The organism is Wenyingzhuangia sp. 2_MG-2023, from assembly GCF_030548295.1.
Lineage (GTDB): Bacteria > Bacteroidota > Bacteroidia > Flavobacteriales > Flavobacteriaceae > Wenyingzhuangia.
Window position 1 is genome coordinate 115344 of the sequence record NZ_JAUOSB010000006.1, and the last position, 57671, is coordinate 173014.

Annotated in this window: 57 protein-coding genes and 1 riboswitch (2 of these 58 cut by a window edge); of the genes, 32 read left to right on the forward strand and 25 right to left on the reverse strand. The window is 32.7% G+C overall.

The genetic code is table 11. The features are described 5' to 3' along the window. The 4 genes from Q4548_RS09010 to Q4548_RS09025 all read right to left on the reverse strand — a co-directional run. Nucleotides 1–306 carry the 5' portion of a hypothetical protein gene (locus Q4548_RS09010; protein WP_303453940.1) on the reverse strand. Its footprint begins 27 nt before the window's first position, so the window shows 306 of its 333 coding nt (coding positions 1–306); it begins with the start codon at nt 304–306; the stop codon falls past the left edge of the window. Nucleotides 307–437: 131 nt separating this feature from the next. Next, nucleotides 438–629, reverse strand: coding sequence for a hypothetical protein (locus tag Q4548_RS09015; RefSeq protein ID WP_303453942.1), 192 nt, complete (start codon nt 627–629; stop codon nt 438–440). A 244-nt stretch (nt 630–873) separates the two neighbouring features. Then, nucleotides 874–2541, reverse strand: coding sequence for a sulfatase (locus Q4548_RS09020; protein ID WP_303453945.1), 1668 nt, complete (start codon nt 2539–2541; stop codon nt 874–876). A 146-nt stretch (nt 2542–2687) separates the two neighbouring features. Beyond that, complete coding sequence (locus Q4548_RS09025; RefSeq protein WP_303453948.1) at nt 2688–3764, reverse strand: T9SS type A sorting domain-containing protein; 1077 nt, start codon at nt 3762–3764, stop codon at nt 2688–2690. Between the two features lie 277 nt (nt 3765–4041). Here Q4548_RS09025 and Q4548_RS09030 point away from each other — a divergent pair, with 277 nt between their 5' ends. The 5 genes from Q4548_RS09030 to Q4548_RS09050 all read left to right on the forward strand — a co-directional run bounded on the left by Q4548_RS09030 (nt 4042) and on the right by Q4548_RS09050 (nt 11634). Continuing rightward, nucleotides 4042–4944, forward strand: a complete 903-nt coding sequence (locus Q4548_RS09030; protein ID WP_303453951.1) for a DMT family transporter — start codon at nt 4042–4044, stop codon at nt 4942–4944. Then, complete coding sequence (locus tag Q4548_RS09035) at nt 4937–6361, forward strand: hypothetical protein (RefSeq protein ID WP_303453954.1); 1425 nt, start codon at nt 4937–4939, stop codon at nt 6359–6361. The genes Q4548_RS09030 and Q4548_RS09035 overlap by 8 nt, the downstream gene beginning before the upstream one ends. A 108-nt stretch (nt 6362–6469) precedes the next feature. After that, the gene (locus Q4548_RS09040) at nt 6470–8323 is read left to right on the forward strand and encodes a DNA topoisomerase IV subunit B (protein WP_303453958.1); all 1854 of its coding nucleotides are present in this window, start codon (nt 6470–6472) and stop codon (nt 8321–8323) included. Continuing rightward, nucleotides 8324–9058, forward strand: a complete 735-nt coding sequence (locus Q4548_RS09045) for a DUF2971 domain-containing protein (RefSeq protein WP_303453961.1) — start codon at nt 8324–8326, stop codon at nt 9056–9058. Between the two features lie 2 nt (nt 9059–9060). Then, complete coding sequence (locus tag Q4548_RS09050) at nt 9061–11634, forward strand: DNA gyrase/topoisomerase IV subunit A (RefSeq protein ID WP_303453963.1); 2574 nt, start codon at nt 9061–9063, stop codon at nt 11632–11634. On the opposite strand, the gene Q4548_RS09055 is transcribed toward Q4548_RS09050, so the two are convergent. After that, nucleotides 11626–12750, reverse strand: coding sequence for an ABC transporter substrate-binding protein (locus Q4548_RS09055; RefSeq protein ID WP_303453965.1), 1125 nt, complete (start codon nt 12748–12750; stop codon nt 11626–11628). The two genes, Q4548_RS09050 and Q4548_RS09055, sit on opposite strands and share 9 nt — an antisense overlap. A 107-nt stretch (nt 12751–12857) precedes the next feature. Next, nucleotides 12858–13073, forward strand: a riboswitch (cobalamin riboswitch). Nucleotides 13074–13099: 26 nt separating this feature from the next. On the opposite strand from Q4548_RS09055, the gene Q4548_RS09060 reads away from it, so the two are divergent. Then, nucleotides 13100–14992 carry a TonB-dependent siderophore receptor gene (locus Q4548_RS09060; protein ID WP_303453968.1) on the forward strand — a complete coding sequence of 631 codons (1893 nt, stop codon included), beginning with the start codon at nt 13100–13102 and terminating at the stop codon, nt 14990–14992. A 2-nt stretch (nt 14993–14994) separates the two neighbouring features. Then, entirely contained in the window at nt 14995–16056 is a 1062-nt protein-coding gene (locus Q4548_RS09065; RefSeq protein WP_303453970.1) for a YncE family protein, read from the forward strand. 63 nt (nt 16057–16119) lie between these two features. On the opposite strand, the gene Q4548_RS09070 is transcribed toward Q4548_RS09065, so the two are convergent. Next, nucleotides 16120–16635, reverse strand: a complete 516-nt coding sequence (locus tag Q4548_RS09070; RefSeq protein ID WP_303453972.1) for a hypothetical protein — start codon at nt 16633–16635, stop codon at nt 16120–16122. A gap of 102 nt (nt 16636–16737) precedes the next feature. Here Q4548_RS09070 and cdaA point away from each other — a divergent pair, with 102 nt between their 5' ends. Beyond that, a complete protein-coding gene (gene cdaA, locus Q4548_RS09075; protein WP_303453974.1) occupies nt 16738–17511 on the forward strand; it encodes a diadenylate cyclase CdaA in 774 nt (257 codons plus the stop codon). Here cdaA and Q4548_RS09080 read toward each other — a convergent pair. Further along, the gene (locus Q4548_RS09080) at nt 17508–20081 is read right to left on the reverse strand and encodes a putative LPS assembly protein LptD (protein ID WP_303453977.1); all 2574 of its coding nucleotides are present in this window, start codon (nt 20079–20081) and stop codon (nt 17508–17510) included. The genes cdaA and Q4548_RS09080 overlap by 4 nt on opposite strands. Nucleotides 20082–20218: 137 nt before the next feature. Between Q4548_RS09080 and Q4548_RS09085 the strand changes: the two genes are divergently transcribed. The 10 genes from Q4548_RS09085 to Q4548_RS09130 all read left to right on the forward strand — a co-directional run bounded on the left by Q4548_RS09085 (nt 20219) and on the right by Q4548_RS09130 (nt 29431). Beyond that, complete coding sequence (locus tag Q4548_RS09085; protein ID WP_303453979.1) at nt 20219–21673, forward strand: N-acetylmuramoyl-L-alanine amidase; 1455 nt, start codon at nt 20219–20221, stop codon at nt 21671–21673. Between the two features lie 20 nt (nt 21674–21693). Next, nucleotides 21694–22629, forward strand: a complete 936-nt coding sequence (locus tag Q4548_RS09090) for an MlaD family protein (RefSeq protein ID WP_303453981.1) — start codon at nt 21694–21696, stop codon at nt 22627–22629. A gap of 3 nt (nt 22630–22632) precedes the next feature. After that, the gene (locus tag Q4548_RS09095) at nt 22633–23946 is read left to right on the forward strand and encodes a 4Fe-4S dicluster domain-containing protein (RefSeq protein WP_303453983.1); all 1314 of its coding nucleotides are present in this window, start codon (nt 22633–22635) and stop codon (nt 23944–23946) included. 27 nt (nt 23947–23973) lie between these two features. After that, nucleotides 23974–24756, forward strand: a complete 783-nt coding sequence (locus tag Q4548_RS09100) for a (Fe-S)-binding protein (RefSeq protein ID WP_303453987.1) — start codon at nt 23974–23976, stop codon at nt 24754–24756. A gap of 80 nt (nt 24757–24836) precedes the next feature. Continuing rightward, the gene (locus tag Q4548_RS09105; RefSeq protein WP_303453989.1) at nt 24837–25730 is read left to right on the forward strand and encodes a 1,4-dihydroxy-2-naphthoate polyprenyltransferase; all 894 of its coding nucleotides are present in this window, start codon (nt 24837–24839) and stop codon (nt 25728–25730) included. A gap of 40 nt (nt 25731–25770) precedes the next feature. Beyond that, nucleotides 25771–26301 (forward strand): SRPBCC family protein, encoded by a 531-nt coding sequence (locus Q4548_RS09110; protein ID WP_303453992.1) that lies wholly within the window; start codon nt 25771–25773, stop codon nt 26299–26301. Between the two features lie 58 nt (nt 26302–26359). Further along, nucleotides 26360–27394: an o-succinylbenzoate synthase gene (locus Q4548_RS09115; protein ID WP_303453995.1), complete on the forward strand. Its 1035-nt coding sequence runs from the start codon at nt 26360–26362 to the stop codon at nt 27392–27394. Beyond that, complete coding sequence (locus Q4548_RS09120; RefSeq protein WP_303453998.1) at nt 27376–28290, forward strand: CPBP family intramembrane glutamic endopeptidase; 915 nt, start codon at nt 27376–27378, stop codon at nt 28288–28290. The genes Q4548_RS09115 and Q4548_RS09120 overlap by 19 nt, the downstream gene beginning before the upstream one ends. A 48-nt stretch (nt 28291–28338) precedes the next feature. Next, nucleotides 28339–28914, forward strand: coding sequence for an acyltransferase (locus Q4548_RS09125; protein WP_303454001.1), 576 nt, complete (start codon nt 28339–28341; stop codon nt 28912–28914). Between the two features lies 1 nt (nt 28915). Next, nucleotides 28916–29431, forward strand: a complete 516-nt coding sequence (locus Q4548_RS09130; RefSeq protein ID WP_303454004.1) for a DinB family protein — start codon at nt 28916–28918, stop codon at nt 29429–29431. A gap of 30 nt (nt 29432–29461) precedes the next feature. On the opposite strand, the gene era is transcribed toward Q4548_RS09130, so the two are convergent. Continuing rightward, a complete protein-coding gene (gene era / locus Q4548_RS09135) occupies nt 29462–30343 on the reverse strand; it encodes a GTPase Era (RefSeq protein ID WP_303454006.1) in 882 nt (293 codons plus the stop codon). Nucleotides 30344–30484: 141 nt separating this feature from the next. On the opposite strand from era, the gene Q4548_RS09140 reads away from it, so the two are divergent. After that, on the forward strand, nt 30485–30775 hold the full coding sequence (locus Q4548_RS09140) for a rhodanese-like domain-containing protein (RefSeq protein ID WP_303454008.1): 291 nt from the start codon (nt 30485–30487) through the stop codon (nt 30773–30775). 73 nt (nt 30776–30848) lie between these two features. On the opposite strand, the gene Q4548_RS09145 is transcribed toward Q4548_RS09140, so the two are convergent. From Q4548_RS09145 to Q4548_RS09185, 9 genes are all read right to left on the reverse strand, one after another. Continuing rightward, on the reverse strand, nt 30849–31148 hold the full coding sequence (locus Q4548_RS09145; RefSeq protein WP_303454011.1) for a hypothetical protein: 300 nt from the start codon (nt 31146–31148) through the stop codon (nt 30849–30851). Nucleotides 31149–31256: 108 nt separating this feature from the next. Then, complete coding sequence (locus tag Q4548_RS09150; RefSeq protein WP_303454013.1) at nt 31257–31889, reverse strand: response regulator transcription factor; 633 nt, start codon at nt 31887–31889, stop codon at nt 31257–31259. Further along, a complete protein-coding gene (locus tag Q4548_RS09155) occupies nt 31876–33549 on the reverse strand; it encodes an ATP-binding protein (RefSeq protein WP_303454015.1) in 1674 nt (557 codons plus the stop codon). Before Q4548_RS09155 ends, Q4548_RS09150 begins: the two co-directional genes overlap by 14 nt. 62 nt (nt 33550–33611) lie before the next feature. After that, nucleotides 33612–34409, reverse strand: a complete 798-nt coding sequence (locus Q4548_RS09160) for a YgcG family protein (protein WP_303454017.1) — start codon at nt 34407–34409, stop codon at nt 33612–33614. A gap of 7 nt (nt 34410–34416) precedes the next feature. Next, on the reverse strand, nt 34417–35118 hold the full coding sequence (locus Q4548_RS09165) for a Bax inhibitor-1/YccA family protein (protein WP_303454019.1): 702 nt from the start codon (nt 35116–35118) through the stop codon (nt 34417–34419). Nucleotides 35119–35123: 5 nt separating this feature from the next. Continuing rightward, entirely contained in the window at nt 35124–35558 is a 435-nt protein-coding gene (locus Q4548_RS09170) for a TPM domain-containing protein (RefSeq protein ID WP_303454022.1), read from the reverse strand. A gap of 3 nt (nt 35559–35561) precedes the next feature. Beyond that, on the reverse strand, nt 35562–36140 hold the full coding sequence (locus tag Q4548_RS09175) for a LemA family protein (RefSeq protein WP_303454024.1): 579 nt from the start codon (nt 36138–36140) through the stop codon (nt 35562–35564). A 69-nt stretch (nt 36141–36209) separates the two neighbouring features. Further along, nucleotides 36210–36539: a MerR family transcriptional regulator gene (locus tag Q4548_RS09180; RefSeq protein WP_303454026.1), complete on the reverse strand. Its 330-nt coding sequence runs from the start codon at nt 36537–36539 to the stop codon at nt 36210–36212. Continuing rightward, a complete protein-coding gene (locus Q4548_RS09185) occupies nt 36539–37510 on the reverse strand; it encodes a M23 family metallopeptidase (RefSeq protein ID WP_303454029.1) in 972 nt (323 codons plus the stop codon). The genes Q4548_RS09180 and Q4548_RS09185 overlap by 1 nt, the downstream gene beginning before the upstream one ends. 125 nt (nt 37511–37635) lie before the next feature. Here Q4548_RS09185 and alaS point away from each other — a divergent pair, with 125 nt between their 5' ends. The 5 genes from alaS (at nt 37636) to Q4548_RS09210 (ending at nt 46197) form a co-directional block, all read left to right on the forward strand. Beyond that, nucleotides 37636–40245, forward strand: a complete 2610-nt coding sequence (gene alaS, locus Q4548_RS09190) for an alanine--tRNA ligase (protein WP_303454031.1) — start codon at nt 37636–37638, stop codon at nt 40243–40245. Between the two features lie 148 nt (nt 40246–40393). Beyond that, nucleotides 40394–41428, forward strand: coding sequence for an AraC family transcriptional regulator (locus Q4548_RS09195; RefSeq protein ID WP_303454033.1), 1035 nt, complete (start codon nt 40394–40396; stop codon nt 41426–41428). A gap of 149 nt (nt 41429–41577) precedes the next feature. Beyond that, nucleotides 41578–42522 (forward strand): GSCFA domain-containing protein, encoded by a 945-nt coding sequence (locus Q4548_RS09200; protein ID WP_303454035.1) that lies wholly within the window; start codon nt 41578–41580, stop codon nt 42520–42522. Then, nucleotides 42509–43780 (forward strand): AMP-binding protein, encoded by a 1272-nt coding sequence (locus Q4548_RS09205; RefSeq protein ID WP_303454037.1) that lies wholly within the window; start codon nt 42509–42511, stop codon nt 43778–43780. The genes Q4548_RS09200 and Q4548_RS09205 overlap by 14 nt, the downstream gene beginning before the upstream one ends. A 5-nt stretch (nt 43781–43785) precedes the next feature. Then, a complete protein-coding gene (locus tag Q4548_RS09210) occupies nt 43786–46197 on the forward strand; it encodes a TonB-dependent receptor (RefSeq protein ID WP_303454039.1) in 2412 nt (803 codons plus the stop codon). 148 nt (nt 46198–46345) lie between these two features. Here the strand turns inward: Q4548_RS09210 and Q4548_RS09215 are convergent, their stop codons facing one another. The 6 genes from Q4548_RS09215 to Q4548_RS09240 form a co-directional block, all read right to left on the reverse strand. After that, on the reverse strand, nt 46346–46678 hold the full coding sequence (locus Q4548_RS09215; protein WP_303454042.1) for a hypothetical protein: 333 nt from the start codon (nt 46676–46678) through the stop codon (nt 46346–46348). Between the two features lie 17 nt (nt 46679–46695). Next, nucleotides 46696–47022: a hypothetical protein gene (locus Q4548_RS09220; protein ID WP_303454044.1), complete on the reverse strand. Its 327-nt coding sequence runs from the start codon at nt 47020–47022 to the stop codon at nt 46696–46698. Continuing rightward, nucleotides 47015–47302 carry a hypothetical protein gene (locus tag Q4548_RS09225; protein ID WP_303454046.1) on the reverse strand — a complete coding sequence of 96 codons (288 nt, stop codon included), beginning with the start codon at nt 47300–47302 and terminating at the stop codon, nt 47015–47017. The genes Q4548_RS09220 and Q4548_RS09225 overlap by 8 nt, the downstream gene beginning before the upstream one ends. Nucleotides 47303–47309: 7 nt before the next feature. Next, entirely contained in the window at nt 47310–48137 is an 828-nt protein-coding gene (locus tag Q4548_RS09230; RefSeq protein ID WP_303454049.1) for a DNA/RNA non-specific endonuclease, read from the reverse strand. 80 nt (nt 48138–48217) lie between these two features. Continuing rightward, complete coding sequence (locus tag Q4548_RS09235) at nt 48218–48931, reverse strand: YebC/PmpR family DNA-binding transcriptional regulator (protein ID WP_303454052.1); 714 nt, start codon at nt 48929–48931, stop codon at nt 48218–48220. 65 nt (nt 48932–48996) lie between these two features. Further along, a complete protein-coding gene (locus Q4548_RS09240; RefSeq protein WP_303454053.1) occupies nt 48997–50625 on the reverse strand; it encodes an acyl-CoA carboxylase subunit beta in 1629 nt (542 codons plus the stop codon). A 164-nt stretch (nt 50626–50789) separates the two neighbouring features. On the opposite strand from Q4548_RS09240, the gene Q4548_RS09245 reads away from it, so the two are divergent. The 7 genes from Q4548_RS09245 (at nt 50790) to Q4548_RS09275 (ending at nt 55104) form a co-directional block, all read left to right on the forward strand. Beyond that, nucleotides 50790–51161, forward strand: coding sequence for a DoxX family protein (locus Q4548_RS09245; protein WP_303454056.1), 372 nt, complete (start codon nt 50790–50792; stop codon nt 51159–51161). A 37-nt stretch (nt 51162–51198) separates the two neighbouring features. Then, nucleotides 51199–51729, forward strand: a complete 531-nt coding sequence (locus tag Q4548_RS09250) for an NADPH-dependent FMN reductase (protein WP_303454059.1) — start codon at nt 51199–51201, stop codon at nt 51727–51729. A 20-nt stretch (nt 51730–51749) separates the two neighbouring features. Beyond that, on the forward strand, nt 51750–52190 hold the full coding sequence (locus Q4548_RS09255; RefSeq protein ID WP_303454061.1) for a MarR family winged helix-turn-helix transcriptional regulator: 441 nt from the start codon (nt 51750–51752) through the stop codon (nt 52188–52190). A 13-nt stretch (nt 52191–52203) separates the two neighbouring features. After that, the gene (locus tag Q4548_RS09260; RefSeq protein ID WP_303454065.1) at nt 52204–53064 is read left to right on the forward strand and encodes a pirin family protein; all 861 of its coding nucleotides are present in this window, start codon (nt 52204–52206) and stop codon (nt 53062–53064) included. Nucleotides 53065–53583: 519 nt separating this feature from the next. Then, nucleotides 53584–54129, forward strand: a complete 546-nt coding sequence (locus Q4548_RS09265) for an RNA polymerase sigma factor (RefSeq protein ID WP_303454068.1) — start codon at nt 53584–53586, stop codon at nt 54127–54129. Beyond that, nucleotides 54126–54293 carry a hypothetical protein gene (locus tag Q4548_RS09270; RefSeq protein ID WP_303454071.1) on the forward strand — a complete coding sequence of 56 codons (168 nt, stop codon included), beginning with the start codon at nt 54126–54128 and terminating at the stop codon, nt 54291–54293. The genes Q4548_RS09265 and Q4548_RS09270 overlap by 4 nt, the downstream gene beginning before the upstream one ends. 4 nt (nt 54294–54297) lie before the next feature. Then, the gene (locus Q4548_RS09275; protein WP_303454074.1) at nt 54298–55104 is read left to right on the forward strand and encodes a mechanosensitive ion channel family protein; all 807 of its coding nucleotides are present in this window, start codon (nt 54298–54300) and stop codon (nt 55102–55104) included. Nucleotides 55105–55292: 188 nt separating this feature from the next. On the opposite strand, the gene Q4548_RS09280 is transcribed toward Q4548_RS09275, so the two are convergent. Beyond that, complete coding sequence (locus Q4548_RS09280) at nt 55293–55493, reverse strand: hypothetical protein (protein ID WP_303454077.1); 201 nt, start codon at nt 55491–55493, stop codon at nt 55293–55295. A 112-nt stretch (nt 55494–55605) separates the two neighbouring features. Between Q4548_RS09280 and ettA the strand changes: the two genes are divergently transcribed. Next, nucleotides 55606–57297, forward strand: coding sequence for an energy-dependent translational throttle protein EttA (ettA, locus tag Q4548_RS09285; RefSeq protein ID WP_303454080.1), 1692 nt, complete (start codon nt 55606–55608; stop codon nt 57295–57297). An 85-nt stretch (nt 57298–57382) separates the two neighbouring features. Here ettA and Q4548_RS09290 read toward each other — a convergent pair whose 3' ends face one another. Further along, a protein-coding gene (locus tag Q4548_RS09290) for a hypothetical protein (protein ID WP_303454083.1) crosses the window boundary here: on the reverse strand, nt 57383–57671 show its 3' portion. 59 nt of this gene lie beyond the right edge of the window; only the last 289 of its 348 coding nucleotides appear in the window; its start codon lies off the right edge, out of view; the stop codon is at nt 57383–57385.

Consider the following 57671-nt stretch of genomic DNA (forward strand, 5'->3'; position numbering starts at 1 on the left):
ACCTCTTTGTGTATGACTACCAAAGTAGTCAAAAACCATTGTTATCATACTTCTGTTTTCTGTTGCTTTCTCAGAATTTTTTGAACTGTTGTAATTAGCATTTCTTTTAAGATTTCTAATACTACTCATAAGAATAATGTTAGCAACTTTAAAATTACAATCGTCAATGATGATTTTAAATTTTTTATCAACTCTATCTATTGTAACACCAATAGGTGCCAATCTCTGAATAGCGTTTTTAATGTAAAATGCATCTAAATTTGAATCACATGTGTAAAGTGTTTTTTGGGGTCTTGGGGTAATCATAGCAATGGGGTTTATAAGTTAATTAATGGGTATTCAATCTTTCATTATTATAGTTTTAATTTCAATTGTTTTGGGTGATACAATCGTTTGCTTTTTTGTTTTATTAAAATTATATTGAATTGTTTAAGTAATTAGTGATTACGAGCAATACTGAAGTTGATTTTCGTCAACATGCTGATTTCTGTAAATAAATCTCCTAATTTAGAATAATAGCCATCAATAGACGCTTTAATTACTACTTGATAAGTAGCAACGATATGTAAGGTATAATTTTTAGAGTTACTTATTTCTGAAATTCTTTTTGTGGGGCTAGGGGTAGGCATTGTATAGTTTGTTTTTAAATTGGTAAATCAGTTAACTGGCGATAGTGTATTTTAAATTAACAAACAATTGTTTGTTTTTTTGTCAAAATTAAAAGGTAATGTTTTTTTTATGGTTGATTTACAGCAATTTAAATATTGATGCTACTCAATACGTAGTTTTGTTAAGAATAATAGGAATAGTAGGTATGCAAAAAAGAGAGCCAAACGACTCTCTTTTTAAGGATATTATAAGTGGAATGATTCATCAATCGTTCCAGTGTTCGTCAATTACTTTTTGAATGTGAGGATATTTATCTCCATCTTCTTCATTCAATTCTTTACGTTTTGCTAGTAATTGGTTTTTTAAATCCCAAATAATCTCTTTGTATTTAGGATCGTTGTAAGCATTGTTCATTTCTTTAGGATCCACGCTTAAATCATAGAACTCCCAAGCAACAGGGGTGTCCATAGTGAATTTGTTTCCCCAGCTTTTCTTATTCCAATCAGCACCTGATTTTTTTACGTCTACCCAGTATTTTCCATAGAAGAAAATCAATTTATATTCTTTGGTTCTAATTCCAAAGTGAGCAGGATTAGCGTGTGCATGTGCCATATGCATCCAATAGCGGTAGTAAGTAGATTGCTGCCAACCTTTAGGTTCTTTACCCGTTTTTAAGATTTTTTCAAAACTGTGACCTTGCATTTTTTTAGGAGTTTTTCCTCCAGCCAAATCAATTAATGTTGGTGCAAAATCAGCATTGTTGATAATAGCATTGGTTCTAGTTCCAGGTTTTATCATCTTAGGGTATCTTACAAAGAATGGCATTCTCATAGATTCTTCGTACATCCATCGTTTGTCAATATAATCATGTTCACCTAACATAAATCCTTGATCTCCGGTGTATACTATAATAGTGTTGTCATACAAACCTTCCTTTTTTAAATAATCAATAATACGAGCTACATTGTCATCTACACCTTTTACACATCTTAAGTATCTTTTTAAGTATTCTTGGTAGGTTTCGTGTATGTAATCGTTTCCTTCTAACCATTTTGGAGAATCAATATCTAAATCAGGATTATTATTTTTGATGTATGTTTTACTCCACATACGCATTCCCATGTGTCTAATTCTATTTCTTTTAGAAACAGAAGAACCAATATCGTGAATTAATGAATCATGTGCACCACGTGTGGCAATAGAACCATTGTTTCCGTTGTTGTACAGACTCGCAGGTTCAGGAATGTGAGTGTCTTTTAAATAATCTTTATAACGAGGAGCAAACTCAAAATCATCGTGTGGTGCTTTAAACTGATGCATTAAGAAAAAAGGTTTTTTAGGATCTCTTTTGTTTTTTAACCAGTCTAAAGTAATGTCTGTAATTACATCGGAACTATGTCCTTTGTATGTTTTACCTTCGTATTCTTTGGTACCGTATTTTGCATATTTCATTCCTGTTTGTGTCATGCTAGGATCAAAGTAAGAACCCTGTTGCCCGTGTTCCATAAATACATTATAGTAGTCAAAATCTGGTCTGTTTCCTAAATGCCATTTTCCTACCAAAGCTGTTTGATAGCCTAATTTTTTAATTTCTTGAGGTAAATATTGATTTTTAGTTTCTACATCTCCTTCCAAATCTAAAACACCATTTGTTTGACTGTATTGTCCGCTAATAATAGTAGCTCTACTTGGAGTACAAATAGAGTTTGTCACAAAACAATTGTTAAAAATAATTCCCTCATTTGCAATTTTATCCAAAGTGGGAGTTGGGTTTAGAACAGCCAGCCTGCTTCCGTATATACCAAATGCTTGAGAAGTATGATCGTCAGACATTATGTATAAGATATTAGGCTTTTTTTGAGCATTGACTTTGTAAGAAAAAGCAGTCAAGCTTAATCCTGTTAAAATAACGATTGCTAATTTTTGGAACATTTTTCTATATTAAATATTGATACTGTAAAGTTGAATGTATTTTATGGAAACTTGTAGAACATATGTTTTTTTTTATATGAATTTCCGTTAAAAAAGAAAAAAACGACCGTTTCGGGTCGCTTTTTTTAAAGGTGTTATAGAGAAAATTATTGTTTGATAATTTTTCTATACTTTCCATTATTAGTGATCAATACATACATGCCAGAAGCTAATTCTGAAATATCGATTGTATTGTTTGCTTCAAAAGTTTTGATAATTTGACCAGTCAAGGTAAGGATAGATATGGTGTCGATACCTTCAATATCAGAAATGTTAATAATTCCAGTTGTTGGGTTTGGGAAAATATCAGATCCTAGTTTTTTATAGTTCTTAGAGCTTAATGTTTCTATAACTGTAAAGTCAGTACTATCTGGTTTTACTTGGAAACCTGCATCTGTTCCTAAAGCGGTTCTTAATTGGAAAGTGTAGATTGGTGCAGGAGTTGTTGCATGATCTACATAGTTTCTTCCTGCATCTCCAGCATTAGGATCCCAGGTAGTTAAATCAGAAGATAAATACATTTTACTTGTACTAGGGTTTATTAATGTTGCAGGAACATTTACAGTAATAGTTGTTTCAACATTTGTTCCTGCTGGTAATATTGCAGTATTAGAAACGGCTCCAAACCATATGTCAGAGAAAAGATTTACAGCTTCTACAGTACCCCTAGTTTCGGTCCAAAAAACAAATTTTATTCCTCCAACAGCAATATCTTCATTAGAGGTATATTTAATAGGTACATCTAACGTAGTTCCTGCATTAAACTCTAAATTTTCTCCAAAAGACCAAGATTCTGTAACAGGAGCAGGAGTAATATCAATTACTTGATCAGTACCGCTTCCCCATGCACTACTTATTTTATAGTTAGCAATTAATTTATAATCTGCATCTGTATCTAAAGTTGCAGGAAGTGCAAAAGTTGTAGTGGTATGTGTACCAGAACTTGTAGGAGTGTCTAGAGTTAATAATTGACCATATTTCCAAACTTGCCCTCCATCAGTTACGTCTCTTAATTCGTAATAAATTTCGGTAGCTAAATCTGCTGTTCCAGTGTCAAAGGAAATATTTATAGTAATAGTTTCTCCCGCTTCAGCAGATGTCGGAGCAGAGGTTATGGTTGTAGATTGAGCAATTGCCATACTAGACAATAGCCCTACAAATGCATAAAGTAATTTTTTCATCATATAAGAAATAAATAGTTAATTAATTGTTGTAAAATTAAATGATAAAAGAATAATTGGATAAGTGATATGTTCTAATCACTACAACAGAATAACTAAAATTACTTATTAGTCAGTTTGTAAATAGGTTTTTATGTGTTTTGCTTGCTTAAGTGTTAAAAAAATGTGAGATGGATTTAGAGTTAAAAATTATTGAATAACTACTTGCTATAAAGAGCTAAAACTAGTTTTTAATTTCTCATTTTTGCCAAATATTTCAATCTCCCCTTCTCAAATAATCATGAAAAAAATATCTCAGAATGCTATTGGCGTTGTTACAGCTTTGTTAGCAGTATTTCTATTTTCTTCTAAAGCAATTCTTGTAAAGTTGATTTATGAGTTTGAAGTGCCTACAATTCATATTCTTTTATTAAGAATGTTGTTTGCACTGCCATTTTATACTGGGATTTTGTGGTTTCAGAGAAAGAAAACACGTCAAAAAGTAACTAGAAAACACTATGCTTGGTTGCTCGTTTTTGGTGTGATGGGGTATTATCTTGCTAGTTTTTTTGATTTCTATGGCTTGAAATATTTAACAGCCAGTTTGGAGCGAATCATTCTATTTGTATATCCAACATTGGTGGTGTTGATTGGTGCTTTATTTCTTAAAACTAAAATCACAAAACAACAAGCAATAGCCATAGTTATTACGTATTTAGGGGTGTTTCTAACATTTGCATCAGAACTTCAAATTCATCATGATCGTCATTTGTTTGTAGGGGTGGGGTTAATTTTTATGAGTGCACTTACCTATGCTTCTTATTTAGTGGGTAGTGGTTGGTTAATTCCTAAGTTTGGAACGGTTCGTTTTACTTCCATTGCTATGATTGTGGCTTGTGTATCGGTACTTGTTCATTATTTGTTTACAGATAGAATCTCAATATTAAATTATAGCAAAGAGGTGTATCTTTATGCATTAGTGATGGCTTTTTTCTGTACTGTATTACCTTCGTACTTGGTTTCTTTTGCGATTCAAAAATTGGGAGCTTCTAAGTTTTCTATCATAGGAAGTGTAGGACCTGTTTTTACCATTTTGGTAGCTGCTCTTGTATTGGGAGAAAGAATTACATTTGTACAAGCAATAGGTGTTGTAGTGGTTATTATAGGTGTGAGAGTTGTGTCTAAAAAAGAGAAGAATGGATAACGTAAAAGAGTTATTTAAGCAACATTATTTTTTTGTTATAGGTGCTTTTGTTAGCATTGTTGTTTTTTTAGCAACGTATAAAATTCCCTTTTTTTGGGATGCTATTTCCAAATCTGAGAGAGCAACATGGTTTTTTGAACATCATTTTTCTCAATGGGTTATTCCTACAGAACTCAATTCTGGACATCCTCCTTTATGGACTTTGCTGTTGGCTTTTTCTTGGACTTTGTTCGGAAGAACATTGTTGGTTAGTAGGGCTTTGTTATTGTTGCTGAATCTTGCGGTGGTGTACCAAATGCAGCTTTTAGTAAAAAAATATTCGGATAATGAAATTCCAAAATATGCTTATTTATTACTATTGATAGAGCCTACTTATTTGGCACAATCCACAATTCTAAACAACGATGTTTTGCTTTTGTTGATGTGTTTTTTAGCTTTTAACAATATTTTTAAAAATAGAGTTATTTATAGCTTAGCTCTAACGGGTATTTTATTTTGCAACTTAAGAGGGATTTTGTTTTTTGGTGGTTTTGTGTTGTTTGATGTGTTGGTTCAGATTTTTGGATGGATCAAAGTAAAGAACTATAAAAAAAGTATTTATGCATTGGTTGTTCCTTTGTTGTGTTTTGGAACTTTTTTAGTGTATCAATACCATCAGTTAGGATGGGTTTTTAAATCCCCAAGTAAAAATTGGAGCGATCAGAGGGAGTTGGTAGGTGTTTTTCAACTCTTAAAAAATGGAATTAGTCTGGTTTGGGTATTTGCAGATTTTGGAAGATTCCTTTTTTGGATTTTGGCACTACTTAGCGGAGTTGTTTGTATTCAAAAAAAAATACAAATCAACGTAAAAATCAAACGGTTGATTTTGTTTTGGATCTGTTTGTTGGTTTGTAATGTGACCATGATTTTTTCTTCCAACCCTATTGGACACAGATATTTTATGTTTTTGTATCTGATTGGATTGCTGATAACGCTTCATTTAATCTTTACTGTTTTTAGCACCAAGAAAGCAAAATTAGCTAGTTTTTCTATTGGAATTTTGTTAATCTCAGGTCATTTTTGGATTTACCCAGAAACAATTTCTCAAGGTTGGGATAGTTCTCTGGCTTATTTGAATTATTTTGAAGTCAAAGAAAAAATGTGTCACTACGTGTTGGAGCAAAATTTACCCGTCACAGAAGTGGGAACCAAAACACGAAACCCCAGTGTGTATATAGCATATCTCAGAAATGAAGAACAAGAAACCTATACATATTGTTCAAAAATTTCAGAAGTGGAATATTTTGTGCATTCTAATATAGAAAACTCAACAAAAGATGAGGAAATAGCAATATTACACAATCAGTGGGTTTTGTTACAAGAATATCAAAAAGGAGGTGTTTTTATTCGTTTGTATCAAGCCCCAAAATTGAATTAGTTTTTATTGTAGCCGTTAAAAAACTGTTGATAATTCCTGAGTGTTTCATGTTGACACAGGCCAATAAAATCTTAATTTTAGCAATAACCAAAATCGAATACCCAATTTATGAGTCAAGAAACAAAATACACCGAAGACAATATACGATCGTTAGACTGGAAAGAACACATCCGCATGCGACCAGGTATGTATATTGGTAAACTTGGTGATGGTTCTTCGCAAGATGATGGTATTTATATTTTAATCAAAGAGGTGATAGACAACTCCATTGATGAATATGTCATGGGAGCAGGAAAAACCATTGAGATTACTGTAAAAGATGAGATGGTTAAAATTAGAGATTACGGACGCGGTGTTCCTTTAGGGAAAGTAGTAGATGTAGTTTCAAAAATGAACACAGGAGGTAAATACGATTCTAGGGCCTTTAAAAAATCAGTTGGGTTGAATGGAGTGGGTACCAAAGCAGTAAATGCATTGTCTACCAATTTTACCATTCAGTCTTTTAGAGATGGACAAACCACTTTGGCTGAATTTGAAAAAGGAGAACTGATTAGTCAAACTCCTTTAGAAGCTTCTAGTGCAAGAAGAGGAACTCGTGTAATTTTTTATCCAGATCCAACCATTTTTATCAACTTTAAGTTCAGAAGTGAATATGTGGTAAAAATGATCAAAAACTATGTGTATCTAAATCCTGGATTGACCATTGTTTTTAACGGAGAAAAATTTATTTCTGAAAATGGATTGAAAGATTTGTTGGAGGAAAATATTCATGTAGATACTATGGCTTATCCTATTATTCACCTAAAAGGAGATGATATAGAAGTTGCCATAACTCATAGTAAAACTCAATACAGTGAGGAATATCATTCTTTTGTAAACGGACAACACACCACACAAGGAGGAACGCATCAAAATGCGTTTAGAGAAGCTATTGTAAAAACCATTAGAGAATTTTTTGGAAAGAATTTTGATGCTTCGGATGTTCGTAAATCCATTGTAAGTGCCATTGCTATAAAGGTGATGGAACCTGTATTTGAGAGTCAGACAAAGACCAAATTGGGGTCCACAGAAATGGGTGGGGAATTGCCTACGGTAAGAACGTACATCAACGATTTTATCAAAACCAATTTAGATAATTATTTACACAAAAATCCGACAGCTGCAGATGCCATTCAGCGCAAAGTAATGCAGGCTGAAAAGGAACGTAAGGAATTGTCTGGAATTAGAAAAATAGCAAGAGACCGTGCTAAAAAAGCGAGTTTACACAATAAAAAATTACGCGATTGTAGAATTCATTTAGCCGATTCTAAAAAAGAAGGACATTTAGATACTTCTTTGTTTATTACCGAGGGAGATTCTGCAAGTGGTTCCATCACCAAATCACGCAACGTAAACACACAAGCAGTTTTTAGTTTAAAAGGAAAGCCGTTAAACTGTTACGGATTGACTAAAAAAATTGTGTACGAGAATGAGGAATTCAACTTATTACAAGCAGCTTTAAATATAGAAGATGGAATAGAGAATTTACGTTACAACAATGTAATTATTGCTACCGATGCCGATGTGGATGGAATGCACATTCGTTTGTTGCTGATTACCTTCTTTTTGCAATTTTTTCCAGAAGTCATTAAAGAAGGACATTTGTACATTTTAGACACTCCGTTGTTTAGAGTTCGTAATAAAAAAGACACTATTTACTGTTATTCTGAAGAGGAAAAACAAAATGCCATAGAAAAACTAACAGGAAAACCAGAGATTACACGATTTAAAGGGTTGGGAGAAATTTCTCCAGATGAATTTCAACACTTTATTGGAGACAATATCCGCCTAGATCCTGTGATGTTAGACAAAGAACAATCTATAGAATCTATGTTGGAGTTTTACATGGGTAAAAATACACCCACAAGACAAGATTTTATCATAGACAATTTGAAATACGAATTGGATGTAATTGAGGAATAGATGGGAGAAAATATTCCAGTGGTTGTTTATAAGTATCTAGATTTTGAAACAGGGATAGAGAAAGTTTTAAAAGAAGGGACGATAAAATTTTCAACCCCATCTAGTTTTAATGATCCGTTTGATTGTTATGAAGTATTGATTGAGCCAATATCTAAAATATCTAGAGAGCAGGTTGATTTTTCTATGTTTTTTCCTATTAATTATGAAGAAGGAGATAAGTTTTTAAGGGATACAAGTATAGAGTATTTCAAGAAATATAAAGAAGAAATTAGAATAACTTCGTTTAGCGAATGTTATAAAAATATTTTAATGTGGTCTCATTACGGAGAAAAGCATACTGGTTTATCTATTGGGTTTTCAACTGAATTAAATAAAAGAGATTTTAATAGGGTTGATTATAAAAAAGAAATAATACCCAAACCTTTCGATGCTGATGGAGATGAGAAAAATAATTTAGAAGCAATAAATTATTGGTTATATACAAAAAGTAAAGATTGGGGATATGAGAAAGAAATTAGATTCATCAATAGTGATAAAACAGAGTTTTTAACATTTAACCCCAAAATAATAAAAGAAGTTTATTTCGGGTTAAAAGTATCATCAGAAAAAATAAAGAATAAAATAAAAGAATTACAACTGTACGGTTATGAACATGTGAAATTCTATCAAATGAAAGAAGTTCCAAATGAGTTCAGAATTGAAAAAGAATTAATAAATACAGAAGACATATTTTAAGTATGCAAGACGACATCAATAACCAAGAAGAAAGCGAATTTGAAGAAGATAAAAAAGTAGAAAGTCAAGAAACCATTACCAAAGTAACAGGAATGTACAAGGAGTGGTTTTTAGATTATGCATCTTATGTAATTCTAGAACGAGCGGTTCCTGCTATAGCCGATGGTTTTAAACCTGTGCAAAGACGTATCATGCAGTCTATGAAAGACCTGGATGATGGACGTTACAACAAGGTAGCCAATTTGGTAGGGCACACCATGCAGTACCATCCACATGGAGATGCTTCTATTTCTGATGCCATGGTGCAAATAGGGCAGAAGGAATTATTGATAGACATGCAGGGAAACTGGGGGAATATTCTTACAGGAGACCGTGCTGCTGCTGCTCGTTATATAGAAGCGCGTTTGACCAAATTTGCTTTAGAGGTAGTCTTCAATCCTAAAACAACAAAATGGCAATCTTCTTACGATGGTCGTAGAAAAGAACCTATCAACTTGCCCGTAAAATTTCCAATGTTGTTGGCTCAAGGAGGAGAAGGAATTGCTGTAGGATTGTCTACCAAAATATTGCCACACAATTTTAACGAGTTGATTGATGCTTCTATTAAAATATTAAAAGGACGTAGTTTTACGCTGTATCCTGATTTTTTAACAGGAGGAGAAGTTGATGTAACCAATTATAACGATGGTGCTCGTGGAGGAAAAGTACGTGTAAGAGCTAAGATTTCTCAACTGGATAAAAAAACGTTGGTGGTTACAGAAATTCCTTACGGAACTACAACGTCAACTTTGATAGAATCTATTATCAAAGCAAATGATAAAGGAAAAATTAAAGTAAAACAAATTGAAGACAATACAGCCAGAAATGTAGAAATCATCATCCATTTGCCACCAGGGATTTCTCCAGACAAAACCATTGATGGCTTGTATGCTTTTACCAGTTGTGAGGTCTCTATTTCACCATTGTGTTGTGTCATTCAAGATCACAAACCTGTATTTGTAGGGGTTTCGGATATCTTAAAAATATCTACGAATAATACGTTGAATTTGTTAAAACGTGAGTTGGAAATTCAGTTGGCAGAATTGTTAGAGCAATGGCATTTTGCATCGTTAGAACGTATTTTTATAGAGAATAGAATTTACCGCGATATAGAAGAAGAAAGCACTTGGGAAGGTGTGATTTCTGCAATTGATACTGGATTGAAACCTTACATTCAACATTTAAAACGTGCAGTTACAGAAGAGGATATCACGCGATTGACAGAAATTAGAATCAAAAGAATTTCTAAGTTTGATATTGACAAAGCCAAACAATTTATAGAAGGTTTGGAGGATAAAATGACCCAAGTTCAATATCATTTAGATAATTTGGTGGAGTATGCTATTGATTATTTCAAATCTTTGAAAGAAAAATACGGAAAAGAAAAACCTCGATTGACAGAAATCAAAACTTTTGATGATATAGAGGCAACCAAAGTGGTGATGCGTAACGAGAAATTGTACGTAAACAGAGAAGAAGGTTTTGTAGGAACATCGTTAAAAAGAGATGAGTTTGTTGCAGATTGTGCCGATATTGACGATGTAATTGTTTTTAGAAAAGACGGGGTGATGATGGTGAGCAAAGTGGCTCAAAAAACCTTTGTAGGAAAAGACATTATTCACGTTGCTATTTTTAAGAAAAACGATAGACGTACCATTTACAATATGATGTATAGAGATGGTCGTAGTGGTCCTAGTTATATGAAACGCTTTAATGTTTTGGGAATTACGAGAGATAGAGAATACGATTTGACTGCAGGAAATAAAGGTTCTGTGGTTTGGTATTTTACAGAAAACCCGAATGGAGAAGCTGAAACGGTAACGGTAGAATTAAAACCAATTGGTGGGTTAAAGAAATTAAAATGGGATATTGACTTTTCAGATTTAGCCATCAAAGGAAGGTCTGTAAGAGGAAATTTAATAACCAAACATACCATCAAAAAAATAGAATTCAAAGCTGCGGGGAATTCTACGCTAAAACCAAGAAAAATTTGGTTTGACGATGCTGTACAGCGTTTGAATGTGGATGGAAGAGGAGAGTTATTAGGTGAATTTACTGCGAAAGATAAGTTGTTGATTGCTAGCCAATCTGGTAAAATAAAAACAATTACTCCAGACTTGACCATGCATTTTGATAGTGACATGGTGGTGTTGGAAAAATGGAATCCTCAGAAACCTATTTCGGTAGTTTATTATGAAGGAGAAAAAGAACGTTATTATGTAAAACGTTTTGTAATTGAGCAACCAGACAAAGAGGAAACCTATGTAAGTGATCATGAAAAAACACAAGTACAGATAATTTTAACCGACTACAGACCAAATGTAGAAGTGGTGTTTAGCAAACGCTCTATGGACAACATGGTTGTAGACTTGGAAGATTTTATTGCTGTAAAAGGAATCAGAGCTTTAGGAAATGTATTTACGGATGAACGAATCAAAGAGGTAAATAGACTAGAACCTTTGCCTTATGAAGAGGAAATAGTAGAAGAAGATCAAGGTGAAGATGAGAAAGAAAATGATCAACCAACGTTATTCTAATTGTTTAAAAAAAGTGGTTTCATAGGCAGGTAATGTGTTAGGATGACAAATTTTAATCACGTCTTTTAAAACCAAATCAGGTCTAAGAGCACTGAGTTCAAAAAACAAAAAACCACCTGTGGCTCCTGTTGTGTTGGTATATGTAAATACTTTTTTATTTTGAAAAGGTTTGAGTTGAGCGTAGTGTTTGTTTTGGTTTTTTAAGGTTTCTAAATCAACAGCTACCCCAGGAGCTAACCAAAAATCAGACTGGTTGGCTTCTATAAAAACTTGTTCAAATTGCAAAGACAAACTACCTGTTCCTAATGTGTTTTTCCATAAGTAATCTGTTTGTGCATCGTTTAAAATTTTTGCTACGTAACTTTCTCCTGCAGGAGCATACCAAATTCCATTGAACATAGAGCCATAGAGTATTTTAGGCTTTGAATTGTCTTTTTGGATGGATTTTAAAGCAGTTGTATAACTAACTTCAATTTGTTGAAATACAGTATTTGCTTCCTTTTCCTTGTCTAAAAAAAGAGCGAAAAATTTAATCCATTCTGCTCTTCCTAAGGGAGATTCTTCTAACCAACTTGCATCTACCACCAATGGGATTCCTGCTTTTTTTAATGTGGTAAAATTCTTATTTAGTTGGTCTACTGCAAAAGCAAAAAGTACATCGGGCTGAAGTCCTAAAATCAATTCAGTATTCATGGCTTCATTTTGTCCAACGTCTACAATACCACCTTTGTCAATCAATGTTCTTGTTTTTTTAGAAGAAACAAAACGAGTGTTTGGAAATCCTTTTAGCAAAGATTCACTTTCAAGTGCTTCAAAAACTGGAATTTGCGTTGTTGATGTTGCGATTAAATTCTGAATAGGCAATTGGATTACAAACTGATTTGGTTGGGTAGGGGTTATAACCGTATCCCCTTTTACTAATAAATATTCGTATGGAGTTGTAGCATTTTTGTAAGGTGTATGGACTGTTATTTTGGTGTATTTAGAGTGTTTTTCATAACTAAAACCTTTAGCGTACGTCAAATTGATATTAGCGTTTGTTGAGATTTTGCTTTGTTTTTTAGGTTGACAAGCACAAAGAGCAAATGAGATTACAAACAAGTAAAAATAGTTCATGAAAAGAGGGATTAGAAATAAGTAAATTCTTTTTGCAAAGTAATCAAAAGAAAAACAGACTTTGCAAAATATTTTTAGTTCCGTGTTTTTTAATTAAAAAAACAATGTAGCTTTGCTTCGATTTTGGTTTTTAGCGTACTTCAGAAATGAAGCGTTAAAATTAAAAGGGAATCTTGTTAAAATCAAGAACTGTCCCCGCAACTGTAAGCTTTGCCGTAAAGGTGCTTGTTACATTCTTAAACCACTGTTTTGAAAAATAGTAAAAATGGGAAGGTAGTAACGAGACGCAAGTCAGGAGACCTGCCAGGTTCAAAACTATAAATTCTTTCGGGAGCAAAGGAAATTTAGAATGAAACTATGTATGTTGCTTTTTTTTGGATGCATGCTTTGTTGTGCTGTAGCTACTGCTCAAACTGATACTATTCATCGTTTGGATGAGGTTGTTGTGCTTGCAGATCGCTATGTGAAACAAGAAAATATTGGACAAAAAAAGATCTCTGTTTCAAAATTACAAATAGAACATAACAACAACAATCCTACAGAAACATTGCGTTTTAATTCTGCTATAGCTGTTAGAGACAATGGAAATGGTGGAGCCAGTTCTGCTCGTTTTAGAGGAACTTCAGCATCCAATACGGCTTTTTTGTGGAACGGTATCAATATCAACAGTTTTGGTTTGGGACAAACAGATTTGAATGGAATTTCTTTGGCTACTGCGGATGAGATTATTGTAAAAAGTGGTGGTGGTTCTATCAAATACGGTTCTGGTGCTATTGGTGGAACAGTACACATCAATGATTATTTAAAATTTAAAAAACATCAAACTGTTGAGTTAGTTTCTTCTTATGGAAGTTTTCAAACAACTTCCAATTATATAGCAGTCAATTTAGGAGAGCAAAAATGGTCTTTAAAATTGGCTTCAACCTATCACCAATCAAAAAATGATTATGAGTTGATAGACAAAAGATTCAAAGATTCTGAGGGGGAATTTTATAAAAACGAAAATGGAGCTTATAAAAATTACAGCATTAGTTTGAGTGCTGGTTATCAATTTTCTCAGAAAAACAATTTAAGATTTTACACAACAAGTTACAAAGGAGATCGCTTGTTTTCTGGTGCGTTGCCAAATCCGAGTGCTGCTGATGAGAAATACATAGATTTGAATCAAAGAAATTTATTGGTTTGGGATGTAGAAAATTACGCTTTGCATCATACATTAAAAGCTGCTTTTTTAACGCAAGAGTATCGATATTTTGAAGATAAGAACGAAGAAGATTATGATTTTGGAAATTCCAACACTTTTGTTTTTAATTATGATTTACGTTATCAATGGTCATCAAAAACAAGTTTTAACGCTTTTGTAGATCTACAAAATATTCAAGGAAAAACAAACAAAATTCCATCTCATAAAAGAGAACAATATTCTTTAGCATTAGGATTGCATTCAGAAATTAGAGCAAATTGGAAATACAATTTGGAGGTTAAAAAAGAATCGAACTCAGATTTTAAAGTACCAATAATTATTTCTTTAGGAAGTGAATACAAATGGGGTCATCATCAAAGTATTTTGATGAATATTTCGTCAAACTATAGAGTTCCCACTTTGAATGATTTGTATTGGCCAGGACAAGGAAATTTAGATTTGATTCCAGAAACATCCAAACAAGTAGATGTTGGTTATCAATATATAGGAAAGGAATTTACCTTAAAAAGCACATTCTTTTATATTCATGTGTTGGATAAAATTGTGTGGACTTCTAACGGAGATGAAAGTAGACCCAATGTTTGGGTGCCTATCAATTTAGAGGAATCTTTTCACAAAGGGTTAGAGTTGTTTGCTAGCTGGGAACATTCATTAGGAGATATTTCTAGTCTAGACGTTACAGCCAATTATATTTATACAGAAGCTGTAAACAATGAAACTCAAAAACAGTTAATTTTTGTGCCAAAACATTTATTCAATACAACAATCAATTATCGCTTAAAAAAAATGGCGGTGTATCTGCAAAACATGTTACAGAGTAAAGTTTATACTTCTGATGATAATATTGAGCAATTGAGTCTTTCAGGTTTTAAATTATTCAATTTAGGATGCAAGTTCAGTTTGTTGGAACAAAAAAAATCAAGTTTATATCTAGGCATGTCTGTAAAAAATGTTTTTAATGAATTGTATCAGTATTCCAATTTAAGACCAATGCCAGGTAGAAACTATAACATAAACATGAACTATAAATTTAATTAAAAATGAAAATTACAAAACAATTATGTAAACTTTTGATGATTGCCATATTGTTGGTTTCTTGTCAAGATGATAAAGTGGAGTTGGTTGAAAGAGACTATTCTAACGGAGTATTGATCAGCGGAGAAGGTTCTGGAGCAGGGACAGGTTCTATTTCTTACATTTCAAAGGATCAATCTTCTAAATTTCAATTTATCTATTTAAGTGCAAACGGAGTAGAGTTGGGTACTTTTTTACAGTCTATGGCTTTTTCGGAAGATAATGCTTTTGTTATTGTAGACAACGCAAATACAATTACCGTTGTAGACAAGGCTACTTTTATAAAAGTAGGAGAAATTACAACAAATCTGACAACACCAAGATATATGGCAGTTGTAGGAGATAAAGGGTATGTAACCAATTGGGGAAACCCAAATTCTGAGACAGATGATTTTATTGCTGTAGTAGATTTGACCACTTATACAGTAAGCAAAACCATAGCTGTAGGAAATGGTCCTGAACAAATTATTGAAAAAGATGGAAAATTGTATGTAAGCCACAAAGGAGCTTATTCTTACAACAACATTGTATCTGTAATTGATATTGCAACAGATGTAGTCACAGAAATTACCGTAGAAGACAATCCAGACGAGTTATTTTTTAACGATAATGGTGATTTGGTTGTACTGTCAGAAGGAAGAACTATTTACAATGCAGATTGGTCTGTTGGAGGTAACACAATTGGAGCTATACAGACAATTGATGTTTCTAGCAATATGGTAACTACTTCTTTAGAATTTGAAGAAGGAGAACACCCCAGTTTGATGGCATTCTCAGAAGAAAATATCTATTATTATCTTTCAGGAAAAGTATACAAAATTGCATCAAATGCAACAGCGTTGGCTACGGAGGAAGTGGTTTCACAATTTTTATCTGGAATGTCTGTGGCAAATGATGAGCTGCACGGAGTAAATGGAAACTATTCTGAACAAAGTGATTATTATGTATTTGACTTGACTTCTAGCGAGCAGTTATATACTACAAAAGTTGCTTTAGGAGCTGCTAAAATATACTTTTTAGAAGAATAAATAATTCTATATTGCCTTTAGAAAAATCCCCCAATTATTTACAATAGTTAGGGGATTTGTTTTTTAGAAAAGATTTTGTACTTCTTGTTGAATCATTTGTTGTGCAACCACGGTGGGTGATATGGATGCAATTGAAATTTGTTTTAAGACTTGTTTTAATTCTTGTCCGCTAGCAATGTTTTCTTTCATGCTCTCAGCTGTAATAATGTTCAAAAGTGTGTCTTTTGTGTTTTTAATAGCATTCCAGCATTCAGTACTCATATAGATTTGTTGCACCAAATTGTGTTCAAATTCTATGTTTATATTTGCTATTAAAGATTTGGCATATTCTATTTTATTAGCATCATAAGGATCTACACGATCGGTAATGTTTGCTAAGTGAATTCTCTCTAAAAACAAAGTCATTCTTTCATAAGCTTGCAATCTAATTGGTAAACTGTGTTTTTTCTTTTCTTGAAAGAGTTCAAACTTACGTTTGCTGTTTTCTAAAGCATTGTGTTGTTTTAAAAAATAAGCCGCCACACCTCCTGTAACAATAGAAGGAATGGTATATTTTAAGATTTCGATGATCTCATCCATATAAAAATATTTTTAGCGAATATAAATTTTAGTTTTTGCTTGTCAAAATAAGAGTTTCTGTAAAAATGATTACTTTTAGGCAACAATATATAATACAGGTCTGTGTTTGATTTTTTAGAATTTAGTTTCATCGATGTTTTAGACATTCTCTTGGTAGCTTTTTTGCTATTCAATGTTTACAAATTATTAAAAGGTACGGTTGCTATCAACATCTTTTTAGGGATTGCCATTGTTTTTTTAATTTATAGAATAACAGATGCTTTGCACATGGAAATGCTGAGTACTTTGTTGGGAAATTTGATTAGTGGAGGTGCCATTGCGTTGATTATTATTTTTCATCCAGAAATGCGAAAGTTTTTGTTGATGTTGGGTTCTACAAATTTTAAAACAAAAAAGAATTTTATCAAGCAACTAAAGTTTTTAAAAGCTGAAATTTCTATTGATTTGGATGTGGAAGTGTTGACACATGCTTGTGAAAAATTTGGAAAAAACAGAACTGGAGCGTTGATTGTCATCGAAAGAAATTCCAATTTAGACTTTTTAAGAGAACGAGGAGATACGATGAAAATTGAAATCAACAGTCCTATTTTAGAAAGTATTTTTTATAAAAATAGTCCTTTGCACGATGGTGCTGTTGTCATTAAAGAAAACAATATTATTGCTACAAGAGTAGTACTGCCCTTATCAGACAAAGTATTGCCTAGAAGGTTTGGATTGAGGCACAGAGCTGCTATTGGTATTACAGAAAAAACAGATGCAATGTGTTTGGTTGTGTCCGAAGAAACGGGAGAAGTCTCTTTTATAGTTGATGGAGAGTTTGAGTTGTACACTACATTTAATGAGTTGCAAGAAAAAATGAGAATGTATTTAAGTTAGAAATTTCGATTTACACCATGTTTATCCCATTTTAAATCACTCAACACCGAAGATTTTACCCCAATAAAAAAGTAATAAGAACTATTGTTTCCTAATGGAGTCCAATTAAAGCTCATATTCCAGCTACTTAAGTCTCTTGTAAACCTAAGGTTGGTAGAAGGAATTCCATTATTAACAAAGTCATAACCAGAAGAAACACCTACTTTCCATCCTGGACTCAATTCAACGTCACCAGAAATGTATAATGTGTTATGAGATATTCTACCATCACCAGTGGTATTGCTATAGGTGATAGTGTTAGTAAAACGAAGGTTCCATGGCATTGCCGAAATATATTGAGGAAGTGATTTGTTTTCGTCTTTTTTGTCATCTTCTTCTTTGGGTTGGTTTGCAAAATCATTTGTGTTTTGTTGATTTTGTCCAAACATATCTTGGTCGTAAGCGGTAGTCTCTTCATCTTCTTTAGAAGTTTCACCATTTCTTTTTTTGTCAAAATCTTTACTAGAAAATGAGTATACAGTACTAAAGTGAGCTGAGGTCAATCGGACTAGAGGGCCTCCATTTTTGTAGCTAAAGGCATTGATTCTTGTTCCTTCATCATTCAATGCGTAAGGATCTAAAGTACCACCAAAATTTAAGTTCATTTTTTTGAATAATGTTGTTCCTGCACTTAGATTAAAGTTAGAAAGTTTAAATTTTTCTGCTGCAAAGTTGTAATTAGTGCTCACGTTTAAGGAATTTAAGATGTTTACTTTTTTGTCTTCTCCTTCTAAATTGTCTTTGTCAGCAACTTTTGCTTCTATAGAGTTGGCCAAACTAAAACCAATAGCATTTGTAACCCCTGTAGAAGGGCCTCCGTAAATAGATCCTTCAAAAGGAGAATAGGTTGTGTATTCGCTGCCAGTTTCATCACTTTGTACTTCTTTGTAATAAGATCCAAAATCAGGTTTGTAGCTGTAACTTACCGAAGGTCTTATGGTATGTCTAATCGCTTTAATTTTACTGTTTTTAAACTTGAACATTCCATAGACAGTTGTACTTAATGAGGCAGAAGTGCTATAGTCTCTATAGGTAGTAAATCCTGAAATGGTATCGTTAACCACTTTGTTTTCTGTGGCATCGTAGTTCTTTTCAATTTCTTGAGAATACCAAACCTCACGGTAATTGATACTTGGTGATAAAGAAAAATATTTAAGTACTTTCATATTAGTACTTAAGCTTACATTGTGCTGGGCTCCATTTTTAGCATTTTTAAACATTTTTTTGCTAAAAAAATCGTCTTCATTTGCCGAGATTCTATTTTCGGTTTTAAAAGAATAGGTCAGACCAATTTTTTCAAGAGCATTTTTTGCAGTTCCGTTTTTGGGAGCAAAAGGCTGTAACCTGTCCATGTTTAATTGTATTGAAGGCAACGTTGCCGTTACAATTTCTGTGTTGGTATTTTGGCTGTGACTTGCAGTTACGTTAATGTTGAACGGAGTACCTACAAATTTTTTATAATAAGATATAGACGAATTTAAGGTGTTTTGCAATGACATACCTATATTGGATTCGTTTATAGATTGTTGAAAGTATTGACTACTTCCTAAGTTTACAGATGCAGAAAAACGATTGTTAGGTGAGGCTTTGCTGTCTTGGCTATGAGACCATCGTAAGTTAAAGTTTTTCCGTACATTATAGCTCTCAAAACCTTCTATTCCACTAATGAGGTTGTCGTAATTAAAACTGAAATTTCCACTAAACTTGTAGCGTACTTTATAGGTAGATGCCGCGTTAAACCCCCAACTACTATTGGAGTAAATGTCCCCTGTTAATTTCAAATCAAAATAATCACTAATAGCCAAATAGTAACCTCCATTTTGTAAAAAGAACCCTTGACTAAAAGATTCTCCGTAGGTAGGGAAAATAATTCCTGACGTCCTTTTTTTTGTCAATGGAAAATAGGCAAAAGGAAATATGGCAGGAGTAGGTACATCTGCCAATACCAAATTGGTAGGTCCTGTAATGATTTTTTTTCCAGGAACTATTTTGGCTTTTGTGGTTTTTAGATAATAATCAGGATTTCGAGGGTCAGAAGTTGTGAAAATAATATTACGAACAAAAATAGTTGAATCGTTAACTCTTTTGGTTTTCTCTCCCAAAGTATTTATTCCGTCTTGCTCCGTTTCTAAACCATAAATGATGGCCTTTTTAGTTTTGTAATTAAAAATTAATGAATCTTGAGTAGTTTCATTACCTGTTGATTTGAATATCGGCAACTGAGAATATTTGCCATTTTCATCAGGAATACCTTTGGCTTTTACGGTGTTGTTGTTGTAATCTATTAATATTTCTCCAGAAACAATATCGTATTCATCATAAATTACATGAGCTTGATTGTAAAGTTTTACTTTTTTATGGACTACATCTTCCAAAATATAATCCTCGGCAGTATGTTCAATAATATATTGTATGGCTTCTTTCTTTTTTACGGGAGCTATACTATCGTTTTGCACAATAGAATCATTTGCAACCGTTATAGTATTTAAGGTGCTTTCTTTCTCTTGTGTAAATGCAGTAAAATTGCACATGTACACAAAGAAAGCTGTCAAAAGAATAAGGTGTCTATTTGTTTGCAATGCTTTTAGTCCTATTTTTGTAAAGTCATAATTTTGGTTAACAAAATGAATGCCAACTTTAAGTGCCCAAAAATAATTAAATTTTATAGATGAAATTGATTCACATATCTAAATATCATAAGTTTTCTTTAAACCTAATAGCAATGTTGTGTTTATTGCTGTTAAGCTCAGTTTTTACTGAGGTTATAGCTCAGAAAAAACCATTTTTAGTCATTCTAGATGCTGGGCACGGAGGTAAAGATCCGGGTAAAATAGGGTATAAAGGAGCTAAAGAAAAAGATGTGGCATTGAATATTGTCTTAAAAACAGGAAAACTATTAGAAAGCGTTCCTGGAGTTAAGGTAGCGTATACTAGAAAAACAGATGTTTTTGTAGACTTATGGAAAAGAGGAGATATTGCAAACGAAGCAGATGCAGATTTGTTTGTTTCGGTGCATTGTAACGCACATACAAGTCAGGCAATAGGATCCGAAACTTGGGTCTTGGGTCTGAATGCAAATGAGCGTAATTTTAATGTAGCAAAAGCTGAGAATGAAGTGATTTTACAAGAGGAAAATCATGAAGATCGTTACCAAGGTTTTGATCCTAAATCTCCAACTTCTGTTATTGGATTGTCTTTGGAACAAGAGGAATACTTAGATCAGAGTTTACTTTTGGCAAGTTTGATTCAAGAAGAGTTTGAAAAAAAATTAAATCGTGTAAATAGAGGGGTAAAACAGGCGGGTTTTGTGGTTTTATATCAAACATACATGCCAAGTGTATTGATAGAAACTGGTTTTTTAACCAATAGAATTGAAGGTCAATATTTGTATTCTAAATTAGGTCAAGAACAAATGTCTAAATCTATTTCCAATTCTATTTTAGACTATTATAAAAGACAGCAATTAAACATAGCTGGAGCCGATTTTAGAGAACCTATGGTGGCTCCAATTCAAGAAACATCAGTGAAAAGTGCAGACAAACCTGTAGAAAAGGTAATGGAAGAACCTGTACTTTCTTCTGGTATGTATTACAAAGTTCAGTTGGCATCGGGTAAAAATAGAATCAGTACTTCATCATATAATTTTAAAGGTTTTAAAAATGTAGAAAGAGTAAAAGTAGATGGGGGATATAAATATTATTTGAGCGAATATAAAACTAGAAATCAAGCAGAATTGGCAATGCAGCTAGCTAAAAACAAAGGATATAAGTCTGCATTTTTAGTATTGTTTGATTCAGAGGGAAATATAGTGCCAAAAACAAGTGTTTTAAAACCTTCAGATGTTTCTGCTAAAAAATCAGATGTGTATTACAAGGTTCAAATTGCATCCTCAACAAAAAAAATTAGTACAGTCTCTTCTAATTTTAAAGGACTTTCTGATGTTGAAGCTGTTAAGGTTGGGAACTATTACAAGTATTATTTGGGGAAAACGAGTAGTTATGAAAAAGCCAAAGAATATTTACAAAAAGCCAAGGATAAAAAATACAAGTCAGCGTTTTTAGTAGCGTTTCTAAATAATGAAAGAATAACGTTAAAAGAAGCGTTGAGGGGGAAAACAAATTAAATAATTCGTATTTTCGTTTTATGAAAAAAATTTCTAAAGAATTTAAAGCAGGTATTGCTGCGTTGGTAATTCTAACGTTGTTTTACTGGGGGTTTAGTTACTTAAAGGGCAGAAACTTACTTAGTGGAAGCCTGAATAGTTATTATACAACTTATAAAAATGTAAACGGATTAAAAAAATCAAGTCCAGTAACCATGAATGGGTTTGCAGTGGGATCTGTTGTTGATATTTATTTTAGCTCAGATCCTGAACGTCAGGGAGAATTGATTGTTGAGTTTACTATTGAAGAGGATGTGAGTTTTTCTAAAAACAGTACAGCTAAAATTTACAGCGGTGGTTTGATGGGAGGAAGATCTTTAGGAATAGTTCCTTCTTTTGATGGAGAAACAGCCAAGCCAGGAGATTACTTAAAAGGAAAAGTAGAAAAAGATATGGTTGCTTCTATTACTGGAAGATTAGATCCATTGCAAGAAAAAGTTGAGAGTGCAATTACTCATATAGATTCCATAACGGTTCAAATGAGTCAAATGTTAGATGGGAAAACAATAGCAAATATTCAAGAAAGTTTTTCAACGTTGAATAGAACGTTAAAGAATTTAGAAAACACAACGGCTGTTGTAGATTCAGGAATACATAGCACCATGCAGAATGTAAATGAAACAACACAAAACTTAAAAGTATTTTCAGATTCGTTGTCTCAAGTAAAAATTGTAGACCTTTCTAACAAGTTAAATGCGACTATTGGTGATTTAAACACCATTACTACCGACATCAAAAATGGAAAAGGTACAATAGGATTGTTGACTCAAGATGAGGAATTATACAATAATTTAGAAGCTGCTAGTAAGGAGTTAGAAGAATTGTTAAGAAATGTAAAAGAGCATCCAAAGAGATTTGTTCACTTTTCATTGTTTGGAAAGAAAGAAAAATCATATCAAGAAACTAAAGAAGAGTAACATATGCAGTGGATTCCAAATATATTATTTGCGATTATCTTATTCGTAGGGATTTATTTTTTTGCTAAAAATGTGAGAAAATTGATTCGCAATATCAAGTTGGGAAAAGAGGTAGATCGATCGGACAATCCATCTGAACGATGGACAAATATGGCTCGTATCGCATTGGGACAGTCTAAAATGGTTAGAAGACCAGTTTCTGGGGTTTTACATATTGTGGTTTACCTTGGTTTTATCATCATTAATATTGAAGTTTTAGAAATTATTCTAGATGGTCTTTTAGGAACACATCGTGTGTTTTTGCCAGTTTTAGGTCAAAGTGTCTATGGTTTTTTAATCGGAACTTTTGAGGTTTTGGCTTTGTTGGTTTTGGTTTCGGTGACTGTTTTTTGGATTCGTAGAAATGTGATGCACATCAAAAGATTCTTGGGTAAAGAAATGAAAGGATGGCCAAAAAATGACGGAAACAATATTCTTTATTTTGAAATGGTTTTGATGTCTTTGTTTTTGTTGATGAATGCAACAGATGATCATTTTCAACATTTGGCAACAGGAAATACCATTAGCCAATACATAGCACCCTTTTTTGAAAATCTATCTTTTGGAGTGGTACACGCTATTGAAAGAACTGCTTGGTGGATACATATTGTAGGGATTTTAGTATTCTTAAACTATTTGTATTACTCCAAACATTTGCATATTCTGTTGGCTTTTCCAAACACGTTTTTTGCCAATTTAAAACCTAAGGGGGCTTTTAAAAACGATCCAAATGTAACCAAAGAGGTGATGATGATGATGGATCCAAATGCAGATCCTTATGCAGCACCAGCTGAAGGGGAAGATGAAGTGGTTGCTACCTTTGGAGCAAAAGATGTTACGGATTTGTCTTGGGTAAACTTGATGAATGCTTACACCTGTACAGAATGTGGTAGGTGTACAAGTAATTGTCCTGCAAACTTAACAGGAAAAGAGTTGTCTCCTAGAAAAATCATGATGGATACACGTGATCGTTTGGAGGAAGTTGGAAAAAATATAGACGCCAACAATGGAGTGTTTCAAGACGATGGTAAAAACTTATTTGATTATATTTCTAAAGAAGAAATATGGGCTTGTACCAGTTGCAATGCTTGTGTAGAAACTTGTCCTGTAAATATAGATCCACTGGAAATTATTATGGATATGAGACGTTATTTGGTAATGGAAGAGAGCAGTGCTCCAACAGAATTGAATAATATGATGCAGAATGTAGAGAACAATGGAGCTCCATGGCCTTACAGTCAAATGGACCGTTTAAATTGGGTCGATGAGGAGCAGTAGTCAATTAATCATTTACAATGAATCATTATGATTAGAGTACCAATAATGGCAGATTTATTTGCCGAAGGAAAAGAACCAGAAATTTTATTTTGGGTAGGTTCCGCAGGGAGTTTTGATGATAGAGCTAAAAAAATAACCAGAGCTTTTGTGAAAATCTTAAACAAGGCGAATGTGAATTTTGCTGTTTTAGGAACCGAAGAAAGTTCTAGTGGTGATGCCGCAAAAAGAGCAGGAAATGAATTTTTGTTTCAGATGCAAGCGGTTACCAATATAGAAGTAATGAATGCTTACAACGTAAAAAAAATAGTGACGGCTTGTCCTCATTCTTTCAATACGTTAAAAAATGAATACCCTAATTTAGGAGGGAATTATGAAGTTCTTCATCACACTCAATTTATACAACAACTGGTGGACGAAGGAAAATTAGATTTGAAAGATGCTCAGTTATCTGCAGATAGAATCACATTTCACGATCCATGTTATTTGGGTAGAGCAAATGATGAATACAATGCACCAAGAAATTTGATCAAATCTTTAGGAGCTAGTTTGGTGGAAATGAAAAGAACAAAAAAGAACTCTTTGTGTTGTGGAGCAGGTGGATCGCAAATGTTTAAAGAACCAGAAAAAGGTACTATGGATGTAAATGATTTACGTACTCAAGATGCTTTGGAAACCCAACCCAATGTAATTGCTACAGGTTGTCCTTTTTGCAATACCATGATGACAGATGGAGTAAAAAATGCAAACAAAGAAGAAACAGTTCAAGTAAAAGATGTTGCAGAGTTGATTGTAGAAGCGTTGAATTTGTAAAATAAGAATTTTGAAAAATACAAAGTGATTATGTAGCACTTAAAAAGTGTAGTAGTCACTTTTTTTATGTTTAAAAATAGATGAAACATTGGATTGAAGCAGCAAGATTAAGAACCTTGCCATTATCGTTATCAGGAATTATTGTGGGAAGTTTTTTGGCAGCTTCTAAAGGAATGTTTCGTTGGGACATTTGTATCTTGGCATTGTTCACAACAATTGGTTTTCAGGTATTGTCTAATTTTGCCAATGATTACGGAGATGGAGTAAAAGGAACAGATAATGAAAATAGAATAGGACCCAAAAGAGCTTTGCAAAGTGGAGCAATTACAGCAAGTCAAATGCTGAAAGGAATTTATATAACTATTGCAGTAACATTAGTTGTTGCGATAGCCCTAATTTATGTTTCTTTTGGAAGTGGAAATTTTGTATTGTCTCTTGTTTTCTTTTTGTTAGGTTTGGCATCTATAGCTGCAGCTATCAAATATACGGTTGGAAAAAAAGCTTATGGGTATTCTGGTTTAGGAGATCTATTTGTGTTCTTGTTTTTTGGTTTGTTAGGAGTGGTTGGTTCGGAATTTTTATACACACAAAAAGTAGATATACTTTCTTTTTTACCTGCAATTACTATTGGTTTGTTTAGTGCAGCAGTGCTAAATTTGAACAATATGCGTGATAGAGCTTCTGATATGTTGTCTCAGAAAAATACACTAGTGGTAAAATTGGGTGCTGAAAAAGCAAAAAAATACCATTATGTATTGCTTGTTGGTGGAATGCTTTGTGCTTTTATTTATAGCTTTTTTGGAGTGACTAGTACTTTTGAGTTTATATATATATTAGCTTTTTTTCCATTGATCAAACATTTTATTACGGTTGTTAAAAATAAAGAAGCTGTTTTGTTAGACCCTGAATTGAAAAAGGTTGCATTGAGTACCTTTTTGTTCTCCATTCTTTTTGGTTTGGGCTTGATTATTTAATATTTTTAACCATAAAATATAATTTTTTAAAAACATCATTATGAAAAAGTTTTTCTTGTACGGTTCCGCAGTTATTATAGTTGCTATTTTAATTACTGGAATCTTTGCTCCTAAAGGTATTGCGGTGGAGCGCTCTGTTGTGATAGAAAGACCTATGGAGTTGGTGTTTCCTTTTTTTGCTTCGTTAAAAAATCAAGAGCAATATTCTCCTTGGGCAGCAAAAGATCCCAAAACAATTCATACGTACACAGGTATCGATTGTATGGTGGGTTCTGCACATGCTTGGGAATCCAATCATCCAGAAGTGGGGAAAGGGACACAAGAAATATTAGAAATAAAAACAAATCAAGAAATAACGACTGAATTGAAGTTTATAGAGCCTTTTGAAGCTACTTCTAAAGCATATTATAAGTTCAATAGTTTGGATGATGCCACTCAAGTAATATGGGGATATGAACAAGATTATGGTTTTTTTCAAAGTATCTTTATGATGTTTTTTGATATGGATAAAATTTTAGGAGCTGATTTTGAAAAAGGCTTGACAAAAGCAAAAGTGATTTTAGAAGAATAAAAAATAAATAGTAATAAATTGAAAGCCTTTTGATCATCGTCAAAAGGTTTTTTAGCATATGAAAGCGACTTATAAAAAATACATTTTAGATTTTAAACAAGCTTCAGGAACTTCAAGAGGTGTTTTAAGAACCAAGGAAACCTATTTTATTATTCTTGAAAATAAAGGGAAATTGGGTTACGGAGAAACAGGCTTGTTTAGAGGTTTAAGTGCGGATGATAGGCCAGACTACGAAAAAAAACTGCAATGGACTTGCAACAATATCTCTTTAGGGTTAACGACTTTGTTAATAGAGTTGTTAGAATTTCCTTCTATCCAATTTGGACTGGAACAAGCGTTTTTGTCTTTGGAAAGTTCAACGGGATTTGATTTGTTTCCATCAGATTTTACACAAGGAAAAGATACTATTGACATCAATGGATTGATTTGGATGGGGGAACCGTCTTTTATGGAAGAGCAGATAGTAGCTAAATTAGAGGCTGGTTTTAACACCATTAAAATGAAAATTGGAGCCATAGATTTTGAGACAGAAATCAAATTACTAACTTCAATTCGTGAAAAGTACAGTTCAGAGCAAATAACTTTACGGGTAGATGCTAATGGAGCTTTTACTCCAGAAAATGCATTGGAAAAATTAGAGCGTTTGGCGGTTTTAGACATCCATTCCATAGAGCAACCAATACAACAAGGACAAACAAAAGCGATGCAAGAATTGTGTGTAAAAACACCCGTTCCTATTGCTTTGGATGAAGAATTGATAGGTGTTTTTCAGTACGAGAAGAAACAACAATTATTAGAAACTATTCAGCCACAATACATCATTTTAAAACCAAGTTTGGTTGGTGGAATTCATGGAAGTAATGAATGGATTGCATTGGCAAATCAACAAAACATTGCCTATTGGATTACTTCTGCTTTGGAGAGTAACATTGGGCTAAATGCAATTACACAATACACTTATACCTTAGATACAAATTTACCACAAGGTTTGGGAACAGGAAGTTTGTATACCAACAATATAGAAAGTCCTTTGGAGGTGGAAAAAGGCAAGATTCAATACAACACAAACAAAGAATGGAAAATAAATATTTAGCTCAAGCAGAAAAAGGGAAAGTTCAGTTTTGGAGATACATTCTAGGGATTTTCTTTGTTGTTTTAGGATGTGGACTTTTTTCTGCTCCTTACAATTTGGCTGTTCTAAAACAAGTGGAAGAAGGTGTTGCAGATGCTTCAAGAATAGATGATTTTAATTATTTAATGACCTTGTTTGACAGCAATCTTACATTGATTTATATAATATTGCCTTTTGTGGGTGGTTTGTTCAGCTTGTATTTTGTAATAAAAAAAGTTCATCAATTAAAATGGTTGCATTTTACGACGAGTAGATCTAAAATAGATTATAAAAGAGTTTTGTTTTCATTTTTATTGTGGGGAGGAGTCAATGCTTTTTTAATTTTATTGAATGTGATTTTAAATCCAGAGGAGACGGTTTGGAATTTTGACATTCAAAAATTTGCCTTACTTTTTGTGATAGCAATTGTAATGATTCCCATTCAAACTAGTTTTGAAGAATATTTATTTAGAGGTTATTTAATGCAAGGCTTTGGTGCCATAACCAAAACAAAATGGTTTCCTTTTGTAATTACCTCCATTGCTTTTGGGTTGATGCATTTGACAAATCCAGAAGTAAATAAATTAGGGAATGGAATTATGGTGTTTTACATTGGAACAGGTTTTTTATTAGGTTTGATGACATTGATGGATGAAGGAATGGAATTGTCTTTGGGGTTTCATGCGGGGAATAATTTAATTACTGCTTTGTTAGTTACCACAGATTGGACTGCTTTTCAGACCCATGCTATTTTTAAAGATTTTTCAGAACCTAATTTGACGATGCAATTGTTGTCAATGGCTATTTTGTACCCAATACTGATTTATATTTTGGCCAAAAAATACCAATGGAAAAATTGGAAAGAAAAGTTAATTTAGAAAATATAAGAAATTAGAGTGTTTTTAGAATCAATCAAGTTAGAGTTTATGAATCAAGATTATTTTGCACACGAAACAGCAGTTGTAGATATAGGAGCTAAAATTGGAAAAGGAACCAAAATTTGGCATTTCTCTCATATCATGCCCAATGCAATTATAGGAGAAAGATGCAATATAGGGCAAAATGTAGTGGTTTCTCCATCGGTTATTCTAGGTGAAAATGTAAAGGTGCAGAACAATGTTTCTATCTACACAGGGGTAATTTGCGAAGATGACGTTTTTTTAGGACCTTCTATGGTGTTTACCAATGTAATCAACCCTCGTAGTGCTGTCATTCGTAAAGATGAATACAAATCAACATTGGTGAAAAAAGGAGCGAGTATAGGAGCTAATGCAACGATTGTTTGTGGAAATACTATTGGAGCTTATGCTATGGTTGGTGCAGGAGCAGTGGTAACTAAAGAAGTGCTTCCTTATGCTTTGGTGGTAGGAAATCCTTCTAAACAAATTGGTTGGGTAAGTGAATATGGACATCGTTTGGAATTTGATGAAAATGGTGTTGCTACTTGTCCTGAAACAGCTCAGAAATATCACTTGCAAAATAATTATGTAATACAATTGTAATATGAAAATATCAGATTTAAAAAACATGCCAGAGTTTTACGATAGATACATCAATTTAGCACCTGAAAATTTATCTGTAATTGATGGATTGATACAAACTTTTACGGTTTTAGAAGAAATTAGAAACGAGTTGATACAACATCAAGATTACCAATACGAGCCTAACAAATGGACTCCTAAAGAAATGGTACAGCATATTATAGACAACGAAAGAATCATGTCTTATAGAGCGTTGGCATTGGCACGGGGTGAGCAAAAAAACTTACCGGGTTACGAACATAATGAGTATGTAGTCAATAGCTTTGCCAATCGACGAAGCATGAATAGCTTGTTAGAAGAGTTTGCAGCGGTCAGAAAATCTACGGTGTTATTATTTCATTCTTTAGAAAAAGAAACTTTGCTGAATTCAGGGTTGTGTTCTGAAATTGCAATGACACCTTTGGCTTTGGGCTTGGTTTGTATAGGTCATGTAGAGCACCATATAAATATTTTAAAAGAACGTTATTTTACAAAATAGAAAAAGCAACTCTATAGAGTTGCTTTTTTGTTAGTCTTTATAACCAAAACGTTTTAGTTGTCGGTCATTAGATCTCCAGTTTTTATTGACTTTTACATAAAGATCTAAGAATATTTTTTTGTCAAAAAAGATTTCCAAATCTTTTCTAGCCATCATTCCTGTTTTTTTCAACATAGATCCTTTGTGCCCAATAATAATTCCTTTTTGTGTTTCTCTTTCTACCATAATGATAGAACGAATACGGATAATATCGTCTTCTTCATAAAACTCTTCAGTCTCTATTTCTACAGCGTAAGGAATTTCTTTTTTGTAGTTTAATAATATTTTCTCACGAATTGCTTCGTTTACAAAAAATCGCTCGGGCTTGTCAGTCAGTTGATCTTTTGGATAGAATGCAGGAGATTCAGGCAGCAATTCTTTGATTTTATCAAACACGGGTTCGATGTTGAATTTTTCCAAAGCAGAAATCAAATAAATATTTGCATTGGGAACTTTTTCGTGCCAATATGCTACTTTCTCCTCTATTTGTTCTTGTGTAGAAGTATCAATTTTATTGATCAAAAGCATTACAGGAACCTTAGAGCTTTTTATTTTTTCAAAAAAAGCTTCGTCCTTCAATTCTTTTTCACCAATCTCAACCATATATATCAATACATCAGCATCGTCAAAAGCAGATTTTACAAAATCCATCATAGAAGCTTGCATCTCATATGCAGGTTTTATAATCCCTGGAGTATCAGAAAACATGATTTGATAGTCATCACCATTCACAATTCCTAGAATTCTATGTCTAGTGGTTTGTGCTTTACTAGTGATGATGGATAATTTTTCGCCAACAAAGGCATTCATCAAAGTCGATTTCCCTACGTTGGGGTTTCCGATGATATTTACAAAGCCTGCTTTATGTGTCATGTGTACTAATTGATTTGCAAAGTTAATCAAACCAATATAAAGAATGAAGATGTTGATGAGAAAGAATTGTATTGCTCTTTTTTAGAGAGTGTTTTCTTAAAACAATTTGTAAATTTGTAGGTATAAATTAAATTTTAGATCATGAGCCAATTCGACAATGAAAAAATTCAAGAATATTTAAAAAACGGAGCTGTAGTATTAGACGTTAGGACTGATGAAGAATATGCTGCTGGACATGTTGAAGGTTCTGAGCATATTGTTTTGCAAACTTTACCAGGAAAGGTAGAGGTCGTAAAAGCTTACGCAAAACCAGTTATAGCTGTGTGTAGAAGTGGAGCTAGAAGCCAACAAGCTACAGACTTTTTAAAACAACAAGGTGTAGACATTATGAATGGTGGGCCTTGGGAAAATGTAGATCAATACATAGGATAAACAAAATTCTGAATGCAAAATAAAAGCTCTTTGAACCAAATCAAAGAGCTTTTTTGAATATAAAACTAACTGATTACTCTCTCCAAGGCTTGTAGTTTTTAGCTGCAGGACCCTGTAGTTCATTTCTTTTGTAATTAGATGCTAATACAAGTTTTTTTGTTGTTACGTTTTTGCCTTTTTTCCAAGGTTTGTAATTTTTAACCTCTTTACTTCTTAATGCAGATTTGTCTACAGAGTATACTTCTACAGTTGCTGCAACTTTGTGTTGCCAAGGTTTGTAATTTTTGGCTTCAGGACCTTTTAGTTCGTTTTTCTTTTGAGCGTTTGCAGTACCCATTGCCATAATTGCTAAAATCAAAATAAAATTCTTCATAATTGCACTACTTTTTTAACGTTTTTACATGTATAAAATTACGTTCAAATAGTGTGCGAGTAAATATGAGAAAAAAGGTATTTTAGAATACGTGTTACTACGTATTTTCTAAATAATGTTTAAAGAACTTGCTTTGTTTATGAGTTCTACCGTGTTCTTAACTTCTAGTTTTTTCAACATATTAGACCTATGTGTTTCTACGGTTCGGGTACTGATGTAAAACTTGGTGGCAATTTCTTTTGTGGTCAATCCTTGCGCTAACAATTCTAGAATTTCAGATTCCTTTTTGGTTAATTTTTTAATGCTATTTACTTCTGCCATGCTATCTATCATCTTTTTAGATAGTTCTTGGTTGTAGTATTTAGCTCCATTATGCACTTGTTTTATAGCGTTTAATACTTCGTCTTCGTCAGTGTTTTTTAGCAAATATCCATGAGCTCCATATTGTGCACATCTAGCAATGTAATTTCCATCGTCGTGCATAGAAATGGCAATAGCTTTGATTTTTTTATATTTTTTGCTCAATATTTTAAGGGCTTCAAATCCGTTCATATTAGGCATGGATAAATCCAGTAAAATGATATCAGGAAGTGTTTTTAGAGTTTTTAGAGCATCAAACAAAGCAATTCCATCTTCTACATTTGTCAGTACATTTAAAAAGGGATGTTTGTTTAATAAAGAGGTCAAGCCATCTCTAAACAATTGATGGTCATCTGCTACAATAATATTAATTTTGTTCATCTGTCAAAGGGATTTCTATTTCAACGGTTGAATCGTGTTTTTGTGAATCAAAAGTAATCAAGCCGTTAAAAATTTCTACACGTTCTCTTATGTTGGTCAGTCCTGAACCAAGTTTTACGGTTTCTGGATTGTAACCAATTCCGTCGTCAAAATAAAAAATTGAAAGGTAATCGTCAAACTCTGTAATGGAAATTCTTATTTTTTCTGCCTGTGCGTATTTTACTGTATTGTTGATTAATTCTTGACAAATTCTAAAAATAGAAATACCAATATTGGTGTTAATTTTAGACTTCTTTTCTTTGATGGAATTGTTAAAGTCAATGTCAATATTGGTTGTATTGTGGATGAGTTTTACAAAAGTTTTCAATGTTTCTCCCACACCAAAATCAATCAAAGAAGGTGGCATAAGTGCATACGTCATTCTTCTAATTTCTGCAATCGTATGATCTATGATTGCTTTCATTTCGTTTTTCTGTTTTACGTCAATATTCATGTTTTCAACAAAAAAACGAATGCTCGTAAGAAGTGGACCTATACCGTCGTGTAATTCTTGAGCCAATCTTTTTCTTTCGGATTCTTGACCTTCGATTAAAATCCTCTTTTTATTGATGTTTATTTGCGTGATTTTATGTTGATATTCCGTCAATTTGTCTCTCATTTTTAGCAATGAATTTCCTAGAACATCTGCTTTTGTATTAGGGTGGTAGTCGGTGCTAAGGTTCATTTCTCCAATTTCATGCGAAAAATTGACTGCTCGGATCAAAGAATTTTTTAGGGATTTTAATGCGCTTAAAATATCATTAATTTCTTTAAAGTGTGTGTTTGGGGTAATGTCAATATTGTAATTACCCTCTGCCATATCTAAAATTTGTGAAGTCATTTTGTTCAGTGGTTTGGTAACAAATTGTGTAAAATAAATTCCAGAAATTAGAGCTATGATAAAAATAGAGCAGGCAATCATAGACAATTTTGTTTTCATTGTTTTTAGAGGAATCATAACCTCTTCAACATCCATTTCAGACAAAATAGCCCAATGAATATGGGAAACTTTTATATGATGGTAAGAGCTGTAGACATCAACGTTTCTGTAATCTCTGTATATACCATTGTCAAAAATTTGGTGAAACGCATTCTCAACACTTTTAGTCTTCGCAGATATTTGATAAGGTTGTTTGTTAGAAAAAAATCGGGAAGCAGATCTTAGTCGATAGTCTTTTCCTACCAAATAAGTTTCTCCGCTTTCTCCCATTCCGGTACGTTCTAATAAAATTTGCTGAATAAAATCGTCAGACAACGTTTTGATACTTTGTATTTTATCGCCTTTTATTTTGATCATTCCAATCAACAAAGTACCTTCTTCAGAAATAGGAGTAAAGTCGTAAATACCAGATTCATGAATTTGATAAGGAAGCTTTTTTAAGTTTTTCAAATCAAAATCAATTCCATCATCAATAGACTCGTCACGATTAAAATGTTTCCATTCAATGTCTAAATATTTTTCTATTTGAACTCTCTTTAAGCGCTCAATAGAACTTAGTTGAGACAATACTTTTTGATCTAATGTTTGTTCAAACTGATTGTAAAACAATACAGATAGAGAAATTACAACAATAAAAAGTAACGAATTGATGATTAAAATAATCCAGCTTCTGATATTCATTTTTAAGTATAAATTGATTAGAAAAGATACTAAATTAAAAAGAGAAAAGAGGAAAAATGTGTTTACCAGCCACCGCTAGCTCCACCACCACCAAAGCCTCCGCCTCCAAAGCTTCCGCCACCTGAAAATCCGCCACCGCTACCAAAACCACCAGATGAACCACCTCCGTAACCTCTGTTGCTTCCTAAACTGCTAAGCAGTATAGCGGTAAAAATATCAGATGAATCTAGACCTCTACGTTTGTTACCTCCTTTTCCATTGCCAGAATTGTTTTTTCTATTCATGAAAAAGATAACAAGTGCAACAATAAGAATTATAATAAAAATATTACCTTTTCCTTCGGTACTTTTTTTAGGATCTTCTTTATACTCACCAGCTAAAATTTGAATAATGCGTTCAGTAGCTTGATTCAATCCTTGATAATACTGTAATTGTTTAAAATTGGGTGTGATGATATCGTCAATAATCTGTTTGCTTAAATAGTCTGTAAGTAAATGTTCTACACCATAACCTGTAGCTATTTTTATTTTTCGATCATTCTTAGAAATCAAAATAAAAACACCATTGTCTTTTCCTTTTTGCCCAACTCCCCATTCGTGTGCTTTTTCAGTAGCCAGCATAGAAATATCGTTTCCATTCAAACTTTCAATTGTAGCAATTACTATTTGGGTAGAAGTAGTGTCTTTATAGCGTATCAGTTTCTGAGACAATTCATTAACTTCTTGTCTAGAAAGCATATTGGCATAATCATAAACTCCTTTGTATTGTGTTTCTTTTTTACTCAAAGGATCTTGAGCATGCGCAAATATTGTTGAAAAAAAAGCCAGTCCTAAGACTAGCTTTGTGATGTGTTGTATCATATTAATTTTATTTTCTGTCACCGAACAAACGTAACAAGTATAAAAACAAGTTGATGAAATCTAAATACAAAGTCAAAGCTCCCATAATAGCTCCTTTCTTTGCATTTTCTTCAGAATCCATCTGATCAGCCATTCTTTTTATTTTTTGAGTATCATAAGCGGTCAATCCAACAAAGACCAATACTCCTACATAGTTTAAGATGTAGTATAACATAGAAGACTGCAAAAACATATTGACAACGGTGGCAATAATCAAACCGATTAAGCCCATGAATAATAAGTTTCCCCAGCTTGTTAAATCTTTTTTGGTAGTATACCCATACAAACTCATGGCTCCAAAAGTACCTGCTGTAATAAAAAAGGTAGAGGCAATAGAACTTGAGGTATAGATGGTAAATAGAACCGACATAGTCAATCCATTTAAGATGGAGTATAGAACAAATAAGAGCCCTGCTCTTTCTGCGGTCATTTGTCTTATTCTAGAAGACAACCAGATTACCAAACCAAGTTCGGCACCAATCAATCCATAAAACAATAATTTGTTGACACCACCTGTTGCGGGAAATAACATTTCTAAAAAGGCAGGGGTTGTGGCTGCCCACCAAGCAACAAAACCGGTAATTAAAAGTGCTCCACTCATCCAAGAGTAGACTTTGTTCATAAATACAGCTTCTTTAACTGTAGCAGATTCAATAGAAAAAGGATTCATAATAATTAATTTTTTGATATTTCGTCAGGCAATTCGTTAATGTCGTCATCTTGGTATTGAAAGTAAATCTTTAATTGTTGACCTGCTTCTTGTATACCGTCTATCAGACCCTGTGCAAATTGACCTTTCTTAAATTGGTTGATTACTTTGTTTTTTGTGGATTCCCAGAAATTTACTGGAACTACATCGTTGATTCCATCATCTCCTAAAATCACAAATTGTTTTGCTTCTGTAGCCAAATAAAACAAAACACCATTTTTTGCTTTGGTTTCGTACATTTTTAAATCGTTAAAAATGTAGATAGCTCTATCCATTACATCTCCTTCAAAAGTAGCTTCTATATGCACTCTAATTTCTCCAGAAGTGTTTTTTTCGGCTTTTTGAATGGCTGTAACTATTTGCTGTTCTTCCTGTTCAGTAAAAAAAGGTTGTTTGCTCATTCGTTAAAATTTTACTTCAGGAGCTTTGCTTGCAGACGGATCTGCTTTGAAATACTCCATTTTTTCAAAAGAGAATATATTTGCCGTTATGTTTTTTGGAAACTTACGAATCATGGTGTTGTATTCAATAACCATATTGTTAAAACGGTTACGTTCTACATTAATTCTGTTTTCGGTTCCTTCTAATTGAGATTGTAATCCGATAAACTGCTGACTTGCTTTTAAATCAGGATATCTTTCTGCAACTACCATCAATTTGTTCAAGGCACCTGTCAATCCTTGCTGAGCTTCTTGAAATTTAGCAATGCTATTTGCGTCAAGTTTGCTAGCGTCTATGGTTACAGAAGTTGCTTTGGCTCTTGCATTGATAACTTCGGTAAGTGTTTCTTTTTCATGCCCAGCATATCCTTTTACAGTTGCCACTAGGTTTGGAATCAAATCTGCTCTACGTTGGTAAGAACTTTCTACGTTTGCCCATTGTCCTGTTGCAGCTTCTTGAGAAGTTACCATGCTGTTATATCCACAAGAACTCAATGAGATTGCAGCAATAAAAATAGCGATGTATTTGGTTAATTTTTTCATAATTCAATTAATAATAATAGTTACTAAATTACATAAACTATACCAATAATTGAATATGACAGAATGTCTTTACAGTTGATTTTTAATTTTAATCAATTCTGTTTTGATAGCTTCTAGTTTGTTGATGATAGAAACCTGTTGTGCTGTTTTTTTTGGCTGCTCTCTTAGCTTTTTACGAACACCTTCTAAAGAATATCCTTGTTCTTTAGCCAAATGATAGACCAATTTTAGTTTTTCAATATCTACATCGGTAAACATTCTGTCACCTTTGCTGTTTTTTTTAGGTTTGATCATGTCAAACTCTTGCTCCCAATAACGAATCATGGAGGTAGGAACACCAAAAGCATCGGCAACTTCTCCTATTCTATAATATCGTTTTTTAGGTAGCTCTATATGCATTAGTCTAAAGATTGATTTTCTTGTGATGAAAGCATTAGCATGGTTTCATATTCTTCTGGAGTCAAATCATTGTGATAGAAGTATACGGGATTCATTTTTTGATTTCCTTTTTTTACTTCATAGTGTAAGTGTGGAGCTGTAGAAGATCCTGTTGTTCCAACAAAACCTATCAAATCTCCACGTTTTACTTTTTGACCTTTGCGAACGTTGAATTTGCTCATGTGTGCATATGTGGTTTCGTAACCAAAACCATGGTCGATAACGATATGATTTCCAAATCCTTTTTTAGATTTTTTAACAACTTTAGTAACTCCATCTCCTGTCGCATAAATATGACTTCCTTGTGGAGCAGAAAAATCCATTCCCCAATGCATTCTTTTCGTTTTGTAAATTGGGTGTATTCGCATTCCGTATCCAGAAGCCATTCGTTTCAAATCCTTGTTGGCCACTGGCTGAATAGCCGGAATAGAGGCAAGCATTTCTGCTTTGTTTTTGGCTAGTTTTACAATTTCATCTAAAGATTTAGATTGAATTACCAAACGTTTGGCAAGAATGTCCATTTTTTGAGTAGCTTCGGTAATCAAATCACTGTTTTTGTAACCTTCAAGACTTTTGTATCTGTTTACACCCCCAAAACCAGCATTTCGTTCTTCGTTAGAAATAGGTTTTGCTTCAAAAATAATTCTATAAACATTGTTGTCACGTTGTTGTATTTCTTCTAAAATGGCTGTAGATTCAGTCATTTTCTTTTCTAGTAATTGGTAATTGAATTTTAAATTGTTCAATTCACGCAATGCAGCTCGCTCAGAAGGAGATTTTAAAATGGTACTAAAAGCAACAAAACCCAGCAATCCTATAAATAAAATAGCCAAACTATAAATACCAGCATTTTTTAAAATTTGCTTTGCATCTTTTTTAATGGGTTGATAAGAGAGCGTATCGGAATCGTAATAAAATTTTGCTTTCGCCATGAAACTAAATTAACTATTTTTGTGACCAATTAAATAAAAGGAATTTAATTGAAAGCTATTTAACGCACAAAATTAAAAAATGTTTTGTTAAATAGGTCATTAAATTACTTAATCCAATATATTATATGAAATCTCAGGATATTAGAAAGAAGTTTTTAGAATTTTTTGAATCAAAACAACATAAGATAGTACCATCTGCCTCAATGATATTAAAGGATGATCCTACATTGATGTTTGTAAATTCTGGAATGGCTCCCTTAAAAGAATATTTTTTAGGACAGCGCAAAGTTATCAACTCTAGAGTTACCGATTCACAAAAATGTTTAAGAGTTTCTGGAAAACACAACGATTTAGAAGAAGTTGGAATTGACACTTATCACCACACTTTGTTTGAAATGTTGGGGAATTGGTCTTTTGGAGATTACTTTAAAAAGGAAGCCATTGCTTGGGCTTGGGAATTGTTGACAGAGGTTTACAAAATGGACAAAGATAGTTTGTATGTAACTATTTTTGAAGGTGATGCGTCCGAAGGGTTGGTAAAAGATACGGAAGCTTACGATATGTGGACAGAACACATTGCCGAGGATCGTATTTTATTAGGAGATAAAAAAGACAATTTCTGGGAAATGGGAGCGCAAGGACCTTGTGGACCTTGTTCCGAAATTCACGTAGATATTCGTTCTGCTGAGGAAAAAGCAAAAGTTCCTGGAGCAGATTTGGTCAATATGGACCATCCACAAGTCGTGGAAATTTGGAATTTGGTATTTATGCAATTCAATAGAAAAGCTGATGGTTCTTTAGAGAACTTGCCAAATCAACATATTGATACAGGAATGGGGTTTGAGCGTTTGTGTATGGCTTTGCAAGGAGTTCAGTCTAATTACGATACAGACGTGTTTACACCGTTAATTCATGAATTGGAAACCAAAACAGGTTTTACGTATGGTAAATCTGAAGAAATAGATATTGCAATTCGTGTAATTTCAGATCACGTAAGAGCTGTCGCGTTTGCTATTGCAGATGGTCAATTGCCATCTAGCACAGGTGCAGGATATGTGATTCGTAGAATTTTAAGAAGAGCGATTCGTTACGGGTTTACCTTCTTAAATCAAAAAGAACCATTTATTTATCAGTTGGTAGATGTATTAAGCCATCAAATGGGAGATGCTTTTCCAGAAATCAACACACAAAAACAATTGGTTAGAAATGTAATGAAAGAAGAAGAGGCTTCTTTCTTAAGAACGTTAGGTCAAGGTTTAGGGTTGTTAGATGATGTAATTGCACAAACCAAAGGAAAAGAAGTTTCAGGAGATAAAGCGTTTGAATTGTACGATACTTTTGGATTTCCGATTGATTTAACTGGATTGATTTTAAGTGAAAAAGGGTATACTTTAAATGAAGCTGAGTTTGAAGCAGCGTTGCAAAAACAAAAGAACAGATCCAGAGCAGCTGCTGAAATGGATATGGACGATTGGGTGATTTTAAAAGAAGATTCTGATGAAGAGTTTATCGGTTATGATTATTTAGAAGCATCTGTAAAAATTACAAGATACAGAAAAGTAACCTCTAAAAAAGATGGGGAATTGTATCAATTGGTCTTTAATTTAACTCCATTTTATCCAGAAGGAGGTGGGCAAGTAGGAGACAGAGGTTTCTTAGAAGCCAATAATGGAAATGTGGTTCATATTGTTGACACCAAAAAGGAGAACAACTTGATCATGCATATTGTAAAGCATTTGCCTATCAATCCTACAGATAGTTTTAAGGCTGTGGTAGATGTTAAAAACAGAGAATCTTCTAACAACAATCATTCTGCAACACACTTGTTGCATCAGGCATTGAGAACTGTGTTAGGAACGCATGTAGAACAAAAAGGGTCTTTGGTAAACGCAAAACATTTACGTTTTGATTTTTCTCACTTTGCAAAAGTAACTGCTGATGAGTTGGTGGAAATAGAAGAGTTTGTGAATGCTCGTATTCGTGAAAAAATAGATTTGAAAGAGTTTAGAAACATTCCAATTCAAGAAGCAATTGACAAAGGAGCGATGGCATTGTTTGGAGAAAAATATGGAGATACAGTTCGTATGATTCAGTTTAAAAACTCCAAGGAATTGTGTGGAGGTACGCATGTAGCCAATACAGCAAATATTTGGCATTTTAAAATTACAGGAGAAAGTGCTGTTGCAGCGGGAGTTCGTAGAATTGAAGCAATTACAGGTAATGTAACCAAAGAATTTTTTAAGAAACAAGATAAAGAATTGGTTGCTGTAAAAGCATCTTTAAAAAATGTAAAAGATCCTGTAAAGGCAATTACATCTTTACAAGATGAAAATACAGCTTTAAAGAAAGAGATTGAAGCTTTGTTAAAAGAAAAAGCTAAAAATATCAAAGGAAGTTTAAAATCTAGTATTCAGGAAATCAACGGAATTAATTTCTTGGCTACAAGAATAGACATGAACGCAGGAGCTATTAAAGATATTGCACATGAATTGGGTGGTGAAGTAGAAAACTTGTTCTTTTTTGCAGGTGCAGAAAATGATGGAAAAGCAACGTTAACCTCTTACATTGCGAAAAACTTAGTTGAAGAAAAAGGATACGATGCAGGTAAAATTGTTCGCGAATTGGGTCGATTGATTCAAGGAGGTGGTGGAGGACAAAAATTCTTTGCTACTGCAGGAGGTAAAAATCCAGCAGGATTGTCTGAAGCTATTGAGAAAGTAAAAGAGTATTTATAAAATTTTGAAACTACAGAGCCAAAAGCTCGTGGTTTGAAGCTTAAATACAAATAATATTAGAATCCCAACAAGAGAACCCAATAGATAACAATTCTAAGGTGCTATTGTTGGGATTTTGTTTAATTAAAGTTGATCATTAATAACCATTATGCTTATAATTATTCAAATAATAGCTTTGTTACAAGGTGTATTTGTGCTTTCTGCTTTGTTAGTCAAAAGGAAAAAATACAAACAAAACACTTTCTGGTTGTTGTTTGGAAGTTTAGTATCCATTTTAATCTATATTACTTTTGATGATGAAAACAATATTTTTATAGAGAATTCAGACTGGTTTCTTTTTGATAGTTCTCTTTTTATAACTTTTTTATTTCTGTTTTTTAAATATTATAAAAATGGCAAAGAGGTGTTTTCTAAAACGGATTGTCTTTTTTTTATACCAAACCTTATTTATTTTATTATAGAAGCAATTGAAATAAAAATTGGAGAAGATTCTTTGATAGTAGAAGTGTTTGAAACTATTACAGAGCTAATTTTTGTGCTTTATTTGTTCTTGATTATTTATTCCATCATTACCACCAAAATAAAACATTGGGCTCTTTATTTCGCAATTCCAATTATGTTATTGTTTGTTTTTTCAATACTTAATGAAATTATAGGATTGATAGATCCAACTAAAGAATTATTCATTAACAATCAGTATTTTAATACCAGTCTTTTATTAATTGTTGCATTTCTATTTTATTTTATAGCCTTTAAATTGATAACCAAAGACAATCAATTACTGCCACAGGTAAAAATAAACAAATACAAAAACTCCAAACTTGATTTAAAATTTATTGAAAAACACAAAACAGAGATCGTTCATTTAATGGAAACCGAAAAGTTGTATTTGAATAATAAATTATCAATTCATGAAGTTTCCAAAAAAATGAATATTCCCAGTCAATATATTTCTGAAATTTTGAACATTCATATGAATACTAGTTTTCAAGATTTTGTAAATCAATACAGAGTTGATGAGTTTATAACTCGGTTGAAAAAAGACCAAGATAATCACTTTACACTATTAGCAATTGCCATGGATGTTGGTTTTAGCTCCAAATCATCCTTTAATTCTATATTTAAGAAAAACAAGGGTTTAACACCATCTGAGTACAAGAAAACACAATTGCATAATACTTAATTTAGTCCAATACAATTAGATTGGACTAAATTGAAAGTGCAAATAGATTAAATTCCTTTTTCTTTGTATCATTATATTCGGTAAAGTGAAGCGTAAGTATTTTACCTATAATTTTATATTGTAGTAATAGATTATAAAAAAATCAATTTTTGAAATTTAGAACAGAAATAAAAATAGAGCCTCAGCAAGGCAATCAAATAGATCATAAGTCTAAGTTTTTGTTGTTGGGATCTTGTTTTTCGGAACATATTGGAAATCAATTAACGTATTATAAGTTCAATGCTTTGGTAAATCCTTTTGGAATTTTATTTAGTCCCACAGCCATTGCCAAAGTAATAACTGATACCGTATCTCAGAAAAAACAGGAATTGAGTAATTTGGTACTGCAAAATGAAGTGTATCATTCTTTACATCACCATTCAGATTTGTCTGCTTTACAGGCTGATGAAGTTTTAAAAAATATTCATCAAGCTCAAGAGAGTTGCTTGAATCAATTAAAAGTAGCTACACATATAGTAATTACTTTAGGAACAAGTTGGGTGTATCAATACAATCAAACAAAAGAGTTTGTTGCCAATTGTCATAAAATTCCTCAAACCGAATTTGAGAAAAAAATGTTGTCTATTGATGAAATAGAAACAGCCTTAAAAAGTATACTTACCAATATTAGAAAAGTAAATCCATCAGCTCAAGTTATTTTTACTGTGAGTCCTGTAAGGCACACCAAAGATGGAATGATAGAAAACTCTCTAAGCAAAGCACATTTGTTATCTGCTGTTTCAAAAATCAAAGAAAGTCACAATGTTGCCTACTTTGGAAGTTATGAAATAATGATGGATGATTTGCGAGATTATCGTTTTTATGAAGCCGATTTAATTCATCCCAATACTACAGCTATCAATTATATTTGGGAACAATTTTCTAAGGTTTGGATTACGGAAAAAGCACAAAGTTATTTTAAAAGAATAGCATCGGTACAGCAAAGTAAGTTGCACAAGCCCTTTCATGAACATTCGGTAGCACATCAAGAATTTTTAGAGAAATTAGCGATCAAACAAAATCAACTAGAAAAAGAACTACATGTCAAATTTTAGTATTCATTCCTCATTTTTATTAAACGGAGAAGCTTTTGAAACTCCCTTAGAATTAATTTCTTATTCCGAAGGTATTTCTGATGATTTGTATTGGTTTTTACAAGAATGGTTTTCGGATTCTGAAACGTTAATTGTACAAACTTCTGGTTCTACAGGAACACCTAAATTGGTAGCTATTAAAAAAGAGTTTATGGAAAACTCAGCAAAAGCTACAAGTAGTTTTTTAAAGTTGGGAGCAGAAACTAAAGCCTTGTGTTGTTTGTCTACCCAATACATTGCAGGAAAAATGATGGTGATTAGAGCGTTGACTTTAGGTTGGGAACTGGATGTAATGGAGCCGAATGGAAATCCGCTAGAAGATATTTTTGAGTCATATGATTTTTGTGCCATGGTACCTATGCAGGTAAAAGCTAGTTTGTGGGATTTGCACTTGGTTAAAAAGTTGTTGATTGGTGGGGGAGTGGTTTCTGAAGGTTTGCAAGAAGCTTTGCAGAATGTATCTACCCAATGTTTTGCTTCTTATGGAATGACAGAAACAGTAAGCCATATTGCCGTTAAAAAATTGAATTGTTTTGCTGAAAGTACTTTAAGTTCATCAGAGCAACATATCTCGACTTCGCTCGATGACCAAGAGGTAGAAAAAATTCAACTAGAGGTCTTCGAGCGTAGTCGAGAAGCAGGTCTTACTAATAGTAATGAAAACAATAATATATTTACTCCGCTCGATGACCAAAGGATAAACAAAGCTCAAATTAAGGTCTTCGAGCGTAGTCGAGAAGCAGACCCTAAAAAAGAATCAACTTTCCGAAGAGAAGGATTAAATAGTCATTATGTTTTACTCCCCAACATTACTATTTCACAAGATAATAGAGATTGTTTAATCATAAATGCTCCTTTATTAAGTGAAGAAGAAGTGGTGACCAATGATATTGTAAAAATCCATTCTGAAACTGAATTTGAATGGTTGGGTAGGTTTGACAATGTAATCAATTCTGGAGGGGTAAAATTGCATCCGGAACAAATAGAAAAGGAATTGTCTAAAGTGATTGGGCAACGTTTTTTTGTAGCAGGCATTAAAGACGAAACTTTGGGAGAAAAATTAATTCTAATTGTTGAGGGAGAAAACACAGACTTAAATTTTACTCAACTTAACTTATCTAAGTACGAGTTGCCCAAAGAAATTTATTTTTTGCCTCAATTTATAGAAACAAAAACAAATAAAATACAAAGACAGCAAACTTTAGCTTTGTTAAACTAAACTATATGAAAAATCACTTTAAATTTTTATTCTTATTTCTGTGTACCACTGTTTTTGGTCAACAAAAATCATCAATATCTGGAATTATAACATCAGAAACAGAAAACGCATTGGCTTATATAACCATTACTTTAAAAGTTGCGGATGGCAAAGTTGTCAAACAAGGGTTTTCTAACGAAAAAGGTTTGTTTGTGTTTGAAGAAGTAGCCTCAGGAAAATATCAATTAATGTTTACTTCTTTAGGATATCAAACAGCAATTAAAAATGTGTTTGTCGGGGGGATCAATCCATACATAAATGTAGGGACAGTAGTTTTGAAAGAGGATGTTGCTCAATTGTCGACAGTGGAAATTAAAACTCAAAAATCGGAAATAAGTGCTGGTTTAGAGAAAAAAACGTTTGATTTAGATAAAGTGATTTCTCAAACAGGAGGTTCTGTGTTGGATGTTATGAAAGGAATGCCAGGGATTTCCGTAGATCAGGAAGGAAAAGTAATGTTAAGAGGAAGTGACAAAGTGTTGGTGTTGGTAGATGGACAACAATCTAGCTTAACGGGTTTTGGAAATCAAAAAGGGCTAGACAATATTCCGGCAAGCAATATTGAAAAGATAGAAATTATCAACAATCCTTCTGCTAAGTACGATGCTTCGGGAATGGCGGGTGCTATCAATATTATTTACAAAAAAGATAAGAAACAAGGCTTGAATGGTTCTGCGGGATTTACGTATGGATTGGGAGTTTTGTCTAAAAAGAAAGACGATTTGCCAACTGAATTGGGGAGTTATGATTTTACACCCAAATACATTCCTAGTTTGGATTTGAATTACAGCAAAAACAAAGTAGATTTCTTTTTGCAATCGGAAGTGTTGATGCAAGAAAAATTGCCGAACAATGAGTTTACAACTCGTAATTATGATGATGGAACCAATACTATTTCTCAAGTTCCAGAAAACAGAAAACAGATTCATTATATTTTTAAAGGAGGAGTAGATTTTAAATTAGATGATGCTAATAAAATAAAGCTTTCATCTATTTACGATTGGGAAAAACATACAGATACTGCTCAAGTTCCTTACATCAATATGGATACCAGCAAAAGATATCGTTATACCAATTGGAATGAAGAAGAAATTACAGGATATTTTAACATTGCTGCAGATTATGAACACAAGTTCTTAGAGCCAGGACACAACTTAAAAGCAAGATTGCAATATGTAAAAGGTTGGGAAGATGAAACATATTATGTAAACGATAGTTCTAACATTGCTCAAAGTAGAGATATTACCAATATTTTAGCTACAGAACATATTTATGTGGGGAATGTAGATTATGCAAAACCTTTTAGTAGTGGTCGTATGGAAACAGGAGCTAAAATTCAACATAGAAATTTACCTGTAGAATATCAGGTAACTCCGGATCCAAATAACTCAATTATTTATGAGGGAATGGGAAACAATTCTAACTGGAAAGAAACCATTTATGCTGCTTACGTAAATTTAGTATATGAAACTCCAACCTACGATATTGAAGGAGGAATTAGAGCTGAGCAAACTGCTGTAGTTTATGATGTGGATGAAAATAATATTTATTTTGATAAAAAAAGAGATGCTTATGATTATTTTGAATTGTTTCCAAATGTTAGATGGACGTATAAATTGACATCAAAACAAAAAGTATCGTTGTTTTACAATAGAAGAATAGACAGGCCAGGAGAACCAGAATTACGAATGTTTGCAAAGTCTGATGATCATGAATTGTTAAAAGTAGGAAATCCTTATTTAAGACCACAATTTACACAGTCTGGTGAGTTGGCATACAAAACTAGATGGAACAAGAGTTCTTTGTTTTTAGCAGCTTATTACAAGTATATAGACAATCCGTATACGCGTGTGTATGTAGATGCTCAGAATGCAAATTACAATGTAGTGATAAAAAGTTATGCCAATACTGGGAGTGCAACCAACGTTGGTTTGGAGTTGATTTACGATCAACAATTACTAGATGTTTGGAAAATATCGGGGAATGTAAATGTGTACCAAAACAAAATTAATGGATATACAGGAACGATTTTATTTCCATTAGAACAAAATTTTGTAGTTGAAAAAAGAGATGAGGTTACTTGGGATGCAAAAGTAAATTCTACATGGAGTTTGAAAAAAGATGTACAGTTACAATTGAGCTATTTGTACATGGCTCCTAAAAACATTGCACAAGGGACCCAGTTGTATAGAAGTTCTTTAGATTTTGGAGTAAAAAAGAAATTTTGGCAAGGTAAGGGAGAATTTTCTTTATCGTTTAGCGATATTTTAAACCAATATGCGCTGAGACAAAATATAAAAGGAGATGATTTTACAGCTTTGTATGAAAACTATTACGAAACACAAGTGATAAGAACAGGAGTAAAATATTATTTCTAATTCTACAGAAAACATAAAAAAGCCTTCCGATTTCGGAAGGCTTTTTTATGTTTTACCAATTAGCAACTCTATAAAAAAAACAGGAAACAATTTAGTTAGAATAGTTTGTGAATTTTTTTTATCTGTTGCAAAAGAATGTTTAAAACAATTATCTAAACAAGAACTCAACACTCTCATTGGTGTCTAAAGCGTTAAAACCTTTAAGGTTGTTTTTAATGATTAAAGTGTTGATTAATTTTCGTTTTACATTCTCGTAAAAACTAGTCTTAAATTTCTCAGGGTGTCTTCCTGCTAAAATTTCTTCTCCAATTTTTTCAGTCAACCAATCTACAGGAGTTTCCGATTTTAGTTTTTTATAGTCTAAAGTGGTTTGTAAAGTGTTTCGGTTGATGATTTCTAAACCAAATTCAATATTTTCAGGATGTGATTCATTAATCGAAAAATTTAATAAATACTTATTGTTAAATTCTTTAATTTCCATAGCGCACAATTTTTTAATTATTCAAATAAAAAGTCAATATTAGTATTTATATCCAAAACATCAAACTTTTCAATTTCTATTTTGTCAAAGAAAGCTAAAATTAGGTTTCTTTTTACAACTTCGGTAAAATATTCATCCAATTCAGAACGTTTACATTCGTGATGTTCTATTCCGTTGGGTAAAAAACTAAATCGGTCAATAGAGGTAAGTGTACATAAAGCTGTGTCTGTTGTTTTTAAATTTTTAATGTTAAACAACATCATATTTGCTTGATGGTATTCTTGTATTGTCATGACTTTGTTTTCATCCTCATGATCATGGTGGTGGAGGTTGTGATTACTCAAAATATTTATCAATTTCGTTTTCGGATAGGTTTACGTTGCTCACATTGTACAATTGTAGAATTTCTTCTAAAGTATCAATCTTAAATTTTAAAATGGCTTTGTTTAGGTCTTTTCCTTCTAAAAATTGTTGAAAACAGGTATTGTTTGGATTTTCTAAAACTTCATTTACCATGTGCATGTTGTTACGTTCTAAAACAATCAAACGGAACCTTTTGTTGGTTGAGTTTTTTTCGTAACCAAAACCTAAAATATATTTTTCTCTAAATGCTTGTACTGTCATACGTGTGTTATTTCCATTGAATATTTACTTCTAGACTAGCTTCTATATCATCGTTTAAAAAAGAAAAAAAATCGATTCCAGTCATATCTTCTACTTTATCTACAGATGTTTGGTACTTAAAATAAGGGTTTAATTTTTGAATGTGCGGTAGTATAAAAGCCGTCATTTTTTGTGGTGGAGTAATGTCGTAAATTACTTTGTAATAATAACCAGGAATAGTAACTTTTTCTTTTCCAATATACCCTAAATTATTTTTGAATATAGGACCTGTAACTATTAAAAGAGAATCTTCTTCTATTGCCCACTTTCTTACTTTACTTTCCAAACGTTTCCATTCTCCACGGTTTAAGCCTGGAAGTTGAGGAGACATGTTTGACATGTAGAACGTTTCAGACATGGATGTTTTGTTTAGCTTCATATCGCCAGCAGGGCACAAATGACCACGATCGTAACCGCTTTTTTTGTAATCAGACAAGGTAGCAGATTTTGTTGTAATGTTAGGATCTTCTCGAAAGTTGTCTTTTCTTTTTGCAGTACCGTTTATAAAATCTGAAGTTAATAAATAATACACCCAGCTTGCTTGTTCATGTTCTTCATTGTATTCTAAAGTAAAATAACGGTATTGATAGACCTTGTTTTTGGCAGAAGGTGCAAATGTTAAATAATTAAAATGATTGTTGTTTGCTTTTGTTGTATTTGTTGGTTGTTCTGTTTCGACAGGTTTTGCAACTTGAATTTTTCTATTTGTTTTTTTGTTTTGAACGAGTGTGCTGCAAGCAATAATGATACAAATAGCAAAAATTAGATACAGAACAATTTTTTGCCTTTTTGTCATAGTTTACTATTTTAGGTTAAATAAAAACCCTCTCAGTTGTATGTTAGAGAGGGTTTAAAGAATAACTAAGATTTTTTTGGTTATGCCATTGAATGATATACATTTTGTACATCATCATCATCTTCTAATTTTTCTAATAATTTTTCAACATCCGCTTGTTGCTCTTCTGTCAATTTAGTGGTGGTGGTTGGAATTCTTTCAAATCCAGAAGATAAAATTTCTAATTCGTTTTCTTCTAAATACGATTGAATAGCTCCGAATTGTGTAAAAGGACCGTAAATTAAAATTCCATCTTCATCCTGAAAAACTTCTTCTACTTCAAAATCCATCAAGTCCAATTCTAATTCCTCTAAATCTATCTCCTTAGTTTCAGAATTGATACGGAAGTTACAAGTGTGGTCAAACATAAAAACTACAGAACCTGAAGTTCCTAAATTTCCGTTACACTTGTTAAAAGCAGCACGTACGTTGGCAACTGTTCTATTGTTATTGTCTGTAGCAGTTTCTACAACCAAAGCAATACCGTGAGGAGCATACCCTTCAAACAATGTTTCCTTATAGTTGGCAGTATCTTTGTCAGTTGCTTTTTTAATAGCTCTTTCAACATTGTCTTTAGGCATGTTAGCTGCCTTAGCATTTTGAATTACTGCACGAAGTCTTGCGTTAGCATCAGGATTTGGTCCACCCTCTTTAACTGCCATTACAATATCCTTACCAATTCTTGTAAACGTTTTTGCCATTGCGGACCAACGTTTCATCTTTCTAGCTTTTCTAAATTCAAATGCTCTACCCATTTCTATGTAATATTATATAAAGTGTCGTAAAATTATTGTTTTTTCTATTCTGCTACAAGTTTTTGTCAAACTTGAATAACTCCCAAATTGAACGGTTTTTCTATAGGTGCATGGTTGGCAGCCTCTATTCCCATCCCAATCCAAGTTCTTGTTTCTAAAGGATCAATAACTGCATCTGTCCACAGGTGAGAAGCTGCGTAATAGGGAGAAGTTTGCTTGTCGTATTTTTCTTCTATATTTTTTAAAATTTCGGCATGCCTTTCGGGTGTTATTTCTTCTCCTTTACGTTGTAAGGTAGCTTCTTCTATTTGAGCCAATACTTTTGCTGCTTGAGATCCACCCATTACAGCCAATCTTGCAGATGGCCAAGCAAAAATTAATCTAGGATCAAATGCTTTTCCACACATAGCATAATTCCCTGCTCCGTAAGAGTTTCCTATGACTACGGTGAATTTAGGAACAACTGAATTAGCAACAGCATTCACCAATTTGGCACCATCTTTTATAATGCCACCATGTTCACTTTTGCTACCCACCATAAACCCTGTCACATCTTGTAAAAAGACCAACGGAATTTTCTTTTGATTGCAGTTGGCAATAAAACGAGTGGCTTTGTCTGCTGAGTCAGAATAAATGACCCCGCCAAATTGCATTTCTCCTTTTTTGTTTTTTATTACTTTTCGTTGATTGGCTACAATACCTACTGCCCAACCTTCTATACGAGCATATCCACAAATAATACTTTCTCCGTAACCCTCTTTGTAAGCTTCAAAATGGGAATCATCAACCAAACGTTTGATGATTTCATTCATGTCGTACTGTTCTGAACGGGATTTTGGTAAAATTCCGTAAATATCTTCAGGGTTTTCTTTAGGTGGTTTTGCTACTTTATGGCTGTACCCCGCTTTGTTATAATCTCCAATTTTATCTAAGATGTTTTTAATGGTATCCAAACAATCTTTGTCATCCTTAGACTTGTAATCGGTAACTCCAGAAATTTCACAATGTGTAGTTGCTCCTCCCAAAGTTTCATTATCAATATTTTCTCCAATAGCTGCTTTTACCAAGTAACTACCCGCTAAGAAAATACTTCCAGTTTTGTCTACAATTAAGGCTTCATCACTCATAATAGGTAAATAAGCTCCACCAGCAACACAACTTCCCATAACTGCAGAAATTTGTGTAATTCCCATACTACTCATTTTGGCGTTGTTTCTAAAAATTCTACCAAAATGTTCCTTGTCAGGAAAAACTTCATCTTGTAAAGGCAAATATACTCCAGCACTATCTACCAAGTAAATAATTGGAATTCTGTTTTCCATGGCAATTTCTTGCGCTCTTAAATTCTTTTTACTGGTAATAGGGAACCAAGAACCTGCTTTTACAGTGGCATCATTCGCAACTACAATACATTGTTTTCCGCTTACGTATCCAATTTTAACAACAACACCACCAGAAGGACAACCTCCATGTTCTTGGTACATATCTTCACCTACAAAAGCACCAATTTCTATGGATTTTTTGTTTTTATCAAATAAATATTCAATTCGCTCTCTAGCGGTAAGTTTTCCTTTTAGGTGTAGTTTTTCTATTTTTTTTAAACCACCTCCCAAGGCAACTTTAGCAAATCTAGATTTCAAATCTGATGTTGCTAATTTGTTATGGTCTTCGTTTTTGTTAAAATTGAGATTCATCGTCTGTTTTTTGCAATCCCAAATGTACAAAAATGACAAGATTTATAAAGCTTAACATTTGATTAATGTACTAATTGAAATTTATTAACCCTGTTTTTATTTACCATGGTATTTAGTTGAGAAATATTTATACCTTTGTCACAGTTAATAATTTATTATATAAAATGAAAACAATTAAAATTTTTTATTGGCTAACAACAGGTTTGTTAAGTGCTTTATTTTTATTCTCAGCAGGTATGTATTTTTTAAATTATGAACATGTATCCTCAGAGTTTGTGAAATTGGGGTATCCAGTTTATATTGTGTATCCTCTAGCAGTATTAAAAGTGATTGCAGTTATTGTGTTGATAACACAAAAACAATCAAGTATAAAAGATTGGGTGTACTCTGCATTATTTTTTGATGCTTTGTTGGCCTTTTCAGCGCATATGGTGGTTAAAGATGGTGAGCAAGGAGCAGCTATGATAGCTATGATTTTAATATTGAGTTCATTCTTTTTAGGGAAAAAATTATTCAAAAGTAGTACAGTGTTGTAATAAAATAGAAAATAACAGATTAAAAAAATTAATAAAAATGAAAAAAGTAATCGTATTTGGAGCTAGTAATAGTAAGAACTCTATCAACAAACAGTTGGCAATTTATGCTGGTAGTCAATTAGAAAATGTGGAGTTGAATGTGTTGGATTTGAATGATTTTGAAATGCCAATTTATAGCATAGATAAAGAAGAAGAAACAGGATTCCCTAAAGAGGCAACTGCTTTTAATTCTGAGTTGGAAACTGCTGATGGTTTTGTGATTTCGTTTGCAGAACATAATGGTTCTTATACTGCTGCTTTTAAAAATATTTTTGATTGGGTTTCTAGAATTGATCCAAAAGTATGGAGAGAGAAACCTGTTTTGTTTTTGGCAACATCTCCAGGAGCAAGGGGTGGGGCTTCGGTTCTTGAAACAGCAGTATCTAGAATGCCTTATCAAGGAGCTGTAGCTATAGGGAATTATTCTTTGCCTAGTTTTTACGATCATTTTAAAGATGGAAAAATTACAAATTCTGAGTTGGATGCACAGTTAAAAGAGTTGACCGTGAAACTTCAAAAAGCATTGTAATATAATATTAAAGACTGGGTATGGGTGAGTTTTCAAAAGAAGTAAATGCAACGTTTGATTCGGATTATGTAAAAGCCATGCTGAATTTAAAATATACTGCAAATTATATTAATACAGTTACAAATAAAGAATTAGAACCGTATCAAATTTCATCAGCACAATATAATATTCTTAGAATTTTAAGAGGAGCTAAAAAACCAATTACTATGAAATTGGTAAAAGAGCGCATGATAGAAAAATCTCCTAACACAACTAGATTAACAGACAAGTTATGTGAAAAAGAATTAATTGAACGTGTAAGATGTGAAAATGATAGAAGAGCGGTTTATGTGTCTATAACAGAAAAAGGGTTGCAGTTGTTGTCTCAGATTGTGTTTGCAGAAATTCCAAAATTGATGCAACAGTTAACAGAAGAAGAAGCTGTATTGTTAAATAATTTACTAGATAAAGTAAGAGGTTAAAAAATTTAATGAAATGAAAAAGAACAGTATTAAATATCTTAGCAATTCGCCTTTTACAATGATGGGTCCTATTGAGTTAAGACAACCAATTCCTAGTAGAAACATTCAAAGAGCAGATCCGTTTTTGTTGTTACATCATTATGGACCTTATTCAATTAGTAAAGAAAGTAATCCTTTTGATTTAGGAGCGCATCCACATAGAGGGTTTGAGCCCATTACTTTTTTAATTCAAGGAGAACAAAAACACAGAGATTCTTTAGGAAATGTACAAACTATTAAAAGTGGTGGAGTACAATGGATAACTTCTGGAAAAGGAATTTTTCATGCCGAAGGACCTACACCTGAGTTTGTAGAAAAAGGAGGAGAATTAGAAGGAATTCAACTTTGGTTAAATTTACCTAGGAGTAAAAAGATGATGGAACCTAATTACCAGCAAGCAGATGTGGAACAAATGGAAACTATTGTTTTTAATGGAGGTGTTTTAACCATTGTTGCAGGAGAACAAAAAGGGAAACAAGGAGTGATACAAACACAAACCTCTGTAAATGCTTTTTGGATAGATATAGAAAAAGAAGGAGAAATTGAGGTAGAGATTCCAACCAATCAAGATGCTTTGCTATACCTTATTAAAGGAGATGTGTTGGTAAATGCATCAGAGAATTTAAAATATGGAGAAACGGCCATGGTTACTTTTAACAATGATGGTGATGGATTTACATTAAAAGCTAATCAAGTTTCTAAATTATTGGTGTTGTCTGGTGAACCTATTGATGAACCTGTGGTGATGGAAGGACCTTTTGTAATGAATACTAGAAGAGAAACAACACAAGCTTTTATGGATTATCAACAAGGAGTGATGGGGAGTTTGACTTGATGTCTTTAGTTAGAAAATCACTATAAATTTAAAACCTCGATACAGTTTGTATTGAGGTTTTGTTTTTGATATATCTCATTATTGTGATTCTAATTTGTCTTTATAGAATGTTTTGCAATTAAATATAATTCGTATCATTTTGATTTATAATTGTTAATGAAATTTTTTTATATAAATGGTATTAAAAAGATAAAAAATATGTGACCTATTTATCAATTATGTGTCTTAATAGTAAGTGTTGGTATGACTTGATAATTTAGGGATATTTTGTCGGTCGTTTTATTACTAATCATTTATAACAAAAAATAGATTAGGGGTAGTCTATTTGAAAAGCCTTCTTGAGAAAGAAGGCTTTTTTAACTTAAAACACAATGTTAGTTATCGATCTTGTATAACTAATAAAATAAGGGAAATTGAACTTTGATTTTTGTAACAAAATTTAAGAGTCTATTATTCTAGAAAAAGAGTGAAAAATTTTTAGTAAATGATACATTTGCAGTCTCAAAAAATATATTCCAGTTGACGGACAATGAGTTAATAGAGAAGATTGTAAAAGGAAACAATACACATTTGTTTGCTGTGTTGTACGATAGATATTCGTCTGTTGTATATAGCAAATGTTTGTCGTTTGTTAAATCCAAAGAAATTGCAGAAGATCTAACACATGATTTGTTTGTAGAGTTGTTTGTTAAAATAAAAACATACAAAGGAGAGGCTAAGTTTTCTACTTGGTTGTATTCTTTTACTTATAATTTTTGTGTGAACTACATTCAGAGAGATAAGTATAAAAAAAATGAAAAGATTAGTGACGATTTAGAAGCTTCTTTTGCAGATATAGAGGAAATAGACGATGCTTTGATCTTTGAAATAAAAGCGACAAAACTAAAATTAATTTTAGATAAAATAGATCCTGAGTATAAAATGATTTTATTAATGAAATACCAGGATGACATGACTATAAAAGAACTGTCAATTCTTTTAGGGGTTAGTAAAAGTGCGGTTAAAATGCGTTTGAACAGGGCCAAGAAAAAAGCTTTAGAAATTTCTAATTTTCTTGATTTATGAGCAATCCTTTTAAAGAAATACAAGAAAATCACGAACCTTCAAAAGAACTAAGAAAGAAGGTTCTGAGTGATGTAGATATGCTAAAATTAACTTTGGATTTGGCGGATCTTTATTTGATAAAATACCCAAAAATACTATCAACCTTATTTAAAAATAAAAAATAATATCATGAATTTTCAAACCGGAAAAATGGGAGAGTTTTATATCGTTTTGCTCGATTTTTTAAAAGGAGCGGGTAAAATTATAGGTTTCCTAATACTTGCTTATATTGTATTAAAATTGACTCTTTATATTGTAGAAAAATTGCTAAAAAGAATCAACCCAGATAGAGTAATAAACAAGTTAAACGAATCTGAAGCGTTTGGAAAAAAGAAAATAGAAGTAGACTTGGTTAAATTTTGCATTCCTATTGTAAAATGGTTTGTAATTTTAATTTTTGTGATTATTGGTGCAGAAATGTTGCAATTAGAAATTGTTTCTAAAGGTATTTCTAATGTAATTAGCATGTTGCCAAAAGTATTTAGTGCAGTTGTAATTTTTATTATAGGTGTTTATTTGGCTAGCTTGATTAGAACAACAATCAAAACCGTCATGAAATCATTGGGTGATGGAGTTTCTAATATACTAGGAACAGTCGTTTTTTATGTAATTGTCATTTTTGTTTCCGTTACATCTTTGGAGCAAATAGGAGTGAATACAGCAATTATTACGAGCAATATTACATTGATATTTGGTTCGGTATTAATCACTTTTACGTTGTCTTTTGGTTTAGGATCTAAAGATGTTGTTACCAGATTGCTACTTGGTTTTTATACAAAAAAATCATTATATGTAGGAGATAAAGTGGAGATAGATGGAGTAGTTGGTGTTATAGAGTCTATTGACAATATATATGTAGTTGTTAAGTCTGAAAACGAAACAATGGTCTATCCTATTAAGTATATTTCAGAGAACAATATTAAAGTCTTAAGATAACTTGTACACTATTGTAGAATTTCGTAAATTGATAATGAATGTTGGTATAGTTTGATAATTTAGGGGTATTTTGTCATTCATTTAATATACTCAGCATTCATAACTATAAAATAGATTAGGGGTAGTCTATTTAAAAGCCTTCTTGAAAAAGAAGGCTTTTTTGGTTCATTTAAAAAAATAACGACAAACTATTTGGTTTTTTCTTTTACCGTTTCTACTGCTTCTTTAGATTTTTTCTCAATAAAATTTCCCGCATCTTTTAAAGCATCTTTTGTCTTATCTATAGCTCCGTTCGCATCAACTTTAATTACTTTTCTATCTTTCTTTTCACAACTTATAAAGGAGAACAATCCGACACTAACAAGGGTTAAAAAAATAAGTTTTTTCATAGGTATGTATATTAAGGTTTAATTTTAAAGATCTAAATTAAAAAAAAAGGAATGGTTTCCTTTAGAATACAGGAATATAGTATCTTGCAACTTGTTAAATAAATAGATATACATGTCAGACGATAAGAAAGTAATTTTTTCCATGTCTGGATTGAGCAAGACTTATCAATCTACTGGAAAACAAGTGTTAAAGAATATCCATTTGAGTTTCTTTTATGGAGCTAAAATCGGGATTTTAGGGTTAAATGGTTCTGGTAAATCAACTTTAATGAAGATTATTGCTGGAGTAGAAAAGAATTATCAAGGAGATATTACTTTTTTACCTGGGTATTCTGTAGGGTATTTAGAGCAAGAACCTAAGTTAGATGAAGACAAAACAGTGATGGATATTGTAAAAGAAGGAGCTGCTGAAACAGTTGCTATCTTGGACGAATACAATAAAATCAACGATATGTTTGGCTTGGAAGAAGTGTATTCTGATGCTGATAAAATGGATCAGTTGATGACTCGTCAGGCTGAGTTGCAAGATCAGATAGATGCCTCTAATGCTTGGGAATTGGATACCAAGTTGGAAATTGCAATGGATGCATTGCGCACACCAGAAGGAGATACACCTATCAAAAACTTATCTGGAGGAGAAAGAAGAAGAGTTGCTTTGTGTAGATTGTTATTGCAAGAACCAGATGTGTTGCTGTTAGATGAACCTACCAACCATTTAGATGCAGAGTCTGTACATTGGTTAGAACATCACTTGGCACAATACAAAGGAACTGTAATTGCAATTACGCACGATAGGTATTTCTTAGACAATGTTGCTGGTTGGATTTTAGAATTGGATAGAGGAGAAGGTATTCCTTGGAAAGGAAACTATTCTTCTTGGTTAGATCAAAAAGGACAACGTTTGGCAAAAGAAGAGAAAACAGCTTCTAAACGTCAAAAAACATTGGCAAGAGAATTAGAGTGGGTAAAGCAAGGAGCTAAAGGTCGTCAAGCCAAATCAAAAGCTCGTTTGAAGAACTACGACAAGTTGATGAACCAAGATCAGAAACAGGTTGAAGAAAAATTAGAAATCTATATTCCTAATGGACCACGTTTAGGAACCAATGTAATTGAGGCCAAAGGTGTAGCAAAAGCATTTGGAGAAAAATTATTGTATGATAATTTAGAATTCAATTTGCCACAAAACGGAATTGTTGGGGTTATTGGTCCTAACGGAGCTGGTAAGTCTACTATTTTTAGAATGATTATGGGAGAGCAAACCCCAGATTCAGGTGAGTTTGTAGTGGGTGACACTGCTAAAATTGCATATGTAGATCAAAATCATGCAGATATTGATCCTGAAAAGTCAATTTGGGAAAATTTTGCAGATAGCCAAGAGCTGGTCATGATGGGAGGTAAAATGGTGAATTCTAGAGCTTACTTATCTCGTTTCAACTTTAGTGGATCAGAACAAAATAAAAAAGTTTCTGCGTTGTCCGGTGGAGAACGTAACCGTTTGCACTTGGCAATGACTTTAAAAGAAGAAGGAAATGTACTCTTGTTAGATGAACCTACGAATGATTTAGATGTAAATACGCTAAGAGCTTTGGAAGAAGGTTTAGAAAACTTTGCGGGTTGTGGAGTTGTAATTTCTCACGATAGATGGTTTTTAGATAGAATTTGTACACATATCTTAGCTTTTGAAGGAGATTCTCAGGTTTATTTCTTTGAAGGTTCTTTCTCAGAGTATGAAGAAAATAAAATCAAGCGTTTGGGAGGAGATGGTATTCCGAAGCGAATTAAATATAAAAAGTTAATCAGATAATTTTAGTGCAATAGTATTGTATAAAAAAGACACCCATATTTAAGAATATAGGTGTCTTTTTTTTTAATGATAGTCCTTTTACCCTTTATAATATTTTAGCAGTTGGGTATTTTTCCTTGATAGCAATAACAATTCGTTCTGCTTCAATTTTAGAGCTACAAGAAGGAGTGATTACTTTCCAATCAGGACTTACATAGGTCAGTTTAATCTTAATATCTTGAAATTCAGTTTTAAAATTTTCAAAAGTTTCACGAGCTATTCCTTCGTTACCAGTATATAACACAACACTAAATCCATTTTTAGTTTTTTTGTTAAAGTTTCTCTTTTTTTCTACAAATCTTTCTAGTGGAGATTTTGTTGACTGTGAAAAAACA

Bases quoted from the DNA above. Each gene is read 5' to 3' on its own strand.
- Q4548_RS09015 (WP_303453942.1), bottom strand. From the start codon at position 629: ATGCCTACCCCTAGCCCCACAAAAAGAATTTCAGAAATAAGTAACTCT.
- Q4548_RS09020 (WP_303453945.1), bottom strand. From the start codon at position 2,541: ATGTTCCAAAAATTAGCAATCGTTATTTTAACAGGATTAAGCTTGACT.
- Q4548_RS09025 (WP_303453948.1), bottom strand. From the start codon at position 3,764: ATGATGAAAAAATTACTTTATGCATTTGTAGGGCTATTGTCTAGTATG.
- Q4548_RS09030 (WP_303453951.1), top strand. From the start codon at position 4,042: ATGAAAAAAATATCTCAGAATGCTATTGGCGTTGTTACAGCTTTGTTA.
- Q4548_RS09035 (WP_303453954.1), top strand. From the start codon at position 4,937: ATGGATAACGTAAAAGAGTTATTTAAGCAACATTATTTTTTTGTTATA.
- Q4548_RS09040 (WP_303453958.1), top strand. From the start codon at position 6,470: ATGAGTCAAGAAACAAAATACACCGAAGACAATATACGATCGTTAGAC.
- Q4548_RS09045 (WP_303453961.1), top strand. From the start codon at position 8,324: ATGGGAGAAAATATTCCAGTGGTTGTTTATAAGTATCTAGATTTTGAA.
- Q4548_RS09050 (WP_303453963.1), top strand. From the start codon at position 9,061: ATGCAAGACGACATCAATAACCAAGAAGAAAGCGAATTTGAAGAAGAT.
- Q4548_RS09055 (WP_303453965.1), bottom strand. From the start codon at position 12,750: ATGAACTATTTTTACTTGTTTGTAATCTCATTTGCTCTTTGTGCTTGT.
- Q4548_RS09060 (WP_303453968.1), top strand. From the start codon at position 13,100: ATGAAACTATGTATGTTGCTTTTTTTTGGATGCATGCTTTGTTGTGCT.
- Q4548_RS09065 (WP_303453970.1), top strand. From the start codon at position 14,995: ATGAAAATTACAAAACAATTATGTAAACTTTTGATGATTGCCATATTG.
- Q4548_RS09070 (WP_303453972.1), bottom strand. From the start codon at position 16,635: ATGGATGAGATCATCGAAATCTTAAAATATACCATTCCTTCTATTGTT.
- Q4548_RS09080 (WP_303453977.1), bottom strand. From the start codon at position 20,081: ATGTGCAATTTTACTGCATTTACACAAGAGAAAGAAAGCACCTTAAAT.
- Q4548_RS09085 (WP_303453979.1), top strand. From the start codon at position 20,219: ATGAAATTGATTCACATATCTAAATATCATAAGTTTTCTTTAAACCTA.
- Q4548_RS09090 (WP_303453981.1), top strand. From the start codon at position 21,694: ATGAAAAAAATTTCTAAAGAATTTAAAGCAGGTATTGCTGCGTTGGTA.
- Q4548_RS09095 (WP_303453983.1), top strand. From the start codon at position 22,633: ATGCAGTGGATTCCAAATATATTATTTGCGATTATCTTATTCGTAGGG.
- Q4548_RS09100 (WP_303453987.1), top strand. From the start codon at position 23,974: ATGATTAGAGTACCAATAATGGCAGATTTATTTGCCGAAGGAAAAGAA.
- Q4548_RS09105 (WP_303453989.1), top strand. From the start codon at position 24,837: ATGAAACATTGGATTGAAGCAGCAAGATTAAGAACCTTGCCATTATCG.
- Q4548_RS09110 (WP_303453992.1), top strand. From the start codon at position 25,771: ATGAAAAAGTTTTTCTTGTACGGTTCCGCAGTTATTATAGTTGCTATT.
- Q4548_RS09115 (WP_303453995.1), top strand. From the start codon at position 26,360: ATGAAAGCGACTTATAAAAAATACATTTTAGATTTTAAACAAGCTTCA.
- Q4548_RS09120 (WP_303453998.1), top strand. From the start codon at position 27,376: ATGGAAAATAAATATTTAGCTCAAGCAGAAAAAGGGAAAGTTCAGTTT.
- Q4548_RS09125 (WP_303454001.1), top strand. From the start codon at position 28,339: ATGAATCAAGATTATTTTGCACACGAAACAGCAGTTGTAGATATAGGA.
- Q4548_RS09130 (WP_303454004.1), top strand. From the start codon at position 28,916: ATGAAAATATCAGATTTAAAAAACATGCCAGAGTTTTACGATAGATAC.
- era (WP_303454006.1), bottom strand. From the start codon at position 30,343: ATGACACATAAAGCAGGCTTTGTAAATATCATCGGAAACCCCAACGTA.
- Q4548_RS09140 (WP_303454008.1), top strand. From the start codon at position 30,485: ATGAGCCAATTCGACAATGAAAAAATTCAAGAATATTTAAAAAACGGA.
- Q4548_RS09145 (WP_303454011.1), bottom strand. From the start codon at position 31,148: ATGAAGAATTTTATTTTGATTTTAGCAATTATGGCAATGGGTACTGCA.
- Q4548_RS09150 (WP_303454013.1), bottom strand. From the start codon at position 31,889: ATGAACAAAATTAATATTATTGTAGCAGATGACCATCAATTGTTTAGA.
- Q4548_RS09155 (WP_303454015.1), bottom strand. From the start codon at position 33,549: ATGAATATCAGAAGCTGGATTATTTTAATCATCAATTCGTTACTTTTT.
- Q4548_RS09160 (WP_303454017.1), bottom strand. From the start codon at position 34,409: ATGATACAACACATCACAAAGCTAGTCTTAGGACTGGCTTTTTTTTCA.
- Q4548_RS09165 (WP_303454019.1), bottom strand. From the start codon at position 35,118: ATGAATCCTTTTTCTATTGAATCTGCTACAGTTAAAGAAGCTGTATTT.
- Q4548_RS09170 (WP_303454022.1), bottom strand. From the start codon at position 35,558: ATGAGCAAACAACCTTTTTTTACTGAACAGGAAGAACAGCAAATAGTT.
- Q4548_RS09175 (WP_303454024.1), bottom strand. From the start codon at position 36,140: ATGAAAAAATTAACCAAATACATCGCTATTTTTATTGCTGCAATCTCA.
- Q4548_RS09180 (WP_303454026.1), bottom strand. From the start codon at position 36,539: ATGCATATAGAGCTACCTAAAAAACGATATTATAGAATAGGAGAAGTT.
- Q4548_RS09185 (WP_303454029.1), bottom strand. From the start codon at position 37,510: ATGGCGAAAGCAAAATTTTATTACGATTCCGATACGCTCTCTTATCAA.
- alaS (WP_303454031.1), top strand. From the start codon at position 37,636: ATGAAATCTCAGGATATTAGAAAGAAGTTTTTAGAATTTTTTGAATCA.
- Q4548_RS09195 (WP_303454033.1), top strand. From the start codon at position 40,394: ATGCTTATAATTATTCAAATAATAGCTTTGTTACAAGGTGTATTTGTG.
- Q4548_RS09205 (WP_303454037.1), top strand. From the start codon at position 42,509: ATGTCAAATTTTAGTATTCATTCCTCATTTTTATTAAACGGAGAAGCT.
- Q4548_RS09210 (WP_303454039.1), top strand. From the start codon at position 43,786: ATGAAAAATCACTTTAAATTTTTATTCTTATTTCTGTGTACCACTGTT.
- Q4548_RS09215 (WP_303454042.1), bottom strand. From the start codon at position 46,678: ATGGAAATTAAAGAATTTAACAATAAGTATTTATTAAATTTTTCGATT.
- Q4548_RS09225 (WP_303454046.1), bottom strand. From the start codon at position 47,302: ATGACAGTACAAGCATTTAGAGAAAAATATATTTTAGGTTTTGGTTAC.
- Q4548_RS09230 (WP_303454049.1), bottom strand. From the start codon at position 48,137: ATGACAAAAAGGCAAAAAATTGTTCTGTATCTAATTTTTGCTATTTGT.
- Q4548_RS09235 (WP_303454052.1), bottom strand. From the start codon at position 48,931: ATGGGTAGAGCATTTGAATTTAGAAAAGCTAGAAAGATGAAACGTTGG.
- Q4548_RS09240 (WP_303454053.1), bottom strand. From the start codon at position 50,625: ATGAATCTCAATTTTAACAAAAACGAAGACCATAACAAATTAGCAACA.
- Q4548_RS09245 (WP_303454056.1), top strand. From the start codon at position 50,790: ATGAAAACAATTAAAATTTTTTATTGGCTAACAACAGGTTTGTTAAGT.
- Q4548_RS09250 (WP_303454059.1), top strand. From the start codon at position 51,199: ATGAAAAAAGTAATCGTATTTGGAGCTAGTAATAGTAAGAACTCTATC.
- Q4548_RS09255 (WP_303454061.1), top strand. From the start codon at position 51,750: ATGGGTGAGTTTTCAAAAGAAGTAAATGCAACGTTTGATTCGGATTAT.
- Q4548_RS09260 (WP_303454065.1), top strand. From the start codon at position 52,204: ATGAAAAAGAACAGTATTAAATATCTTAGCAATTCGCCTTTTACAATG.
- Q4548_RS09270 (WP_303454071.1), top strand. From the start codon at position 54,126: ATGAGCAATCCTTTTAAAGAAATACAAGAAAATCACGAACCTTCAAAA.
- Q4548_RS09275 (WP_303454074.1), top strand. From the start codon at position 54,298: ATGAATTTTCAAACCGGAAAAATGGGAGAGTTTTATATCGTTTTGCTC.
- Q4548_RS09280 (WP_303454077.1), bottom strand. From the start codon at position 55,493: ATGAAAAAACTTATTTTTTTAACCCTTGTTAGTGTCGGATTGTTCTCC.
- ettA (WP_303454080.1), top strand. From the start codon at position 55,606: ATGTCAGACGATAAGAAAGTAATTTTTTCCATGTCTGGATTGAGCAAG.